Below are 56,374 nucleotides of genomic sequence, written 5' to 3'. Positions count from 1 at the left end.
TGCGCTCACCGGGCTCCACGAAGAACTGCGCGAGACCATCGACATATGCCTCCAACGCCGAGACCTCATCGCCGCTGAAGAACGATTGGGCGCCGTCACACTGCTCGCCGCATCGAACGTCATTACCGAAACGTTCGAACTCGCACAGGAACTCGCACGCAGGGTCGGCGCCTTCACAGCCATGAACGCCGCCTCACAGCTTAATATCAGCGCGCCTAACGCAAATAACCGCCTCAAAAAACTCGTAAGCGCCCGCGCACTCATCCGCCAGCACGGTGTCGCTGAACGCGGCGGAAAAGAGTTCACCTACGTCCTGCCCAAGCTCGCAGCGGCCACCCCACATAAGTGACGTCGCCCGCGAATTTGTATTGGCGCGCGAGCAAACTCCTGTCGTCTCCAGCAGGCGCAGGATGCTCACGCTCGAGCGGGCCGATAGGTTCTTCTCCGGTGTCAGCGACGGCGCTCGTATCTCGTCCGCACCTCGGCGAGAGTTTCCTTCCCCTCACCGATGCGCCAGAAGGTCCAGCCGTTTGCGGATTTTCCGTCGAGGACCGCTTCGGCCGCGGCGGTAGGGGAAGGGAAAGGTTCGCCGCTCGCGGTGCGGATTCTGCCGTCGCCGAGCAGCGTCGCGCGGAACATTTTTCGGTTACGCATGCCTGCAAGGCCCGTCTCGGGAGCGAGCATGCCTTCTCGGATGAGTTCGGCGAGGGTGACGCGCGACCTTCTCCGCGGCCTGGCCCTTGACGCGGCGGCCGGTTCTGTAGGGAGGATAAGGCCGAGCCGGTCCGCCGCCCAGATCTTCTCGGCCATGGCCTTGAACAACCGGCTACGGGATTCCACGAACTCGGGAATGGGCACGGTTTCGTCGTAGGCGCGGAAGTCGAGGTTCTCGTCCTCCCGGAACCGGCGGAACCGTACTTCACCACGCCCGTAGCTGTCGGGGTGCAGCGAGCCGGCCAGCAGGTAATGGCTGCGGTATGCACTGAGCTTGTCGGCAAGGCGCAGGGCACCGAGGCTCGCATTGTCCGAGCCTTCCAGCAAAACCAGGGCGCCCAGCCGGCTGCGCTGGCGAGAGTAGGCGTCGCCGTCGGGGAGTGGGTCGCGGTATTCGGCGTGCCTACTGGTGAAGAGATGTTCGACCTCGTGGCCTCGGCCGTCGATATGGCTAAGCATGTGCACGGCGCGGTCGCCGCGGCCTGTGCGTGATTCCAACCAGGCGGTCAGCCGGGCGAGGAAATAGACGACGAAAGGCCTGTTTCCGCGCTCGCGGTAGCGCAGCGTCAGCACGCCGCCAAAACGCGGGTACCACTCGGCTGCGGCTTTTCCCAGGGCGACGGCGAGGTCATGCACCGTCCGGGATTCGCGCACCGCCGGCCGCAGTTCGCCGACCAGTTCGTCGATCTCGGCCTGCCCGTAGTTCTCTGCGACCAGGCCACGGGTGACGACGAACAGGTCGAGGAAGTTGGCGACCAGGGTGGCCTTCCGGTGCATGACGTCCTCGTCGTCGCCAGATCGGATGGCGGCCATCGTGAGGTCGAACTGCCGGATGATGCCATTGGAGGTGTTGAACCAGGTGCCGAGGTGACCGTCTACCGGTGCGGCGGCCCAGCGCAGCAGATCCGCGTAGAACGGGTAGAGCGGCTGCAGTTCCTCGGTGAAGAGCGTGGCGTGGTCGCCTGTCTTGTAGCGCGGCCAGATCGCGTCCTCGTGCCGCACGAGCCATTCGTGCGGTGCCTCGTCGAGGGTGATGCCGTCACCGTCGTCGGGGTGCAGGTGGAAGTAGTGCGCTCGCAGTACGCCGCGTACGAAGTCGAGCGTCGCGTCCTTCGCCACGGCGTCGAGGGTGGCCTGCATGGACTGCCAGCCGGCGTCGTGCACGCCCGGATCGGGTAGCGCGTCGCTGAGCAGGTACTGTTTCAGCAGGTCGAGTGGGGTGAGTCGGACGCCGCGGTCGTTCATCGCCACGAACATCTCGAGTGCGCGGTCGGGGTCGCCGGCGTCGAGTTCGACGAGTGATACCCGTTCGAGCAGCCAGGTGACGAAGTTCGGTAGCGCCTCGCCTGGCAGGTTCTGCAGACAGAACTGGGTGACGTCCTGGTAGGCCTGGAACACCCGGACGACGTCCGGGCCGCCGTACGCGCCGAACTCCTTTCCGTTAAGTAGGTCGTTAAAGCAGGCACGATAACCGATGTCGGTGATAGTGAACTGTCGTCTGACGGGGTCGCCGCCGAGAATCAGCGTCCGCAGGTGAGCGCTCTGGTCCCTGGTGTCCTCGCGCGACGACGTCAGGTGGTAGAGCCGGATCAGCAAAAGCAGGAGGGTGACTACCCGTTGTTGCCCATCGGCCAGGTATTTCCCGTCGGCGCGGCGATAGGTGATGACCGAGCCGAGAAAATAGGGCTCGTAGGTCATGGCGTCGGCAACCTGGTGGTTCTGTTGCCATTCCCGCTCAAATTTCTTGACCAGGTCGAGCATCAGTTTTTCGACCTGGAGTCTCTCCCAGGCGTAGCGGCGCTGGAAATAGCCAAGACCGTAAGCATTTCCCTCGAAAAGCATGCGCACTGTCGCGGGTCCGGCCTGCACGATCTTCTTCGGATGTGATGATCCGGACATGACGTCCCCCAGCGAACTCAGGAAACCGGTTCGGCCTGCGCCTTGAGGACGACGATCGGTTTGCCTATTCCGGTCCAGATGAATCCGCAGCGCCTGATTCTGACGCGCTCTCCGGCGCGGGCATTTCCTTCGTGCCGCTCGGTGGTGAAGTCCACGGTGGCACCGACGGGACCGATTACGTCCAGCCGATTGTCCTGGGCTTCACGCATCAGCCATGCCACGATCTCGGGGGCCTTCTGGTCCTCGGCGGCGAGCTGGTCGGCGCCTGCCACGACGTCGGCCAGCAGTGTGACCTTCTCCCGTGTGCTCTGCTCAGTCCAATCGGGCCTGGCTCTAGGACCCGAGTTCTCGACGGCGGCCAGCACATTCTTGATCGCCTTGACATACGGTTGCACGATCCAGCTGCGGCTGGATTTCAGGGCCAGGCCGGTCAGCTCGGTCAGCGCTTGTCCCGAGGTGACTGTGACGGGCGACCATTCGTAATGAGTCTTGTCCGGCCGGACGATCTGTGGATGCTCGGCGAGCCTTTTCTGCGTCGACTTCCATCGGCGGTTCACGGTGGCAGGATCGGCACCCGCGCGGACGATCACGTCGCGGACATCGCGGAGCTGAACCGGGTGTCCGGCGCGTTCGATTATTTCCGCGAACACGGATTCCGCGTCTTTGTCGAATCGATCGAGCAGAGCCACGCCGTCCACCTTCACCGTCGGCTGGGCAGTTACCAAATGTAGTTCTTTTATCGACCTACGGTAACATCATAAACATCGATCGATGATCGCCGAGGTGTCGTCACCGCGACAACGTCGTCGCCTTCCGATCAAGGGGACTGATCAGGTATGCCGGGCCGGGCATGATCTGGTTGAGCCGGATCAGGACGTGGCTGGACTGATGTCAACGCCGATCCCCGTGCTGCGGCCTTGCGGCCTGGGTTGCGTAGTGACCTCCAGCCAGCCAGCGTCCAGCAACACGTCATCAGTGAACTGTCAAGGATAACAACGCCCGCCTAGTCATCCCGCCGCCCGGCAACACGTGGACGTCGACACTTCCATCGCCGGTTGACCGCTGGTGGCTCGCTGCAGGCTGACGGACGGGAACCGGTCTTCCCACGGCAAGCGTCCCGCGCCGTCACAGGACCGACTCTGAAGCACAGTCCTGGCCACGGGTTTGCACAGCGGCGCTGAGGGCGCACACGGTCCTCACGGCTCGCCAGCTCCGCCTGCCGGCGGCCGAGGCACCCGGTCGCCGTGGGACCGGGCGCTTCAACGCCGGAGTCGAGGGGTCCGGTTGGCCAGATAGAACAGGTAGGCTGCCTCGCGCCGTCGCGCCGCGCTGTCGGCCAAGTTCGGCACAAGCCCGCCGACCACGCTCAGGACGCCACCAACGATGGCCGCGGGGCCCGCCGCGCCCAGGGCGATGGCGCCGAGTCCGGCAAGGGCGGGGACGAGGACTTTCCAGCGGCGCTCGGTGTGGACAGCGGCTTGAAGTTTGCGGCTGGCGTGGGCGAGTTCGTCACCGAGCCCGGTAAGGGCGTCAGCGCCGGCGCCGAGGTCACGAGCGCCGCGCAGAGCGTTGCGGACCTTCTGGCGAAGATCCTCGACGGCTTCATCCTCAGCGGCAGCGCGGGCCACGGTGGCGGGATCGGCGCCGGGCAGGATGGGGATGTCAGCCCAGACCGCAGAGTGGATCGGTTGATCGGGCAGTGCGCCCTTGCGGGCGAGAAGCCGAGCCCGGAAGGGCGAGGTGGTGAGGTAGTCGGCAGCGAAGACTTTACCGGCGATGAGTCGTTCGTTGGCATGCCGCAGGTACTCGCCGACGGCCTTGTCGAGGTTCTGCTGTTTCCAAGGGTCGTAGTCGTGGGCGGGGTCGTAGTTGCCGAGGAGATCGGCGGTGAAAGCGTTCCGGCCGTCGGGCTGCTCGTTGACGACGGTGCGCCGCGACAGCAGCCACATCTGCCCGGAGTCGAAGTCGTCGATCGCGTTGATGAACATCGCCTCGCGGGCGGTGGGGCCTTCGACGATGAGCTGGCTGCGCACCCAATCGGTGAGATCGCGACGCCGCAGGTCGCGTTGGGTCATCGCGTCGACAGCCCCGGCTTGAGCGGCGACGCCGAGCGCTTCGGGGACAGGCACGACGACGCCGGCTTCGATAAGCGGGCGAAGACGGCGCTGTTCGGCGATCGCTTCGCGGACCGTATCGTCGTCTCGGTCGTCGATGAGAGCGGCGAAGACTCGGTCGGGGACGCAGACATGATCGGCGAACAGCAGGGTCTGACCTACGAACCGGGCGGCATCGACCTCGTCGTTCCAGAGGATCGTCGGCCGGCCCCCGGGCCGAAGGTCCAGCTCGCCAAGAGCTTGAGAAACAGCAACGGCGATATCGGCGACGCCGTCGGCCAGGGCATCACGGTCGTGCTGCGTGTGGTCGAAAACCTCGAAGCGTTGTTTACCCAGAACCGGAAGCGGTTGCGTGGTGTACCGGGGCGCGTCCAGCAGCACCTGAACGGCGGGGTCGATGTCGACCGGGCGGCTCTGTGGCCGCCCGAGCGGCAGGACCAGAGGGACACCGGCATCGGGACGCCGGAGGGCGTCACGGGTCATTGAAGTGGTCGGCGACAACCACACGCGGTCTGCGTCGTCAGGATGCACGATCGGTTGACCGGGAACGGACGGCGGTTGATGCCGTCCGTGACAAGCCTTGTACTTGCGGGCCGCACCACACCAACACGGGTCGTTGCGCCCAAAATCTCTCAGCGGATCCATCGAGTGAAGTGTCGCAACGACGGTCAAGTCTCGGCGTCCGCCGCGACGACGGCACGCGGGTAGATCCGCGGGGCGGCAGTGCCCGGCTTACGCACCGGGCACCGTGGCCGCGTCGACGACAGCGGCGGCAAGCATGCCGCGCTACGGCCTACCCCTTGCGATAGCCACCCGCTATCGCTCTACGTGCACGGTCGGCACCGACAAACTCTCCCACGGCCGACAACCCGCACCTCGCCGCCAAGCGCAATCATGGATTCACCGGCCCGGCCAAAGCACCAAGCAAAGATCACCGTACGAGCGTTCGTGTCACTCAGGTGTCACGATAATCCACAGTAGACATCGACAGACGCCGGCAACCACGGCGACCGCCTAAGTCCTGAAAGCCAGGCGCCTCCGGACACGTTTCACCAGCTCAGCGCCACATTCCAGGAGAGCAGGACCACAGCGGTGCCCGAAGCAGCACCGCGCCACGGGTAGGAAAGGAGGAGCCGATCAACAACAGACGCGTAAACCGTACGCGCGTTCGGGCAAAAATGCGTGTCACGGAGATCGGAAGGCAGTTACGCTGGCAAATGAAAAAGGCCAGCTAAGCTGGCCTTTTTCCATGTCGGGCTGACAGGATTTGAACCTGCGACCCCTTGACCCCCAGTCAAGTGCGCTACCAAGCTGCGCTACAGCCCGCCGCCGCCCGGCACTAACACCGCGCGGCAACTCGGAAAGCTTAGCAAGTCCTACCCGTGGGCCTTGCCCCGACCCCCCGGGCCTGTCTTCTTGCGGGGTTTGACCGAGACCTCGATGGGTGAGCCCTCGAAGCCGAACTCCTCGCGGAGCTTCCGCTCTACGAAGCGCTGGTAGCCGGCGTCGAGCGGCCCAGTAGTGAAGAGCACAAACCGCGGCGGCGCCACCCCAGCCTGGGTGGCGAACAAAATCCGAGGGGCGCGACCCCCTCGTACGGGGTGGGGGGTGGCCTGGGTCAAAGCCGTGAGCCACTGGTTGAGGGCACCAGTAGGCACCCGCTGCTCCCACGAAGCCAAAGCGCGGCGCAGAGCAGGGGCGAGCTTGTCGACGGCCCGGCCGGTCTTGGCCGAGATGTTGACGCGGATCGCCCACGGGATGCGCTTGAGTTCGCGCTCGATTTCCTTGTCCAGATAGATGCGGCGGTCGGCGTCGACCAGGTCCCACTTGTTGAAGGCGATCACCAACGCCTTGCCGGCCTCGACGACCTGGGTCAGCACGCGTTGGTCCTGCTCGGAGATGGTCTCGGCGGAGTCGAGCAGCACTACGGCGACCTCGGCCGCTTCCACGGCGCCGGCCGTGCGGAGGGACGCGTAGTACTCCGTGCCGGAGGCCTGGTTCACTCGTTTGCGCAGGCCTGCGGTGTCGACGAACTGCCAGGTTTCGCCGTCCATCTCGACCAGGCTGTCCACCGGGTCGACGGTGGTGCCGGCGACCGAGTCGACGACTGCCCGCTCCTCCTTGGACACGCGGTTGAGCAGGGACGACTTGCCGACGTTGGGGCGGCCGACCAGCGCGACACGACGGGGGCCGCGGGGGCCGTCCTCGACGATCGGCGGGGGTTCGGGGAGGGCGTTGAGGATGTCGTCGAGCAGGTCGCCCGAGCCGCGGCCGTGCAGGGCCGAGATCGGGTGGGGTTCGCCCAGGCCCAGGGACCAGAGCGAGACAGCCTCCAGCTCGAGCGAGTTGTTGTCGGCTTTGTTGGCGACGAGGATGACCGGCTTGTGCGAGCGGCGCAGCATCTTGACCGCGGCCTCGTCGACGTCCGTGGCGCCGACCGAGACGTCGACTACGAAGACGACCACGTCGGCGGTCTGGACGGCGATCTCGGCCTGGGCCGCGATGGCCGCGGCGCGGTCGCGGGCGTCGGGTTCCCAGCCGCCGGTGTCGACCACGGTGAAGCGGCGACCATTCCATTGCGCGTCGTAGGGGACGCGGTCGCGGGTGACGCCGGGGACGTCCTCGACTACCGCTTGGCGGCGGCCGATGATGCGGTTGACCAGGGTGGATTTGCCCACGTTGGGGCGGCCGACCACGGCCACGACGGGGGCCGGGCCGGTGTCGGAGTCCTCGGACAGAACGTCCAAAGGGACTTCACTCACGATTTCACCTTGCTGTTCAGAAGATTCAGGACGTACGCGACGACCTCGTCGATGCCGATGCCGGTCGTGTCGACCTCGATCGCGTCGTCGGCCAGCTTGAGCGGGTCGGTCTTGCGGGTCGAGTCGAGCTTGTCGCGGCGGGCCAGGTCGGCCTCGGTCGCCTTGACGTCGGCGGAGTCCTCGGCGCTGCGGCGCGCGGCCCGGGCGGCCGAGGAGGCGGTCAGATAGACCTTGAGGTCGGCGTCGGGCGCGACGACCGAGGCGATGTCGCGGCCCTCGACGATGATGCGCGGGTGGCCGGCGATGATCGCCTGCTGCAGCGCGACGAGGTGCTTGCGGACGGCGGGCACGGCGGCGACGGCCGACACGGCCTGGGTGACCTCGACGCCGCGGATGGGCTCGTCGACGTTGGTGCCGTTGGCCGCGAAGCTCGGCGCCTTGGGGTCGGTGCCGATCGACAGCTCGGTCTCGAGCGCGATCTTCGCGATGGCGTCGGGGTCGCTGAGGTCGACCCCGGCCTGCAGAACCGACCAGGTCACGGCCCTGTACATGGCGCCGGTGTCGAGATAGACGCCGTCGACCTGGGCGGCCAGCCGCCGGGACACGGTGGACTTGCCGGAACCGGACGGGCCGTCGACCGCGACCACGCACTTCTCCGGCCGTGCTGCTTCCGCCACCGTTCCTCCAAGGTTTGCCCGCCCGACCAACCCTCCCATTGTGCCCGTCGCACCGATGAGCGACGAACTAGGGTATGTTACCGAGCAGTAACCTCAGAGGAGCTGCCATGCCTGCGCTCGAACGCCACGAATCGGTCTACGTCCTCGATCTCGGCGACGGCGAGAACCGCTTCCATCCCGACTGGCTGACCGAGGTCGAGTCCCTTCTTGACGAGGTCGAGAAAAGCGACGAACCGCGCGCTCTCGTGACGAAGGCGACCGGCAAGATCTGGTCGAACGGCCTCGACCTCGAGTGGCTCATGGCCCACCCGGAGCAGTACACCGATTACGGCGTACGCGTGCAGGCCCTGCTCATCCGCATGCTGACCGCGCCCTTCGTGACCGTCGCCGCCCTGCAGGGCCACACGTTCGCCGCCGGCGCCATGCTCTCGCTCGCCCACGACGTCCGCATCATGCGCGCCGATCGCGGCTTCTGGTGCCTGCCCGAGGCCGACATCAACATCCCGTTCACGCCGGGAATGTCCGCTCTCATCCAGTCGCGTCTCAACCCGCAGACCGCGCACGAGGCCATGGTGCTGGCCCGTCGCTTCGGCGGCACCGAGGCCGCGGGCCGGCAGATCGTCGACCAGGCGCTGCCCGAGTCCGAGGTCGTCAGCACCGCCGTCGAGCTGGCCGCCGCCCACGTCGCCAAGGCCGGCCCCACGCTCAAGACGATCAAGAGCCGCCTGTACGCCCCGGTGGTCGAGGCGCTGCGCACGCTGGACTAGACGGGCGCTTTGTCGCAGTTGGCGAAACGCGAATGCATGCGCTTGGTGGCGTTCTCTCCGCGTAATCCGGCTCGTTGGGTCCGTCATGGGTCCGCCCTTTCTGTGGGAACGCTTCGAGCCGGGGCAGGGTGACGGGATCGCGGTGAGCTTGAACGCGCCGTCGTCCACGGTCACCGTCGCTCCGCACGGCATCTGGGGACGCCGGCTGCGCCGGGCGACCGACTGCGCCGTCGAGAAATGCCTGGCCGAGCGCCCGTCCGCACTCCTCATCGACACCGCGCACCTGGTCGACAGCGGCGGTGACAGCGCCGCGACCTGGGTGCGGGCCGACCGCGCGGCCGACGCGATCGAGCCACCCGTACGGGTGTTGCTCCACGTGCCCGGCGACACCGGCCTCGCCGTCCGGCTGCACCGCACCGGCGCGCTCCGGAGCCTGCACGTCTTCCCGAGCCTCGCAGCCACTCGCGACGCGGCCGCGCGCCGGCTGACCGGGCGGTTCGATCTCGGCCTGTCCCCCGACCCCGCGGCCGCGGCGACGGCCCGGGCGGTGGTCTCCGAGGCGTGCGAGGCCTGGCGGCTGCCCGACCTGGTCGACCGGTGCCGGCTGATCGTCTCCGAGCTGGTGACGAACGCGGTCGAGCACGCCCGGCCGCCGATCACCGTGGTCATCTCGCGCCGCGGCAACGGCGTGCACCTGGCCGTCTGCGACAACGATCCGCGCCTGCCCCAGATGAGCGCCGTCGTGCAGTTCGCCCGGCGCGGAAGCGGCCTGCACGCCGTGCACGCGGCCGCCACCCTGTGGGGCGCGATGCCCTCCGGGGCGGGCAAGGCGGTCTGGGCGACGATCATGCCGTGGCGCCGTCGCTGAAACGACTTAAGCGGGAAGCGGCCCGGCGCCGTCCGGGCTCAGGCCGTCAAAAATGATCGCCAGATAGCGCCGCCACAGGTCGGGGGCGGGGTCGGGCACGTAGCTGACCACGTAGTTCGGCGCGCACATGAGCAGGATGACGTCCAGGCCCGAGATGTCGGGGCGGATCGCACCGGCGGCCTGGGCCCGCTCGACCAGCGCGGTGATCGACGCGAACAGGTCGGTGCGGGCGTCGTCCAGGCGGGCGTTGACGCCACCGGCCTCGCGCAGGAACGACAGGTCGAGCTGCCGCTGCTGTCCGGCCGCGGCCTCCATCAACTGCCGCAGCGCCGGACCCGGCGACGGCGCCTCGATCAGCTCGCGGGCCAGCGCGGCCAGGCCGTCGATGCGGTCGAGCACGACGGCGGCCAGCAGGTCGTCCTTGGTCGGGAAGTGCCGGAAGACGGTGCCCTTGCCGATGCCGGCGCGGCGCGCGATGTCGGCCACTGACGCGTCGAATCCCCGCTCGGCGAACTCGGCGGTCGCCGCGGCCAGTAAGGAGGCGCGGTTGCGGGCGGCGTCGGCCCGCAGCGGACGGTCGGTGGTCACGGGCCGAAGACTAACAAGTTGACCGCCCGGTCCGTTTAGCTCTAACGTGACCGCACGGTCCGCTTAGAGCCCGGAGGAATGCCATGAAGGCAGTCGTCGCCCACAATTACGGCCCGCCCGAGAGCTACGCCCTGGCCGACCTGCCCGTCCCCGAGCCGGGGCCCGGCCAGATCCAGGTTCGCATCGCCGCCGCCTCGATCAACCCGGGTGACATCGTCATTCCGAGCGGCGCCTACCGGGAGCAGACGCCACTCACGTTTCCGCACACGGTCGGGAACGACTTCGCGGGCACGGTCACCAAGGTCGGGGACGGGGTCGATCGCTACGCGGAAGGTGACGAGGTCTTCGGTCATGCCGTGCCGCGGGCGCTCAAGGCGATGGCCGGCGCCAACCCGTCCATGACGAGCGGGGCGATGGCCGAATACGCGGTCTTCGAGGCCGGTACGCCGTTCATCGCGCACCGGCCGGCCGAGTTGAGCCCGATCGACGCCGCCGCGCTGCCCACGGCGGGGCTCACCGCGCATGCCCTGATCGCCGGCGCGCAGCCCAAAGAGGGCGAGACCGTCCTGGTGATCGGGGCGACCGGCGGCGTCGGGACAACCGTCCTGCCGCTGCTCCGGCACACCAACGTCATCGCCACCGGGCACGCGGGCGACCGCGACCTGCTGCACGAGCTCGGGGCCAAGACGGTGATCGGCTACAACGACGCCTACCCGGCCGACGTGGACCTGGGGCTCAACCTGGTGCTGCCCACCGACCGGCTGCAGCGGGCGGCGACGGCGATGCGTCCGGGTGGGCGGCTGTTCACGATCACGTTCCCGCCGCCGCGGCCCGAGATGATCGGGCGCGACGACATCCGGTTCGAGCTGGTGCTCGACCTGGACGGGCGGTTCGGTGGCATGGCCGAGGTGGCGTCACTGCGGCCGACCGTCGCCGCGACCTATCCGATCGACGACGCCGTGCGGGCTCTGACGGACTTCGCGCGAAACCATACGGTCGGCAAGCTCGTGGTCGTGCTCGAGTAAACGCCACGGCCGGAGCCCGCGCTACGGCCTTTCCTGGCACCCGGCCGCGAGGCGCCCCCGGTTCGGCCCCGATGCTTTTGTCGGGGCCGACGAGGCGTACGGAAAAGGGTTTAGTCGCCGGCGGCCTTGAACAGAGCCGCGATCTCGGCCGGCGACAGGTGACGGAAGCCGCCCGGGCGCAGGTCACCGAGGCGCACGGGGCCGACGGCGGTGCGGATCAGGCGCGTGACCGGGTGGCCGACCTCTTCGAGCATGCGGCGCACGATGTGCTTGCGGCCCTCGTGCAGCACGATCTCGACCTGCGCGGTCTTGCCGAGCGCGCCGAGCAGCTTGAACGAGTCGGCCTTGGCCGGGCCGTCCTCGAGCTCGACGCCGGCGAGCAGCTGACGGCCGACGTTGCGGGGCAGCGGGCCGTTGATGACCTCGGCCACGTACGTCTTCTGGATCTCGTAACGCGGGTGCGTCAGCTTGTTGGTGAGCTCGCCGTCGTTGGTGATCAGCAGCAGGCCCTCGGAGTCGGCGTCGAGCCGGCCCACGTGGTGCAGCCGCACGTCGAACTGGCCGACGAAATCCGCCAGCTCGGTGCGGCCCTTCTCGTCGTCGAGCGAGGAGACGACGCCGCGCGGCTTGTTGAGCGCCAGGTAGACGAGCTTGGTGTTGGTGATCACCCGCTGCCCGTCGACGAGGATCTCGGCAGTGGTGGGGTCGACCTTGTCGCCGAGCTTGGCGACCTTGCCGTTGACCGTGACGCGCCGCCGGAAGATCAGGTCTTCGCAGGCGCGCCGGGATCCAACACCGGCCGCCGCCAGGACTTTCTGGAGGCGTTCGGCGGTGTCAGCCTGTGGCATCAAGCACTTCTTCCACATCGTCGGGCAGGAACGGGGCGAGCGGCGGCAGCTGATCGACCGAGTTGAGGCCGAGCTTCTCGAGGAACAGCCCCGTCGTGCGATACAGGTGTGCCCCGGTTTCGCTCTCGGTGCCGCATTCCTCGATCAGGCCGCGGGTAGCAAGCGTACGCATGACGCCGTCGCAGTTCACACCGCGGATGGCGCTGATGCGCGAACGAGTCACCGGCTGCTTGTACGCGACCACGGCCAGTGTCTCCAGCGCCGCCTGGGTCAGCCGCACAGACTGCCCGTCGAGAACGAACCGCTCCACGTACGCCGCGTATTCCGGCCGCGTGTAGAGACGCCAGCCACCCGCCACCCTGCGCAGGTCAAAACCGTGCCCGGCCGCCGTGTATCGCGCCGACAGATTGTCGAGCATCGCCGCGATCCGCTCGGTCGGCTGCTCCAGGATCTGCGCCAGCTGCAACTCCGCCACCGGCTCGTCGACGACCAGCATGATCGCCTCCAGGGCCCCCGCCAGCTCCGCATCCTCAGTCAACCCCGGAAGATCAAATTCGTCTTCCGTACGAGTCGTCGGCTCATCGCCCGTCCCGAGGGGCTCGCCGGCCCGGCGCTTCTGCCCCGGCACAGCAGCAGGCTTCCCCCCGGACGCAGCCGGGGCCGCGCTGTCCTTACCCGCGTCACCGGCCCTGCTTTTACGAGCCCTCGCCTTACCCGCCGGCTTGCCTGCCCCGTCCGCCGTTACATCCGGCCCGGTCTCCGTGACGTCCGCACCCGCCGCCGCTACATCCAGCTCGGTTGCCGAACCGCCCGCACTGACAGCCGTTTTGTCCACTTTTTCGGCGCTGCCATCGCCGTCCGCCGACAAGCCCGCCTCGTCGTCACCGCCCGCGACTGCGGCCGCCCCGCCCGCGACCGCCGTAGCAACGTTGTCATCGTCCTCGTCGAGATCGCTGACGTCGTCATCGTCGTCGTAGTCGTTGCTCGACGCCGGCACCTCGTCCGCGAACGGCAGATCCATCTCGCCGTCATCGCTCACGTCGTCGTCGGCCGCCGCGTCGAACACGTCCCCCGCGTCGTCCCCCTCCGGAGGCAACGGCGCATCCACCGGCGTGCCAGGCTCATCGGCATCCGCGGCGTCGACGGCTTGCTCGATCGACTCAGGCAACGGCAGTTCCGGCCCTGGCGAAACCTCGACAGGCTCCCGCTCCGGCTCGTCAACCGCCGCGTCGACACCCGCGCGCTCGTCCCCCGGCTCCCCCAGGGCCGGCTCTTCAACAGCGGCCCCGTCGTCAGCGACCGATGCCTGCGCCACGACCGGCTCGTCCCGACCCGCTGCCGGGTTTGGCCCCTCGAACGCAGGGTCGAAGTCGTCGTCGTCATCGGAGAGCCCGGCCTCGTCGAGCGACTCCCCGTCCTCAGGCCCGGCGAGCTCCGATTCCCGCGCGTCAGCCTCGGCCTTCTGCTGAAACTCCCGATCCGGCGGCCGCGGTGCACGCTCCCACGGTGGCACCCAGGCGGCCGCCTGCGCCGCAAGTGAGTCCTGCCGCTCGTCGCTGCTCACGATCGTTCCTCCGCGTCGTCGTCTTCCCCGCCAAGATCATCACGCTCGTCAAGCCGGGCGAAGACCCCCCGATCCCCCGACTCGAGCCCACGACTACCCGATTCCGGCACGTCGCTACTCGCGGGCCGGCTGCCTGGATCCGCGGAACCCCCGGCCTCATCCTCGTCCCGGTCGAGCCGCGCGGCCCCAGAACCGGATTCGCCGCCGTCACCATCGAGATCGTCAAGCGTCGCCGCATCAGCGACAGCCCCGCGCACATCCGCAGCGCCGCCGACGCCCACGCCGGGCGGCTCCTCGATCAGCTCGAAGTCGAAGTCGTCGAGGTCGCTGTCCTCGTCTTCCTCGTCGCCATCATCAAGATCGCCGGCAAGAGCGACGGCGGAGTCGGCGGAGTCGTAGTCGGCAGAGTCGGAGTCGGCCGCCGGCTCGTCGCCCGGCTCGGACGCCGCCGTGTCGACCTCGGGTTTGCTGCCCTCGTAGTCGTCGATCTCGAAGTCGGCATCCGGGGCGTCGCCGCCGATCCAGCGGACCGTCAGCTCGTCCAGCGACACCGGCTGCTCGAAATCGATCAGCCCCTCGCGATAGAGCTCGAGCAAAGCCAGGAACCGAGCCACCACCTCGAGCGTGTTGTCGCAGTCGGCGACCAGCAGGCTGAACGTAGCCTGCCCGGCCCGGCGCAGGCGGTCGCGCAGCAGGGTCGCATGTTCGCGGACGCTGACCCGCACCTGGTGGATGTGCGCGATCGACACCTGCGGCGGGCCCGGTTTCGGGGCGAACTGCTTGAGGGCCAGCTTGAACAGCCGCTCGGGGCCGATGCCGAGCACCAGGTCGGGCAGCGCCTCGGCGTAGCGCGGCTCCATCGTCACCATGCGGGGCCAGCGGCGCATGCCGGTGCCCTCGAGCTCCATGATGTGGGCCGCGGCCTCCTTGTACGCCTTGTATTGCAGCAGGCGGGCGAAGAGCAGGTCGCGCGCCTCGAGCAGGGCCAGGTCTTCCTCGTCCTCGACGTCGGCCGCGGGCAGCAGGCGGGCCGCCTTGAGGTCGAGCAGGGTGGCCGCGACCAGCAGGAACTCGCTCGCCTCGTCGAGATCCCAGTCGTCGCCCATGGCGCGGATGTACGCGATGAAGTCGTCGGTGACCTGATGCAGCGCGACCTCGGTGACGTCGAGCTTGTGCTTGCCGATCAGCTGCAGCAGCAGGTCGAACGGGCCGGTGAAGTTGTCGAGCCGGACGAGGAACTTGCCGTCGTCGACCGAGTTGCCCTCGGCATCGACCGGCACGCCGTCGGCATTGACCGTGACCTCGTCGACGTCGAGCATGACCCCGTCGCCGTTGACCGTGACCCCGTCGGCGTTGACCGTGACCCCGTCGGCGTCGGCACGCTCGGGCTCGCCGGCGGCAGCACCGAAGGCGGATGACACCTCAGGGGCCGGGGAAGGCGCGGGCGGGTGGGTCGACTCTTCAGGCACGAACTGACCGTAGACCACGCCTCCGACAACCTGCTCCCGCCTCACAGGTCACTCCCATCGCCGACATGATCAAGACGTACGAGTCCTGATGATCAACGCCCGACCCGGCGTCAAGTGACTCACCCTAAATGGGTACATATCGGACGATCACCGCAGCTCCCGCACTCGCCCCACCGGCCAGCCGACGAACGCGGCGATGTCCTCATCCGGGGTCGCCGGCTCACAGACCCAATCCTCCAGGGCACGGCGCAGCGAGAGCGGAACGGTTTCGACCTCGGGCTCCGGACCATCGGCGTACAGGGTGTCGGCATGGCACAGGCCGAGCAGGCTGACGGGACCGGCGGAACCCTCCCGGACCAGCTCATCGGTCAGCCAGTCGCGCAGTTCCCAGCGGTCCGCCGAGATCATCCCGCCGACGACGACCCGGCCGCCCGCCCGGACGATCTCCAGCGCGCGCAACCGGCGGGCCTCGTCGGCGAGAAACGGCGCCTGCAGATAGGAGCGGACGTAATCGGCGGCGCCGCCGCAATCAGAGGAAGAACTCACGCAGCGCCGCCGCGACCAGATCGGGCCGGCCGCTGTTCCACGGGCCGGCATGGTCGAGCCCGTCGAACTCGACGTGCGTGGCCCGGGGCAGCACGCCGGCGAGCTCGCGAATCGCCGTACGGAGAAAGGCTGGGCTCTTGGTGCCGCTGAGCAGCAACATCGGCTTGTCGAGGTGCGCGAAATCCGTCATTTTGCCGTCCATACCGCCGACGACGTTGAAGTCGTACCGGATGCCGGGGAGCAGGTCGCGCATGCCCGGGTCGGCCTTGAGCACGGCCGCGGCGAGCAGGCGGGCGACCGGTCCGGGCAGCATCCGCAATGGCGCCGGGGCGGTTCCGGCGGTGCGGAGCGAGCTGACGAGCGCGGCCGGCAGGCGACCCTGTTCGATCTCGGCGTTCAGCTGCCGGATGCCGTCGTGAGAGATGCCGTCGGCGTAGAACGGCGGCTCGTAGACCGCCGCCCGGGTGACTCGGGGCAGCGTACGGGCTGCTTCGAGGGTGATCACGGCGCCGGAGCTGAGGCCGAAGACGTATCCGGCGCCCGCCTCGGCCAGCAGCGCGTCCACGTCCGCCACGTCCCGGGCGATGCTGTGGCCTCCGTCGTACGGCTTGGGGCTCATTCCCCGCCCCCGGCGATCGGGTGTCCAGACGGTGAAGTCGGTCGACAGCGCTTCCGCGAGGTCGCGATAGGTGTCGGCGGTCCCCATCGCGCCCTGGATCAGAACCAGACCGGGCCCCTCACCGCAGCGCCTGTACCCGATTTTGGTGCCGTCACGGGAGGTCACGAAGCCGTCCATGCCACACCCCTTTCTCGCGAAGTAGCTTTGCGGGAAAGATACTTTGCGGGTCTGCTAAGTTGCAACAAGAATCGAAGGGACTGATGTCACGGTGGACCAGCAGCGGCAACGGGTCCTCGACGGCCTGCGGGACCTTGCCGCCATTCAGAGCGAGCTGGGGCGGCAATACGCCCGGAGCCGGCAGATGCACGCCACCGACGCGGCCGCGATCGTCGAGATCATCAGCGCCGAGGAGCACGGCCGGCCGCTCACCCCGGCCCGGCTCGCCGAGCGGATCGGGCTCACGACGGGCGCCACCTCGATCCTGCTGAATCGGCTCGAGGAGGCCGGGCGCATCGTCCGGACCAGGGAGAACAGCGATCGCCGGATCGTCACCCTGCACTCCACGCCGGGCATCCAGGCCGACGCCGACGAATACTACGAGCCGCTCGCCCGCCGGCTCGACGCCGTGCTCCACGACCATTCGCCGGCCGAGCTCGACCTCATCGAGACCACCGTCAACCGGCTGCGCTCAACGATCAACGCCTACCTGGAGGACGCGAAGTGATCCGCCGGACCGAACGCCTGCTGCTGCGCGAATGGCGAGAGGACGACCTCGACACGCTGGCCGAGATCAACGCCGACCCCGAGGTCATGCGCTACATCATGGACGGTTCGGTGCGTGATCGTGAGCAGACCGCCGCGGGCCTGCGGAGGATGATGCGCTCCTGGCAGCAGCACGGCTTCGGCCAGTTCGCGATCGAGAAGGACGGCTCGCTGATCGGCTGGGCCGGGCTGGCGATCCCCGACTTCCTGCCCGAGATCCTGCCCGCGGTGGAGATCGGCTGGCGCGTCGACCGGCGGCACTGGGGACAGGGTTACGCTACCGAGGCGGCCGCGTCGTCGCTGCGGTTCGGCTTCGACGAGCTCGGCCTGGATCGCCTGGTCAGCATCCGGCACGTGGCGAACGAACGATCCCGGCGGGTCATGGAGAAGCTGGGCCTGCACCACGAGTTCGACACCGTGGTGCCGGGCTTCGAGCAGCCCGTCGCCGTGCACGCGATCACTCGAGAACAGGCTGCCTGAGGATCGTACGGAGCTTGGCCGGTTCGGTTTTGCGACGGTCACTCAGATAGATCTCATGGTGCTTGCCGGTCACCTTCATCCCGTACGAGGGAATGAAGGAATTGTGCATTTCGTCGAGCACGCCGGCCTCGTCGTCGAAGGACCCGACATGCAGCGTCTGCACGCATTTGCCCTCGGCCAGCGACTCCAGGCGAACCGGCGACTCCGGCGGCGCGACCTCGGCGAACATCTCCGCTGAGATCCACTCCGGCACCATGATCATGAGGGTCCAGTCCCAGCGGGACTTGTCGCGGGCGGCGGTGAAAGTGGCCATGTCGTCGGCCCACCACAAGCCTTCCAGCGGCATCACCACATAGTCCCGGCCGAGCGATTTCTTACTGGCGAATTTCAGCTTGTACGCGATCGGATAGAGCGCCTCGACCGCGTCGGTGAAGACCGAGGTGTTCGGATCCCCGTGCCCGTCGACCATCAGGTATTGCAGCTCGGGAACGTCCACGATCTCGAACGCGCGACGAGCACGGTAAGCAGCGATCGTTTTCTTGAAGTCGACCTTGCCGGGATCCGCCATGCCGCGATCCTGCCATGGCCACGAGGTCAAGCGGCCAAGACCATGTCGGGCGAGGGTTCATAAACACCCTGGACCACACTCCGCGCCCAGCGCATGCGGGCGACGGCGGTCTCCGGGTAGTCGCCGTACGCGGCGGCGAGGGCGGCCACACAACCGCGGGTGCCGCCGCAGGTGCGGACGGACGCGGCGATCGTGGCCTCGACGAGAGCGGCGCTGGGCCGGGAACCGGCCGGAAGGTCGCTGGCGAACAGGGCGGCGGCGCGGGCGGCGAGCAATTGGCTGCGCATCTCGATCATCTCCGGAAGCGGAACGAACGAAGCGAATGAACTGATGCGTTCAGAGTGCGCCTCGTGCGCTATAGATCGCCTCCAGGTTTCCCCCTTAAGGCACGAATCCGGGGTCATAGGGGTTACCCCCAGACGCGCACGAACACCAATCCGAGGACATTCAAGATCTGCAGCAGGAACGGCGTTCCGAACGGGAAGATGCAGAGGATCAGCAGCACCAGAATGCCGATGTTTTTCTCCTCGAACCACAGTCGCATCCACTGAAGCCCCTGGCCGGGCCGCCGGACGGCGTTGTAGAGGATGCCGAAGCCGTCGAGCGGCGGGATCGGGATCAGGGCCAGGATGCCGAAGCAGAGCAGCCCGACGGCCAGCGACAGCAGCACCTGATGCGCTATCGGCAGGCCGATGCCGAGCAGCACATCGGCCGGTCCGATAATCGACAGCACATTCTCCGGGTAGGCCAGCGCGTACGTGAGCATCAGCAACTGGGACACGACGATGCAGACGACCGGGCCGGCCGCGAAAACGGCGATGGCTTTGCCGCGGCCCTGATAACGGGGCACCTCGTCCACCGAGAGCATCTTGCCCCAGCCCATGCCGCCGATCGCGGCCGCGACACCGCCGAACGGGTCGACGTCCTCTCGCAGGCGCGGGGCGATCGAATCGCGGCGTTCGGCCAGGCCGAGGCTGCGCGCGGTCAAGCGGATGGCGACGGCGCGCAGCACGATCGCGAGCAGGAACGAGACGACCAGGGCGACGAACGCCACCGGCTCACCGAGAGCGTAGAGCAAGGGGTCAGCCGCGCTCGGCCTTGGCGGCGATGACCTCGCGGGCGAGCTGCCGATAGTTGCGAGCGCCGGACGACGCGGGGTCAAGCGTCAGGATGGGCGCGCCGGCCACGGTGGACTCGGGGAACTTGACGGTCTTGGTGATGACGGTCTGGTAGACCTTGTCGCCGAACGCCTCGACCACGCGCTGCAGCACCTGGCGGCAGTGGGTGGTGCGCGAGTCGTACATGGTGGCCAGGATGCCCTCGAGCTCGAGGTCGAAATTGAGCCGCTCGCGCACCTTGTCGATCGTGTCGAGCAGCAGGGCCACACCGCGCAGCGAAAAGAACTCGCACTCGAGCGGGATGAGCACGCCGTGCGCGATCGTGAGCGCGTTGATCGCCAGCAGGCCCAGCGAGGGCTGGCAGTCGATCAGGATGAAGTCGTATTCCTTGCGGACCGAGCGCAGCACACGGGCCAGCGCCATCTCGCGGGCGACCTCGTTGACCAGCTGGATCTCGGCCGCCGAGAGGTCGATGTTGGCGGGCAGCAGGTGCAGGCCGGCCACATCGGTCTTGATGATGACGTCCTCGGCGGTGACGTCGTCCTGCATGAGCAGGTTGTAGATGCTCAGGTCGAGGTTGTGCGGGTTGACCCCCAGGCCGACCGAGCAGGCGCCCTGCGGGTCGAAGTCGACGAGCAGCACCTTGCGGCCGTATTCGGCCAGCGCGGCGCCCAGGTTGATCGTCGTGGTGGTCTTACCGACGCCGCCCTTCTGGTTGGCCAGGGCGATGATGCGGGCCGGACCGTGCCGATCGGTCGGCATCGGCTCGGGGATCGGACGGCGCATCGTGTACGCCGTCGGGTCGGCCGGGCCCAGGTCAGCGCCCAGGTCCATGGAACCCTGCTGCTCCCGGAGCGCAGAGGTCCAGGCCTCTGCCCGATCGCCGTTGCCCGCCATGACCCTCGCCCCCTTCCGACTCGCGCAGCCGGAGCCGATGCCCGACTCTACGCCACGACCGCCGTCGTTCCCCCGTGAGCTGTCGGCGTGTCGCTATCTATGGGTGCGCAGTCTCTAACGAGCGCGAGGGTGTGCGGTCGCGTAGACCTCGCGCAGCCGATCCACGGTGACCAGGGTGTACACCTGCGTCGTGGTCACCGAGGCGTGCCCGAGCAGCTCCTGGACGACCCGGACGTCGGCGCCGCCGTCGAGCAGATGGGTGGCGTACGAGTGGCGCAACGTGTGCGGGCTCACCGCGTGCGGTCCCTCGACGGGCAGCCCGGCAGCCTCGGCCGCGCGGTGCAGAATCGTCCACGCGCTCTGCCGGGACAACCGTCCGCCGCGCGCGTTGAGGAAGACGGCCGGCGTGCCCTGGCCGTTCGCGGCGAGCGCGGGCCTCCCCCGTACGAGATAGGCGTCCAGAGCGGCCTTGGCGAACCCGCCGACCGGCACCAGCCGGGTGCGGCCGCCCTTGCCGTGCAGGATGGCGGCCGGCTCGTCGCCCAGCTCCAGATCGTCTACGGCGGCGCCGACGGCCTCGGAGATGCGCGCGCCGGTGCCGTAGAGAAACTCGAGCAGGGCCTTGTCGCGCAGGCCGAGCGGGGTGTCGTCGGCCACGGCGAGTAAACGGGTGACCTGGTCGACGTCGAGCGCCTTGGGCAGCCGCTTGGCGGGCGAGGGCGGGCGGACCTCGGCGGCGACGTCGGTGCCGACCAGCCCCTCGCGGACGGCGAACTTGTGCAGACCCCGTACGGCGCTGATGGCCCGGGCGGCCGACGCGGAGGCCAGCCCGTCGGCGCGCAGGGCGGCCAGATGCCCGGTGACCTGGGCGGCGCTCACCGCGGCGAGATCGTCGATCCCGTCCGCGGCGAGCGCCTGCGCATACCGTTCGAGGTCGCGCCGATACGACGCGAGGGTGTTGCGCGACAGCCCACGCTCGACGGTGAGGTGGTCGAGATAGGCCTGGATTACGCGCTGCACCGTCAGTGCTGTCAGCTGAGCACCTCTGCCAGGTCGAGTGTCGTCATGCCATGGGCCTCCGCGACCGGCCCGTACGTGACGTGCCCGTCGTGAGTGTTCAGGCCGAGCCCGAGCGCGTGGTCCGCCCGCAGCGCGTCGCGCCAGCCCAGGTTGGCCAGTTCCAGAGCGTACGGCAGGGTGACGTTCGTCAGTGCGTAGGTGCTCGTGTGCGGCACCGCGCCCGGCATGTTGGCGACGCAGTAGAACAGCGAGTTGTGCACCTTGTAGACGGGGTCGGCGTGGGTCGTGGGCCGCGAGTCCTCGAAGCAGCCGCCCTGGTCGATCGAGATGTCGACGAGCACGCTGCCCGGCTTCATCCGGGCCACGAGCTCGTTGGAGACCAGGTTGGGGGCCTTCGCGCCGGGGATCAGCACGGCGCCGATGACCATGTCGGCGTCGAGCACGGCCTTCTCGATCTCGTACGCGTTGGAGGCGACGGTCTGCAGGTGCCCCCGGTAGTCGGCGTCGGCGGCGCGCAGCCGGGCGATGTTGCGGTCGAGCACGAGGATCTCGGCCTGCATGCCGAGCGCGATCGCGGCCGCGTTCATGCCGGAGACGCCCGCGCCGATGACGACGACCTTGGCCGCGTACACCCCCGGGACGCCGCCCATGAGCACGCCGCGGCCACCGCCGGAGCGCATCATGTGATACGCCCCGACCTGCGGCGCGAGCCGGCCGGCGACCTCGCTCATGGGGGCGAGCAGCGGCAGCGAGCGGTCGGGCAGTTCGACCGTCTCGTACGCGATGCCGGTGACCTTGCGGTCGAGCAGCGCGTCGGTGCACTCCTTGGACGCCGCGAGGTGCAGGTAGGTGAAGAGCACCTGGCCGGGCCGCATGCGCGGATACTCCTCGGCGATCGGCTCCTTGACCTTCAGGATCAGGTCGGCCGTGCCCCACACGTCGTCCGCCGTGCCGAGGATGGTGGCGCCGGCGGCGATGTAGTCGCCATCGGTGATCGACGAGCCGCCGCCCGCGCCCGCCTGCACAAAGACCTCGTGCCCGGCGCGGCGGAATTCGTACACACCGGCGGGGGTGATGGCCACCCGGAATTCGTTGTTCTTGACCTCGCTGGGAATGCCGACCTTCATCGAGCCGACACCGTCCTTTCTCAACGCTGAGTGACGTCCCAGGCCGGCCCCTTCTTCGCCGGGCCCGCCCCGACGAAGACTACCCCGTTCGATGTCTTATATGTCCGCTTCCTTTGCGGTGCCGTTTCTGCCGGCGCTGCTCATACGTTGCGGGCCTGCACGACCGGCGTGCGGGCGTCCGCGTTCATACGTTGCGGGCCTGCACGACCGGCGTGCGGGCGTCCGCGTCGGGCTCGCCCAGGCCGAAGCTGACGATCCGCCGCGGGTGGATCCGGATGATCGGCGCATCGGGGCCGTAACCGGAGTCGGCCGCTTCCTCGAGCGCCTCGGCGGCGCCCCGGATCTCGAGACAGCGCACCTGCAACGGCTCGATCGAGGGCACGTCGTCGATCACGAAGGCGACCTCGCCGGTGGCCGCGACGTTGCGGAACTTGCGGCTGCCGGCCATGTGCTGCCCGGCGATGTCGATCGTGCCGGTGCGCTGGTTGTAACGGAACCCGACCGGACTGTTCTGCAGGGTGCCGTCGGCGCGCAGGGTGGCCAGGCGGCCCAGGTGCTGACCGGACAGATACGCGATCTCGGACTCGGTGAAACTCATCCTTTTATGCTGCTATATCAACGATTGCCGACCTCACCCCGTACGCATTCGGCTGGCGATGAATCGAAAATCGTCCTCGGGAATGGTGAACAGCCCGCGCCGAAAGGGCAGGCCCCAGTGCGCGGGGTCGGAAATGAACGACAGCTCACCGGCGAGCGGTTTGACCTCGATCGCGGCCGCCGGCTCGAATTCACAGGCGAGGCGCCAATGCCCGCTCGGCGCCTGATACGGCTCGGCGCCGGTGACAGTGGCGAGAGCGGTGAACCGCCGTACGGGGTCGCCGCCGAGCATCGTCGTGCGCGGCGAATAGAAGACGATGCGGTCGCCGGGCCGCAGCCGCCGCAGGCGAGTGTTCGCACCGTGATCGGCCTGCGTGAACCCGCCAGCGGCGGCCGCCTCGACGTGATCGAGGCTGACCGCGCTGACCCAGAACCGCTCAGGCGCGGTCATGCAGGGTCACCTGGTAACCGTCGGGGTCGGCGAACGTGAACGTGCGGCCGAACGGGCCGTCGATGGGCTCGGAGACGATCGGCACCCCGGCGGCGGCCAGGTCGTCGTGGATCTGCTGGGTGTCGTGGGCGTGCAGCCACAGGGCCACGCCGCGGCCGGGCTCGGCGATCGCGCCGTCGACGAGCGAGCGCACGGCGAAGGCGATCGGCGCGGTGTCGAAGACGACGGCGTGCGGCGGGCCCTGCCGGCGGCGCAGGCCCAGGTGCTTCTCGTAGAAGGCGGCGGAACGCTCGATGTCGCTCACCTGCAGGGAGATGAAGTCGGGTCCGGTGACTGCCATGATCACTCCTGGTTCGTTGGATGTCAGTTAGCTGACATTCTCCAAGGTATGTCAGTATGCTGACATGAGTCAAGTCGAGCTGGACACATCGGTGGGCTACCTGCTGAAGATGGCGTCGAGCAGCCTGCACGGCGCGATGGAGGCGGTGCTGCGGCCGCTCGGCATGACGATCACGCATTACTCGTGCCTGGAGCTGCTCTCCCAGCGGCCCGGGCTGTCGAATTCCGAGCTGGCCCGGGGCACGTTCGTGACCCGCCAATCGATGAACGTGCTGCTGCAGGCCCTGGAACGCGACGGGCTGGTCGCCCGGCCCGAACGCGCGCCGTCGGGACGGGTGCTGCCCACCACGCTGACCCCGAAGGGCCGCCGCCAGCTGGCCACGGCCAGCGGGGCCGTGCGGGCCGTCGAGGACGCCATGCTGACCGGGATGTCGGCCGCCGACCAGGAGCAGCTGCGCCGGCTGCTGCGCTCTTGCGTGGCTGCCCTCAAAGCCCCCGCGGACACTCTCTGAGCCCTCGTGGCGGGCAACTGATTCGATGGCCGTATGGACTTTGCCTACGTCGTCGCCATCATCATCGCCTTGGTCGGTTTCGGCCTGGTCGTGGCGTCGAACCGAGCCCAGCGCAACAGCCACGAGACGGCCCGGCTGGCGGCGATCGAACGAAAACTGGACACCATCATGAATCACCTCGGCATCGAGGAGCCCGCGACGACCGAGGACCCGGAGGTGCTCGCCCACCTGATGAGGGGCGAGAAGATCCAGGCGATCAAGGTCTATCGCGAGCGGACGGGTGCGGGACTGGCGGAGGCCAAGAACGCCGTGGAGCGCATGGCCCGGGAACGAGGCCTAAGTTAGCCCCCGCCCGACTGATCAACTGAGTTATCCACAATTCCGGGTTGTCCACAGCGGCGGCCCGGCCCCGACCCCAAGATCGCTCCAGCCCGATAAAATGGCGGAGGGCGGGGGTCCCCCGGTAGGGCGGGCCTCTGTTGACGGCCAGACACGCGCGAGCGCGGGACTCGGCGAGCTAGCGGTTGACCGGGTTCTGGAAGACCGCCTCGGGATAGCGCGGCAACGGCCCAGGCGCCGCCCGCAAGTGCTTGTCGAGCGTCGCGGCCACGTACGCCCGGGTGATCTGCATGCTCCGCGTGCCCCCGAGCGGCTGAATGGGCAGCCCCGCCTGATCACCCAGCGGCGCGAAGTCGGTGAACGAAAGATGCGTGGTTCCGGTGACCGACAGCCAGCGTTTCCAGCCAGTCAGCCGCGACCAGGCGTCGGTCCACGTCTTGTCGTCGCCGGGCACGCCGTGCTTGGCGTTGCCGATGAGCACGAACGGACGGTCCAGTCCACGCGCCGGCAGGTCGACCTGCACGGTCCCGTCCAGGTTCACCCCCACGTCGATGCGCGGATCGGCGACCATCGCGGCCGACGCGGCCGACCCGCCGAGCGAGTGACCGACCATGGCGACCCGGCGAGCGTCATAACCCCCGCGCAATGAGTCAAGAACGAACTGCACATCCCGTACGCGGGAGGCTGTCACCTTGGGACCGTCGGCGCGCCCGCACATAAGGCACTCGGCGATCCGGCCGTCGGGGAAGGTGACCGCGGCCGACTCGTAGGTGTGGTCGATGCCCGCGACCACGTAACCCCGGCTGGCCAAGTCCTCGGCGAGGCCGGTGAGCGACGAGCGCGGCAACGTGAAGCCGGGCGACAGCACGACCAGTGGCCGCCGGTTCTGGTGCGGCAGCGGGACGGCGCCGGCCCTGGAGTGCGTGACGGTGGTGCTGAGGATCTCGGACGGCACGCCGGTGACGTTCTGCGCCTCGAGGATGAGCGCGGACTCCTCGGGTGTCACATAGCGCGCAGCCGGGCCGGTCCCGCGCAGCGCCGGATACCAAAGGGACACCATGAGCTCGCGACGGCGTTCCGGCACCCAGGGATCGGCGCGGCTCCGGTCGACGAGGTGCCGGTTGACCACACCGACCTCGTACGGACCGGTGGGCGCGGGCAGCTCCAGCGTGACGGTCGGCGCCACGAGCAACGACGCGGCGGTGACGGCAACGGTGAGGACGCTCATGACTCCAACCTGCCGAACCCGGCGGCCCGGCGCATCCAGGACGCCCCCTAAGTCGCCGCGAGGATCGGCACGCCGAGGTCGTCCGTGTCCGCGGAGTCGGTGATCACGCCGCTCACCTCGGTCAGCGGCAGGACCACGTACGGGGAAGCGGTGTTGATCTTTTCCGCGCTGGCCATCACATAAGTCTCGGCGGCGCGGCTCGCGAGGGTGCGTTTCATCGCCGCCTCATCAGGGTCGCCGGTGGTCAGGCCCGCTTTCGCGTGGACGCCAGTGACGCCGAGCAGGAACAGGTCGGCGTGCACGCCGCGGGCGGCCTCGGCCGTGATCGCGCCCGAGGTGACCGCCGAGTGCTTGAACAGGCGGCCGCCGAGCACCAGCACGTCGACCGTCGGGTGCGGGACCAGCGCGGCGGCGACAGTGACGCTGTGAGTGACGATCGTGGCCTCGAGATCGGGTGGCAGGGCGTTGACCACGGCCAGCGCGGTCGTGCCACCGTCGAGCAGCACGGTCGCGCCGGGCTGGATCAGGGCGGCGGCCGCGGCGGCGACCCGGCGTTTGCTGTCGGGCGAGACCGTGGTGCGGGTCGCGTAGTCGGCGGCCGCGGGGGCCGGCGGCAGCGCTCCCCCGTAAACCCGCTGCAGCAGCCCGGCGGCGGCGAGCTCGCGCAGGTCGCGGCGGATGTTGTCCTCGGCCAGGCCCAGCTCGAAGGCGATGTCGGTGACCACGAGCTTGCCCTCGGCGTGCAGCCGCTCGAGCAGGAAGTCGCGGCGCTCGGCGGGGAGCATTACGTGTTTCTCCTCATTGTTGTCGACTGTTGCGCGTTTGATGAGTAGCGTACCGGCCATGACCGACCTCGGCACCCCCGGCCTCGACCTGCCCGATCACCGCGGCCGCACCGGCCTCGACCAGGCGGGCCGCGATCTCACCGGCAACCCCGACGTGGTGATCCGCGACGTCGAGCTGCTCGCGACGGCGTGGCACGTCCTCCGCCGCACGACGTATGACTACCGCCACCGAGACGGCCGCTGGAGCACGCAGCAGCGCGAGACGTACGACCGCGGCGACGGCGCGACGATCCTGCTGTATGACGTGGCCCGCCGCACGGTGCTGCTGACCCGGCAGTTCCGCTATCCCGCCTACGTCAACGGCCACCCCGACGGCATGCTCGTCGAGGCCGCCGCGGGCCTGCTCGACGACGACGATCCGGCCAGCGCGATCCGGCGCGAGACGGCGGAGGAGCTGGGTGTCACGGTCGGCGAGCTGGAGCACGTGTTCGGCGTCTGGATGAGCCCGGGTTCGGTCACCGAGCGCCTGCACTTCTACGCCGCGCCGTACACGGCCGCCGACCGTACGGGCCCTGGTGGTGGGGTGGCCGACGAGGGCGAGGAGATCGAGGCCGTCGAGCTCGACTTCGACGACGCCCTGGCCGCGATCGCCGACGGCCACATCGCCGACGCGAAAACGATCATGCTGCTGCAGTGGGCCGCCCTGAGCGGACCGTTCGGCAGGCGCCCCTGATATGTATTGATTGGGATGATTGCATGAGTCGGCTCCGCTGACATGCTCCGGGCACACACCCCCGAGCTCACGGAGGATCTTCGTGCGAGCACCCCTCGTCCTCGGCGTGGCCGCGCTGGCGTTAGGGCTGGCCACCGCTCCCGCCCAAGCCGCCCCCATGAAAATAGACGCCGCGCCCGACATCCCCGTCGCCAACGTCAAGGCGCACCTGACGCAGCTGCAGAACATCGCCACGGCCAACGGCGGCAACCGCGCGCACGGCCGGCCCGGCTATCTGGCCTCGGTCACGTATGTCAAGAACCTGCTCGACGCGGCCGGCTACACCACGCGCCAGCAGTCGTTCACGTACAACGGCGCCACCGGCTACAACCTGATCGCGGACTGGCCCGGCGGCGACACCGCGGACACCCTGATGGTCGGCGCACACCTCGACAGCGTCACCGCGGGCCCCGGCATCAACGACAACGGCTCCGGCTCGGCCGCCAACCTCGAGGTCGCCCTGGCCGTCGCCCGCAGCGGCTTCCAGCCCGACCGGCACCTGCGCTTCGGCTGGTGGGGCGCGGAGGAGCTCGGGCTGCGCGGCTCGACCGCCTACGTCAACTCGCTCACAACCGCGCAGAAACGCGAAATCACCGGCTACCTCAACTTCGACATGGTCGGCTCGCCCAACCCCGGCTATTTCCTGTACGACGGTGACAACTCCGACGGCACCGGCTCGGGCCCCGGGCCGGCCGGCTCGGCGCAGATCGAGCAGACGCTGGCCGACTACTTCACGTCGATCGGCGTGCCCACCCGCGGCACCGACTTCGACGGGCGCAGCGACTACGGCCCGTTCATCGCGAACGGCATCCCGGCCGGCGGCATCTTCACCGGCGCCGAGGGCCGCAAGACGGCCGCGCAGGTGCAGCTGTGGGGTGGCACGGCCACGACGTTCGATCCCTGCTACCACGCGTCGTGCGACACGACCGCGAACATCAACGACACCGCGCTCGACCGCAACTCGGACGCCATCGCGTACGCGGTCTGGACGCTGGCCGACGGCGGCACCACTCCCCCGCCGACCGGCACGACCGTCTACTCCGACGACTTCGAGACGGCGACCGGCTGGACGGCGGGCACGGCCGACACCGCCACGTCGGGCCGGTTCGAGCGCGGCGACCCGGCGGCCACCAGCTCGGGCGTCGCGACGCAGCTCGGCAACGCCGCCGGCGGCACGTACGACCTGGTCACCGGGGCGACCGCCGGGTCCAGCGCGGGCGCCAACGACGTCGACGGCGGCACCACGACGATCGTCTCGCCCGCGATCACGCTGCCGACGGGCACGCTGACGCTCGGCTTCAGCTGGTATCTGTCGCACCTGAACAACTCGTCCAGCGCCGACTACTTCCGCATCCGGGTGATCTCCGGCAGCACCACGACCACCGTGTTCACGCAGGCCGGGGCCGCCTCCGACCGGGCCGCCGCCTGGGCCACCGGTTCGGCCAACCTGTCCTCGTTCGCCGGCCAGACGATCCGCCTGAGCGTGGAGGCCGCCGACCTGTCGACCGCCTCGCTCGTGGAGGCGGCCGTCGACAACATCAAGATCACCAAGGCCTGACCCCGTACGCGGGTGACAGCGCGCGCTGTCACCCGCGTGCTCAGGCCAGCGTCGTCAGGTAGCCCACGCCGCCGCCCGCCAGCAGCAGGCCCGCCACCGCGAACCAGACGGTCATCTTCGTGCCGAGCGCGATGCTGTCCCGGCGCGCGGCGATCACCTGATCACGGTTGTCGGTCGAGAAAACGGTCAATCCCGTACGGCTTCTGGTGAGCGTTCCGCCGCTGAGCCGCCCGAGCGCGTACACCGCCACGCCGCGCGGCACCCGGGTCTCGGTGAGCGTCAGACGTTCGTTCTTGCGCACATCGTCGGCTATCGCGCGCGGCACGACCGGCGGCAAACTGCGCGGGGCCGATCGTTTGTGCACGATGGTGGTCACCACTGGCACGCGGGGCTCGACGATGAACGGGTAGCCGAAGATCGCCGGATCGACCGGGACGCGTCCACTGTGATCGGCGAGGGCGAACCCGTCCGGCGACGAGAAGTCGAGCAGCACGTCCTCGTCGGGATCGTCCGAGCCCGCGTAATGCCGCGAGGGCTCGCGAATGAGCCGTACGTGGAACCACGCGGAATCCTCGCCGCTCACTGGTGCCCGCTGCCGACCGGCCGGGCCGTATTCGGTGCGGCCCTCGAGAGCCACCCGCCCACTCCGCTGCTGGGTCGCGGCCGGGATCACGGGCACCCGCCGCATGGTGCGCAACGCCCGCAGATCCCCGAGATTCAGCAGGAAGAAGATGCCGGAGCCGCCGATCAGCAGGCCCCCCAAGCAGTACGCCACAGTCGCGACGGCCATCACGCCGTCAAGGTAGAGCATGTGTTCCAGGGCCCGCGTGGCGGCGCGGACCCCGTACGGTCGTCAGCCGCCGATCTTCCCGGCCGCGAACTCGGCGCCGCGCCCCACGGTGCCGTTCCGGTTGTAGGCGAGGTGCGCCGCGAAGTTGTTGCCGCCGCCGCACACCGGGTCACCGTTGTTGCAGAACTCGACCGCCTTGTCCGCGAACTCCGGCGCGGCCTGCGCGATCGTCTGCCGCCGCAACCCCAGCGGGTTGCCGTAGACCACGACGGCCGCCACCTGACCCCGCAGGTCGGCCGGGATGGCCTTGCCCGCGGTGCCGGCGCCCCGGATGCCGATCGCGATGTCGGTCACCGACGCGCCCTGCGAATACCCGCCGATCACGAACTGCGTCTCCGGACAATTCTGCGCGACCTGCTCGATGTGCTCGGTCATGTTGGTCGCGCCGGGCCCGGCACTACGCTGATTGGAGGCGGCGGCATAAACCACGGCAAAAGAGCCCACCGTACGCCCGGGAAGCTCGGCGGCCAGGGCCTGAGCCAGCGGCCGTCCCACGATGCCCAGCCCCTGCGGCTCGCCGGTGCCCCGCGCGAACACCAGCTCGACGTCCGAACACCCGGCCGCGTTGCCGCCCCCGGCCTGCCCGCCGTTCTGACCGTCGTTCTGCGCGAACCGCTCCCGCAGCCGCTGGAAGAACGAGCCGTTACTGCTGGCCGCGCTGCTCCCCGCAGTCCCCGCGAACGCCGACGGCGCCACCATCGCACCCGCGGCCACCACAACCGCACTGATCCCGACCAGCACAAGACGCCGCCCCCGGCGCCCCGTCGCCCCCACGCGTCGCTTAGTCATTCCCACCATCCCCTTAACTCATGGAACGTGCTTCCTATGAGCAGGTACGGCGCCCGGCCATGCCGGGTTCTAGCACTGACGGTGCGGATTCCCGAAGCTCGCTCCCGACTGCCATCTCCGCAGGTCAGAGCCTTGAGACGGCCATCTCAAGATGTCCGCTCGCATCACACGAAACAGCGAAACCCCGACTAGCACGTCCCCTCGCCACGAGAGCCGCACCGCCACTCCACCGCACTCACAGCCAGCCCCTTCGCCCACGACGCCCCCAACAACGACGCCTCCACTGGCGTCACACGGAACAGCGAAACCCCGACTAATACGTCCCCTCACCGCTGAAGCCGCACCGCCACCCCACCGCACTCACAGCCAGCCCCTTTCCCCACGACGCCCCCAACAACGACGCCTCCATCGCGTCACACGGAACAGCGAAACCCCGATTAGCACGTCCCCTCGCCGCAGGAGCCGCGCCACCACTCCACCGCACTTACAGCCAGTTCCTTCGCCCACGGCGCCCCAACAACGACGCCCCCATCCCACGACGCCCGCCCAACCTCCGCCCTGACGTAAGGCGGGGCGAGGCGGAGCGGAAGGCGAGGCGGAGCGGAAGGCGGGGCGAAGCGGAAGGCGGAGCGGAGCGGAAGGCGGAGCGGGGCGGAAGGCGGGGCGAAGCGGAAGGCGGAGCGGAGCGGAAGGCGGAGCGGGGCGAATGGCGGGGCGAAGCGGAAGGCGGGGCGAAGCGGAAGGCGGGCATACAAAAAGCGGCGGTGTGGGCCGGGATCGCCCCCACACCGCCGCCGTTCGTGATGGCGCTACTTCTTGGCTGCGGGAGCCTTCTCCTCAGCGCCCGCGCCTGCCTCTTCGCCGGCTCCGGCCTCGTCGCCCGCGCCCGCTTCCTCGCCGGCACCGGCGTCCTCGCCGCCCTGGCCGGCTTCCTCGCCCTGGCCCTGGCCCGCGTCCTCGCCCTGGCCCGCGTCGCCGCCGGCCCCGGCCACCACGGCCTTGGCGTCGGCCAGCGTCAGGCAAGCCTGCAGCAGGCTCTGCTGAGCGGAGGTCACGGCCTTGGCCGCGGCGTCGGCGGCGGCGTTGCCGGCCCCGGCGTCCTCGCCCTGCCCGGCCTCTTCGCCGGCCCCAGCCTCTTCACCAGCGCCGGCCTCCTGGCCCGCGCCGGCCTCCTCGCCCTTGCCCTTGCCCGCGGCGCCCGCCTTGCCGGCCTTCTCGGCTTCGGCCTTGGCCTTCGCCTTGCGCAGGGTCTTGACCCACTTCTTGGCCAGCGCCTTGTTCTCGGCCTTGGCCGCCGGCGAACCGGGCGCCGCTTCCCCGCCCGCGCCGGCCTCGTTGCCCGCCTGGTCGCCGGCACCGGCCTCGTCGCCCGCTTCACCGGCGCCGCCCTCGGCCGCCGCCAGGTCGGCCGCGAACGTGTCGCAGGCTGCCTCGAGCGCCACCGCCGAAGCGGCCGCCGCGTCGCCGGGGGCCTGCTGCTCGACGGGCGCCAACTCCTCGCCGTCGCACACCACGGCGCCCGCGTTGACCTGAACGTCGGCGCAGTTCGAGACGTCGAACTGCTGACCGTCCACCGTCACCAGGTCGACGGCCTTGGTCTCGGTGCTCGCGTTGGCCAGCTGAACCCCGGTCACGCCCAAGGCGACGACCACGCCGGCCACTGCGATCGCGCCGATCGTCTTCCGCCGGTTTCCCTCGCTGGGACGTCGGTACTTGCGGGACCTCATGACCACTCCTCGTCGTTGGACGTCGATGTCACCGGTGCTGCGGGCCAGTACGGCCCCCGACCGCCGCCCGGTTCAACCGCTCCCCGCCCCACACCCCCGAAACAACGCCCCCGCAACAACAAAACCCCAGCTCAGAGCCCTGCTAGAAAATCTTGAAAATTAGCCCCAATCCACCGATCCGGACGACTCCGGCGAGAAGGCGAAAGCAATCCCGGCGGCGGGAGGGCATGGGTTAGTCCCGGCGGCGGGGCAGGACCGGACGGTCCCGGCAACTTGGGGCCGGGAGGGCGGGGCAGGCGCGGGAAAGGACGGGGATGGGAGGGGCAGGGGGTCGGCCTCGCCCGCGGGAGCAGAGACGGACGGCGACGGCTCCTGCGGCAGGGGCAGACGCGGCAGGGCATCCGGGGCGGGAGCACCGGATCGGCCCGGCGGCGGGGCAAAGACGGACGGTGGTTGCCCTTGCGGCAGCGACAGGCTCGACAGGGCGACGGGAGGGCTGAAGACGGTCTCGGCGGCGAAGCGCGGAGGCGGACGGGTCTCGCCGCCAAGCGCGGTGAGCCCGGCGGCGACAGGCGGAGGAGCCGAGCGCGGACGGGCAGACGAGCCCAGCGACGGCGGAGCGGACGAACCCGGCGCGACATGCGGACGTGTCCGGCGGCAAAGAGCGGGCGAGGTGGGACGGTTCCGGCAGCGGGCGGCCAAGAGAGGCACGGCCGAGGAAACGGTAGGCGAAGGGGCGGTGAGCCCGGCGGCGACAGGCGGGCCGGGCCGGACGAGCGCGGCGGTAACGGCGGCCAGGGCCGGCGGTGAGCGACCCCCAGGAAACGCGGAATGGTTCACCCGAATGGTCAGAAACAGCACCCGAAAAGGGAGATTGCCGTGATCAGGAACGCGGGAGACCATGATTCCCGTCAGTCCACTGTGGTGGTGGCGAGAAACGTTTCCTGGCAAGGGTTTTCGGGTGGTCGTGGGGGAAACACGACGGTCCGGAAGGGAAACAGGAATGGTTATCGGCGCCGGCTGGGGGTGCGCCGATAAATGGCGGCGAACGCGGGCCGGTGGCGGCCGGCCCGCGTTCGCCCGGGGTCAGTTCGCGGGGCGGAGCGTGGCCCAGCCTTCGTCGCGGGCGCGGGCTGCGGCCAGCAGCCCGCCCACGGCGGCGGCGTTGGTGATCTCGCCGCGGAAGACCATCGCGACCGCCTCGTCGAGGTCGATCCATGCGACCTCGATGTCGGCTTCCTCGTCCGTGCGCTCGAAGCTGGAGTGCACCGGCGTCAGGTCGCGGGCCAGGAAGATGCGGATCGTCTCGTCGGCGAAGCCGGGCGACGTGAACAGGTCGATGAGCAGGTGATACTGCCCGGCTTCGAGGTCGGCCTCCTCGGCCAGCTCGCGCGCCGCCGTACGGGAAAGGTCTTCGCCTTCGACGTCGCGCAGGCCGGCCGGCAGCTCCCACAGGCGCCGGCCGACGGCGTGCCGGTATTGCTTGATCAGCACGACCCGGCCGACCTCGTCGAGCGCGACCACGCCGACCGCGCCCTTGTTCTGCACCACGTCGCGGTGGGCGGTGCCGCCGGACGACATCGTCACCTCGTCGGTGAAGACCGAGAAGATCGGGCCCTCGTAGCGGGTGACGCGGGACTGCACCGCATGCGAGAAGCTCACGACGCGTCCACCGGCAGCTCGTCGGCCGCCGCGTATTCGATGGCGGCCTTGGCCAGGCCGTCGAAGAGCGGGTGGGGGCGCGTGGGCCGGCTCTTCAGCTCGGGGTGGGCCTGGGTGGCCACGAAATACGGGTGGGCCGCGCGGTCGAGCTCGATGAACTCGACGAGCCGCCCGTCCGGCGAGGTGCCCGAGAAGACCAGGCCGGCGTCGACCAGCTTGGCCCGGTAGTCGTTGTTGACCTCGTACCGGTGGCGGTGGCGCTCGGAGATGTCGGTCGAGCCGTACACCTCGGCCACGATCGAGCCCTCGGTCAGCGCGGCCGGGTAGGCGCCGAGCCGCATCGTGCCGCCCAGGTCGCCCTTGCCGGCCACGATGTCCTGCTGGTCGGCCATCGTGGAGATCACCGGGTACGGCGCCTGCTCGTCGAACTCGAGCGAGTTGGCGCCGGCCATTCCGGCCAGGTGCCGCGCGGCGTCGATGGTCATGCACTGCAGGCCCAGGCAGATGCCGAGGATCGGGATCTGGTTCTCCCGGGCGTACCGGGAAGTGTTGATCTTGCCTTCGATGCCGCGGACGCCGAACCCGCCGGGGATCACGATGCCGTCGACGCCCTTGAGGGCCGCCGCCGCGCCCGCCGTGGTCTCGCAGTCGTCGCTGGGCACCCAGCGCAGCTGCACCTTGACGTTGTTGGCGAACCCGGCGGCCCGGATGGCCTCGCTGACCGACAGGTACGCGTCCGGCAGGTCGACATACTTGCCGACCAGCGCGATAGTGATGGTCCGCTTCGGGTGGTGCACCCGGTGCAGCAGGTCGTCCCACTGCGTCCAGTTGACGTCGCGGAAGGACAGACCCAGACGCCGTACGACGTAGGCGTCGAGCCCCTCGTCGTGCAGCACCTTGGGGATGTCGTAGATGCTGGGCGCGTCGGGCGCGGCCACCACGGCCTCGCGGTCGACGTCGCAGTAGAGCGCCAGCTTGTGCTTGAGCTTCTCGGGGATCTCGCGGTCGCTCCGGCAGACCAGCGCGTCGGGCTGGATGCCGATGTTGCGCAGGGCCGCCACCGAGTGCTGGGTCGGCTTGGTCTTGAGCTCGCCCGAGGGCGCCAGGTAGGGCACCAGCGAGACGTGCAGGTAGAACACGTGGTCGCGGCCGACCTCGTGGCGCACCTGGCGGATCGCCTCGAGGAAGGGCAGCGACTCCATGTCGCCGACCGTGCCGCCGACCTCGGTGATGACGACGTCGGGCCGGCGGCCGGACTCGTCGGGGTCGGCCATCGCGAAGATCCGCGACTTGATCTCGTTGGTGATGTGCGGGATGACCTGGACGGTGTCGCCCAGGTATTCGCCCCGCCGCTCGCGGGCGATGACCGCCGAATAGACCTGGCCGGTCGTGACGTTCGCCTTGCCGGACAGCGATCGGTCGAGGAACCGCTCGTAGTGGCCGACGTCGAGGTCGGTCTCGGCCCCGTCCTCGGTGACGAAGACCTCGCCGTGCTGGAACGGGTTCATCGTTCCGGGGTCGACGTTCAGGTACGGGTCGAGCTTCTGCATGACGACCCGGAGCCCGCGCGCGGTCAAAAGGTTGCCGAGGCTGGAGGCGGTGAGGCCCTTGCCCAGCGAGGAGGCGACGCCCCCGGTGACGAAGATGTGCCGCGTTTCGCGCACTGTAGAGGCCAAGGCCTTGCTCCCGTGGTCGTCTGTTTAACCGACGTGCGAACCGGGTCCAGAAGAGCCCCATCCACGGGAGTCCACCGTAACACCTGCCGCCGCCCCCGCACGTAGGGGCTGGTGGCGACGCGCGTCAGCGAGAAGCCAAAGAGGGATCATCACGCATCAAAGGCCCACCCGGCCCGTCGGTCTCCCCTTCCGGGCGGGTGCGGTCGGCCGCGTGCAACAGCACCCGCAGCGCGGTCAGCACGGCGGTCGGCACCGCGGTGGCCGCGGCCGCACCGGCCACGGTCAGCGCCGACCCGTTGAGCACGCCCGCGAGCAGCGTCACCACGGTCACCCCGGCCCCGGCCGCCCGCAGCGCCGGGTGCAGCCCGAACAGCCGGTTGAGCCCGCCCCACGGCGAGAACTGGCAGAACGCCAGCATCAGCACCCCGGCCACGGCCAGGATCGTCAGCGGGCTGTCGAGCAGGGCCTGCCCGTTGGCGGCGGCGTTGCGTGACATGGCCGGCCCGGCGGTGCCGTTGAGCAGCTCGGTCAGCACCCGGCCCAGGATGCTCTGGTCGGACGCCGGGCGGCGCACGTCGACCAGCGCGAACGCGATCGTGACACCGAGGCCGGAGAGCGCGGCCCAGGCGAAGCGCGGGAAGGTCAGCCAGCCGCCGGTGGTGATCGCCGCGGCCACGCACACCCCGGCGGTCAGGGCGATCGCGCCGACCGGGTCGGCCCCCAGATAGGGGCTGCCGACCATCACCACGCCGACGGCGCCGAGCAGCACCACCAGCACCGGGCGCCAGCGCTTGTCGATCCATTTGACCGACGCCCCGGCCAGCACGAGCAGCCCGGCCACGAAGACGCCGAGGCCGACGCCGCCGACCCCGGCGTAGCGTCCGCCGTGCACCGCCGAATAGCCGGCCACGCCGTTGAGCTGCAGCTGGGCCCCGGTGAGGAGGTCGAAGCCGACCACGACGGTGGCGATGACCGAGGTCGCGCCGAGCGGCCAGAGCCGGTGCGGCCAGCGCGGGGCGAACCGGACGAGCGCGGTGCCGATCGCGATGAACAGGGCCGTCACGGTGCCGAAGACCCAGGCCGGGTGGGAGTTGCGCCACCACGGGGTGGCGTCGGCGACCAGCGCGGCCGGGATGGCCAGCGCGGCGGCGATCAGCGCGAGCTCGAGCGCGGCCACCACGCGCCGCGGCGGCAGGGCGGGCCCGCGCGGGCCGGCGTGCCTGCGGGCGCGCACCATCACCGGGATGGCCAGCAGGAACAGCAGAATCTGGAGGCCGGCCAGGACCCGGAAGAAGATCTCGGCCACCGCGTTCTGGGCGACCGAGCGCTGGTCGGCGTTGTGCACGCCCAGCATCGCGTCGGTGACGTCGGCCGGCCTGTCCTCGACCACGGTGACGCTGCGCCCGGCGAACAGCTTGTCGGGCGAGGCCTTGCCCAGCGCGGTCAGCACCGTCGGGGCGAGGTCGATCAGTTGCAGATAACCTTCGCGGCCGGTGCCGGCCGAGGTCAGCCAGCCGCCGTTCCAGCCCTCGCCCTCGGCGATCGCCACGTGCAGCCGGTTGGAGCGCTCGGTGTCCGAGACGCCGGCCACGATCAGCAGCGAGCGCTGCGGCCGGGCGGCCAGCACCCGGGCCAGCGTTGCGTCGGCCACCCGCACCTGCTGGCGGCGCTGCTCGCCGGAGCCGGACACGGCGCCCAAGTCGACCACGCTCAGGTTGCACTCGGAGAGCAGCCCGCCGCCGTCGGCCGGGAACTCGGGCTGGTATTTGTCGACCCGGCCGAACGGGCGCGCGGCCGCCATCGCCGCGCCCGCCCCGAAGGCGTACGTGCAGCGCACCGACTCGGCCAGGGCGCCGGGCACGGCCCCGTACGGGAGCCGGTCTTGATTGTTCTGGACGACCGAGCGCTGTTCGGTGAGGCTGGCGCCGATGTCGTCGGGCCTGGTCAGGGCGGGCTGGGCGGGCTCGCAGACGCTGCCGGTGGTGTGCCGGGGCCAGGCCGCGTAGTTGCCGGCGCCGAGCGTGAGCCACCCGTCGGAGGGACACGTCACCCGCATCGCCGAGCGCACCGACAGCCAGCCGATCGAGCCCTTCGTCGCCTCCTGCCACAGGGTGGGTGTGCGCTGCGGGTCGAGATCGTCCCAGCGCAGCCCGGCCGACCCGGCCACGATCACGTAGTCGGCGCTGCCCGGGTTGGTCTGGCTGTCGGGCCGGATCGCCAGCCCGGCCAGCCCGGCCACCGCGATCAGGGCCACCGCGAGATAGGGGAGCCAGCGCGCGCGCCGGCGCAACCGGTCGAGGATCAAGAGCTCGTCACTTCCCCGTACGCGGCCAGGACGTCGGCCACCGTGTCGGACTCCCCGGGCCAGGTCGCGGCCTGCTCGGGCCCCCGGGCGGCGTAGTCGGCCCGCAGCTCGGGGTCGGCCAGCATCGCCCGGACGGCGTTGTCGAGCGCGTCCACGTCGTCCGGCGGGATCAGCATGGCCGCGTCGCCGACCAGGCCGGGCAGCCCGCCCACGGCCGTGCTGATCAGCGGCACGCCCGCCTCGAGCGCCTCCTGGGCGAACAGCTGCCGGGCCTCCCAGTCGCTGGTGATCACGGCCAGGTCGGCCCCGAGCAGCAGGTCGGCCACGTCGTTGCGCCGGCCCAGCAGGTGGAACGGGGCGCGTTTCTGCGAGGCGAGCTGGGCCAGCTCCATGTAGCTGGGGCCGGAGCCGGCCACCACGACCACCGGCGCCGGGTCGAGCTCACGCCAGCGGGCGGACGCCTCGACGAGCAGGTCGTAGCGCTTCTGCGGGTGCAGCCGGCCGACCGAGAGGATCAGCGGGGTCCGCGGCGGCAGCCGGAACTCGGCGCGCACGGCCGAACGGGTGCGCCGCGGGTTGGGCAGGGTCGGCGCGGCGACCGCCCCGAGCCGAGCCCGGCGGGCGCCCAGCGTGGTCGCCCGCTCCACGAGGTCTTCCGAGGCGCCCAGGGTGAGCGTGGCGCTGCGGGCGACCACCCGCTCGACCAGGGCCGCAACCTGCCCGCGCAGGCCGCGGACCAGCACGGCGTTGTGCCAGGTGACGACCAGCGGCGCGCCCGCGCGGGCGAGCTGGGCGACGAACCCGGCCCGGAAGCCGTGGGCGTGCACGACGTCGGGCCCGCGGGCGGCCAGGGCGCTGCGCAGCTGGCGGACGGCCCCCGCGTCCTGCGGGCCGGGACTGGCCGGGATCTCGACGGCGGCGAAGGTGGCCCCCGCGGCGGTGAAGCCGAACAGCTCGTCGGTGGCCGCGGGGCCGCAGACGAGCACGTCGCAGCCGGCCGCGACCAGGCCGCGGGCCAGCGACGCGACGTGCTGGCCGACCCCGCCGGTGCTGGACGCCAGCACCAGAGCCACCGAACCACGCCAGTCGTCGCCCACGAATTCTCCTTCTAGGCCGAGCGGCGCCGCAGCCGGCGGGCCAGCGGCGCCAGGTCGTGCCGGGCCAGTGGGTAGACGACGCCCACGAAGACCACCAGCACGGCGAGCCCACCCAATATGCCTTGCACAATGCTGCCGAGAACCTGGGGGGTCGGGCCGAACAGGCCGCCCAGCCCGGCCACCACGCCCCACCCGGCGAGCGCGGCGAGGCCGGCCGCGAGCACTGTGACCAGCGTGGTGCGGCCCAGGCCGGCCAGCGCGGCCGCTCCGGCGTGCCGGCGGACGGCCAGCACGAGCAAGAGTCCGATGACCGACATGCCGATCGCGTTGGCCAGGCTGAGCGCCAGCACCTGGCGGTTGTCCCCCAGCACCGTCAGGGCCAGCGCGGAACCGGCCGCGACGACCCAGCCGACCGCTGTCGAGAAGGCCGCCGCGGAAGTGGCGCCGCGGGCGTAGAGAGCCCGGGACAGCAGGGCGAAAAGGGCGTAACCGAGCAGCCCCGGCGCGAACCCGACGATGCCCGACGAGGCGGGGCCGGCGGCGATCAGGAAGGCGGCCGGACCGGCCACGGCGATCAACACGGCCACTCCGAGCCCGGCCAGCAGCATGACCGACCTCGCGGTGCCCGACAAAGCTTGCCGGTACGCCTCGTCGTCGCCCCGGCTCGCGGCGGCCGACAGGGACGGGTAGACGGCGGTCGCCACCGGCACGGCCAGCACCGCCCAGGGCAGCAGGAAGACCGTCTGCGCCGCGTTGTAGAGCGAGAGGTCGCCGTCGCCGGTCAGCAGCACGATCGCGGCCAGCGTGATCAGTTGCTGCGAGCCCACCGTCACCGCGCCGGCCCAGCCCAGCCGCACCGCCTGACGACCCTCGTCGCCCGGGAACCGCAGGCTCGGCCGCAGCCGCAGGCGCAGCCGCCGCAACGGAATGAAAAGGCACAGCGCGAGCACCACGACCCCGCACGTGGTGCCGACCGAGAGGAACAACTCCCCGGTGCGGGTCAGCCCGCCCAGGCCGGTCTTGGTTCCGTCGATCACCGCGTAGGACAGGTAGGCGCCCATCACGGTGACGCTGGACAGCAGCGGAGCGATCACCGGCCAGGCGAAGCGGTGGTGGGCCTGGAGCACGCCGGTGAGCACGATTCCCACGCCGTACAGGGGGAGCTGGGGTGCGAAGACCCGCAGCATGCTCGCGGCGGTCTCCTGGTGAGCGGCCGGCAGGTCGAGCAGGCTCGCGATCGGGCCGGCCAGCAGGGCGACCAGCCCGGCCAGCGGCACGAGCAGAACCAGCACCCAGGTCAGCAGGGCCGAGGACACCGCGTCGACCCGCTCACGGTCCCCGTTGGCCACCGCGCCGGCCAGCAGCGGCACGACCAGGCTGGCCAGGGCGCCCCCGGCAACGAGCTCGAAGACGATGTTGGGGATCGTGTTGGCGGCGTTGTAGACGTCGCCCAGGTTGGTGGGCCCGACCGTGTTGAGGAAGACGAACGTGCGGCCGAACCCGGCCAGCCGCGCCACCACCGTCAGCACGGTGATCAGCGCCGCGGCCCCGGCGATCTTGACCGCGGGGGCCTTCGTCAAACCGTGCCCCGGCTGACGCTCCCGGTCGGCCCCCGCCGGCCCAGCTCGTCGACGCGGCGCAACCACGGCGTGTCCTGGATGACCTTGGTGAAGCTGACCTTTTCGCTGGCCGCGGTGAGCGCGCCCAGCACGGTCAGCGCGGCCAGCCGCCCGGCCGGGCCGCTGCGGGCCACCAGGGCCACGCCGAGCAGCGCGCCCAGCGCGTTGGCCCCCGAGTCGCCCAGCATGATCTCTTCGCCCAGATCGTCGGGGAGCAGCGCGGCCGAGGCGCCCAGCGTGCCCGCCGCGACCCCGCCCGAGCGGCCCAGGGCCAGCGGGGCGCCGATGAGCGCGCCCGCTTTGAGAGCCCGCCCGGGGCGCAGGTCGAGCAGGTTGACCACATTGGCCAGGCCGGCGATGACACCCGCGCCCAGCAGCACGTCGGCGGCCCGCCCGGCCCGGCTCGGCCGCGTGCTGCCGATCAGCGCGCTGGCCACCAGCCCGGCCGCGCCCACCCCGGCGATCTTGACCAGGCCGCTGGTGACCCGGCCCTCGCGCAGCGCGCCCAGGTGCCCGGCGAAGCCCTTGGCCGCCTTCTGCTCGGGCCGGTTGCCGGCGACGTCGTCGTAGAGGCCGACCGCGCCCGAGACCGCCCCGGCGGTGACCGCGGCGGCGGCCAGCCGGCCGCTGCCCGCGCCGAGCGCCGCGGCCGTGCTCGCGCCGAGGGCGAGCGCCGGACCGCCGGCCAGGGTGACCGTGCGGCCGTGGAAGTTGGTGCGCTCGAGCGCGCCGGCGTGCTGGTCGCGCCGGATCCAGGCGAGCGCGGCCCGGGCGACGGCCGCGCCGGCGACCAGCGAGCGGAGGGTTGCCATGGGCAGGAAGTCTAGAGACCCGCCGCTACGACGCGGCCTTGGGCACCAGCGACGCGGCGCCCGCGGCCAGGCCGTAGTGGCCGGTCTTGTCGTCGACCACCCGCTCGACGGTCGCCATCGCCGAGGCGACCTGGCCGTCGGTCGTGCTCACGTTGTCCACCGTGGAGATCTTTTTGTTGAGCGTCGGGTCGCCGCGCACGGCCGAGATGAGGTTGCCCTCGCCCACGCCGACCCCGGCCACGATCAGCCGGCGCTCGTCGCTGAACTGCTCGGCCATGCTGACCAGCGACTGCGCCTTCTTCGCGGCGTCCTTGTCGACGGCGGGGGCGCCGGTGATGATCAAGGTGGCCTCGGCCCCGCCGACGGCGTCGTCCTCGACCGCGATGTAGCTCGCCTTGGTGTACGCCGTAAGGACCGCGGTCACGTCGGCCGCCGACGGCTGCGTGACCGGGGCCGCGCCGGCGACCGAGGGCCGCTGCAGCAGCGCCAGGGCGAGCTGCGCGCTGGCCGTCTCGACGCCGTTGCTGTTGACCGGCAGGTCGGCCGTGCTGATCGTCGGCTGCGACGTCACGCTGGCCAGGTCGAGCAGCTCGAGCTCGACCGCGGGGTCGAAGAACTTGTCCTGCACGGTGACCTTGGCCGTGACCGTGACGCCGGTGATCGCCAGCATCTGGATCACCTTGTCGGCGTACTGATCCGTGCCGGGCAGCGCCACCACGGCCAGCTTGCGCCCGGCCAGCTTGCCGTCGAGCAGGGCCGGGGCGATCTCGGTGGCGAACTCCTGGCTGCGGTTGATCTCCTCGCGATACTGGTTGATCTCGTCGCGCTTGTTCGACAGGTCCTTGTTGAGCGCGGTGATCTGGCTCTTGAGGTTGTCGGCGACCGGACCGTTGAGCGCGGCCGTGCCCACGACCAGGCCGATGGCCAGGGCCAGGAAGACGGCGGTGAGCGACACCACGTGGTACCGGAAATTGATCACGACGAGAGCCCCGTTAGAAAAGATGGCCGAGCTGGAAGACCAGATTGTCCCACCACTCGGAAACCACGGTCAGGTACGCCTTGCCGACCGTGGACACCGCCACCGCGGACGCCATCGCCGCGGTCGCCGAGAGCACGAGCAGCAGCAGGGCCGACCCGGAGATGTTCTGCTTGTAGAGCCGGCTCACCCCCTTGGCGTCGACCAGCTTGCCGCCGACCTTGAGCCGGGTCAGGAACGTCGAGGCCATGCCGCCGCGGCCCTTGTCGAGGAACTCGACCAGGTTGGCGTGCGTGCCCACGGCCACGATCAGGGTCGCGCCCTTGTCGTCGGCGAGCAGCATGGCCAGGTCTTCGCTCGTGGCGGCGGCCGGGAAGGTCAGCGCGGCCACGTCGAGCTTGTGCACCCGCTCGAGACCGGGGGCGCGGCCGTCCGGATAGGCGTGCACCACGACCTCGGCCCCGCAGCGCAGCACGTCGTCGGTGACCGAATCCATGTCGCCGATGATCATGTCGGGCGTGTAGCCGGACTCGACCAATGCGTCGGCGCCGCCGTCGACGCCGATCAGCACCGGCTTGTATTCGTGGATGTAGGGCCGCAGGACGTCGAGGTCGTCCTTGTAGTCGTAACCCCGGACCACGATCAGCACGTGCCGGCCGGCGATCTGGGTGCGCACGTCGGGCACGCCGACGCCGTCGAGCAGCAGCTCCCGCTCCTGCTTGAGGTAATCCATGGTGTTCGCGGCGAACGCCTCGAGCTGCACCGACAGGCCCTCGCGGGCGTCGGCCATCGACCGGGCCACGGTCTCGGCATCCTGCCGGACGCCCGAGCCGACCGGCTCGCCGTCGAGCAGCACGCTGTCGCCCTCGATGACCACCGAGTCGCCCTCGCGCAGCCGCTCGAAGATCTCCTCGCCGAGGTCGTCGATCAGCACGATGCCGTTTTTGATCAGCACCTCGGGGCCGAGATTCGGATAGCGGCCCGAGATCGACGGCTTCGCGTTGAGCACCGCGGCGACCCCGACGGCGACCAGCGCGTCGGCGGCCACCCGGTCGATGTCGACGTGGTCGATCACGGCGATCTCGCCGGGGCGCAGCCGGCCGGTCAGACGCTTGGTCCGGCGGTCGAGGCGTGCGGTGCCGGCGAGGGCATCGGGATCGGTGCTCCGCGCGCGGCGCAAGGTGGGAAGTCGCATCACGGCCATCCTGACATGCCGTATCACGCGCCTGGCACGCGACATGCGCGATCTCACCCACTAAAGGGGCATTTGCCCCGCTCGTCCCTCTCAGTCATGGTGCCATGACCGAACGCCCTGCTCAGGCCCTTTTCTCGCGGCCCGCGACGGCCAGCAACTCCTCCGCGTGCGCGATGCCCAGATCGGAATCGGGCAATCCGGCCAGCATGCGGGACAGCTCGCGCGCCCGCTCGGTCTCCTCGACGACGCGCACCCCGCTGGTGGTGATCGCGCCGCCGGTGTCCTTGGCCACGACCAGGTGCCGGTCGGCGAACGCGGCCACCTGCGGCAGGTGGGTCACCACCAGCACCTGATGGGTGCGGGCGAGGCGGGCCAGCCGCTTGCCGATCTCGACCGCGGCGGTGCCGCCGACCCCCGAGTCGACCTCGTCGAAGACCAGCGTCTCGGGGCCGCCGGCCCCGGCGAACACGACCTCGATGGCCAGCATCACCCGGGACAACTCGCCGCCGGACGCGCCCTTCTGCAGCGGCAGCGACGGCGCGCCGGGGTGGGCCACCAGCCGCAGCTCGACCTCGTCGGCGCCGTCGGGGCCGAGCGCCGGCTCGTCCTTGCCGACCGCGCGCGGCACCACGGCCACCTCGACCCGGGCGTGCGGCATGGCCAGGCCGGCCAGCTCGACGCTGACCGCGTCGCTGAAGCGGACCGCGGCCTCGGTGCGCGCCTCGGTCAGGCGGGTGGCCAGCTCGGTCACCTGGGCCTCGAGCCGCTGGCGTTCCTTGTCGAGCTCGTCGAGCAGCTCGTCGGACGAGTCGAGCGCGGCCAGCTTGGTGCGCGCCTCCTCGGCCCAGGCGATGACACCCTCGACGTCATCGGCGTACTTGCGGGTGAGCGCGCGCAGCTCGGTGCGGCGCTCGTAGATCTGCTCGAGGCGGGCCGGGTCGGCGTCGAGGCCGCCCAGATAGGCCGACAGCTCGGCCGAGACGTCACCGACCAGGGTCGCCGCCTCCTCGATGCGGCCGGCCAGCTCGCCCAGCATCGGGTCGACCTGGGCCTGCGCCTCGAGGGTGCGCCGGGCCGTGCCCAGCAGCTGGGTGGCGTCGGGCGTCTCCTCGGTCACCTCGACCCCGCCGGCCAGCGCCTGGGCGGCCAGCGACGCGGCGACCCGCAGGCCCTCGGCGTGCTCGAGACGCTGCACCTCGGCCCGCAGGTCGTCGTCCTCCCCCGGCTGGGGGTCGACCCGGCTGATCTCGTCGAGGCCGAGCTTGAGCAGGTCGGCCTCCTGCGAGCGGGCGCGGGCGTTGCGGCGGCGGTCGGCCAGGTCGTCGGTCACCGCCCGCCAGCGCACGTACGCCTCGCGATAGGTCTCCAGGAGCTTCTCGTGCTCGGGGCCGGCGAACCGGTCGAGCGAGGCCCGCTGCTCGGCCGGGCGCAGCAGGCGCAGCTGGTCGGACTGGCCGTGCACCGCCAGCACGCGCTCGCCGAGGTCGGTCAGCATCGACACCGGCATGCTGCGGCCGCCCACGTGCGCCCGGGAGCGGCCCTCGATAGTGACCGTGCGGCTCAGCAGGACCGTGCCGTCGTCGTCGACCTCGCCGCCGGCCTCGGACACGCGGGTCGACACCTCGCCGGCCAGCTTGCCGCCGAGGCGCAGCCGGCCCTCGACCACCGCCCGGCCCGGATCGGCGCGCACCCGCCCGGCGTCGGCCCGGCCGCCGAAGAGCAGGCCCAGACCGGTCACCACCATGGTCTTTCCGGCACCGGTCTCACCGGTGATGACGTTCATGCCCGCCGTCAGCCGCAGCGTCGTGTCGTCGATGACGCCGAGCCCGGTGATGCGCAGTTCCTCCAGCACAGGGCAGACAGTATCGGTGCCCCCCGACATTTGCCCACCGCGGGTTGCACCACCGGTCAGCGCTTGCTGCCGCGCCACCCCTCGACCGGCAGGGCGAACTTGGCCACGAGCACGTCGGTGAATGGCCGCGGCTGCAGGCGAACCAGCCGTACGGGCAGCTGACCGCGCTCGACGGTGACCTTGGCGCCCGGCGGCAGGTCCCAGGTGCGGCGTCCGTCACAGCAGAGCACCGCGAACGAGGTGTAAGGGTCGACGGTCAGCGCGAACGACGACGTCGGCGCGGTCACCAGCGGCTTGCTGAACAGGGCGTGCGCGCTGATCGGGACCAGCAGCAGCGCCTCGACCTCGGGCCAGACCACCGGGCCGCCGGCCGAGAACGCGTACGCCGTGGAGCCGGTCGGCGTCGCGCAGACCACGCCGTCGCAGCCGTAGCGCGCGAGCGGGCGCCCGTCCACGTCGACCAGCAGCTCGAGCATCTGGGCCCGCTGCCCCTTCTCGACGCTGACCTCGTTGAGCGCCCACGACTCGGCGATCACCCGGCCGCCGTACTCCGCGCGCACGTCCAGCGTCAGCCGCTCGTCCACCTTGTACGAGCCGTCGACGACGTCCTTGACGGCCTGGTCGAGGTGGTCGATCTCGGCCTCGGCCAGGAAGCCGACCTTGCCCAGGTTGATGCCCAGCAGCGGCGCCTTGACCGGGCGGGCCAGCTCGGCGGCGCGCAGGAACGTGCCGTCGCCGCCCATCGCCAGCACGATCTCGACACCCTCGGCCGCGGACGGCGAGGGGCCCTCCACCGTGGTCACCTCGGGCGGCAGGTCGAGATCGGCCACCTCCTCGGCGATGACCCGCACCTCGAAACCGGCCGCCAGCAGATCCTGAGCCACCGTACGGGCGTGCTGGGTGCTCTGCCGCCGGCCGGTGTGCGTGACCAGCAGGGCCGAGCGCGTCATGTGTCCTCCAAGGGGGCGGCCGGCTGCTCCGGCCCGGCAGAAGCTACCTTGGCCGCGGGCCCGGCGGCGACCACTTCTTCGATCTCCGCCCGATCGGCGGCGGGCGCGTCCCGGCGGAACCAGACGAAGAACTCGACGTTGCCGCTCGGCCCCGGCAACGGGCTGGCGGCCACCTGAGCCACGCCTAGGCCCAGCTCGGCGGCGGCCTGCGCGACGTCGAGCACCGCCTCGGCCCGCAACTGCCAATCCCGGACGACGCCGCCCGCGCCGACCCGTTCCTTGCCCACCTCGAACTGCGGCTTGACCATCAGCGCGAGGTCGCCGGCGGCGTCGGTGCAGGCCGCGAGGGCGGGCAGCACCAGCCGCAACGAGATGAACGAGAGATCCGCCACAGTCAGGTCGACGAGACCGCCGATCGACTCCGGCGTGATCGCCCGGACGTTCGTGCGCTCGAACACCACGACCCGCTCGTCGGTGCGGATCGGCCAGGCCAGCTGGCCGTAACCGACGTCGACCGCGACCACCTGGCGGGCGCCGGCGCGCAGCAGCACGTCGGTGAAGCCCCCGGTCGAGGCGCCCGCGTCCAGGCAGCGCCGGCCGGTCACGGCGAGCCCCCGCGACCCGAAGGCGGCCAGCGCGCCGGCCAGCTTGTGGCCGCCCCGCGAGACGTAGTCGGTCGCCGGGTCCTCGCCGGTGACCAGCACCGGGTCGGCCGGGTCGATCATCGCGGCCACCTTGCGGGCCACCGTGCCGCGCACCTGCACGCGGCCGGCCTCGACCAGCGCGGCGGCCTGCTCGCGCGAGCGGGCCAGCTTGCGCCGCACCAGCTCGGCGTCGAGACGGGCACGACGGGCCATCAGCGCCTCACCGGTCGATGCTCGCCAGGGTCTCCTGGAGAACCTGGTGCGCCGCCTCGTATTCGGCGATCTGCTCGGCCGGGGCGAGGCGGGCGGCGTTCGCCAGCGAGCGCAGCACCTCGTCGACCGCCGGGTGGCCGGTCTGCTCGACGATCCGCCCGGTGGCCTCGTCGACCGCCGGGGGCAGGCTGACCGGGCCCGCGCCGGGTGCGCCCTGGGGGTGCAGCGGCGGGCGCGGCGGCGGCCCGGGACGGAAACCGCCGGGCATCGGGCCGGGCTTGGGAAACGTCATCGGCTCACGCCTCCCCGGTGGCCGGCAGCTCGGTGGCCGCCGCGGCCTCGCGAACACCGGCGGTGGGCGCGTCGGCGGTGCCGGCCGGCGCGGGCGGCGTCGTCTTCTTCGCGGCGGCCTTCTTGGCCAGCGCCTTCTTCGCCGCCGTCTTCTTGGCCGGGCCCGCGCCCTGGGCCTCGGCCCGCTTGGTGGCCGGGGCCGCCTTCGCGGTCGCCTTCACCTCGTCGGGCAGCACCTCGGTGGGCGGCGGCACGGCCTTGGCCGGCGCCTTCTTGGCGACCGCCTTCTTGGCCACGGCCTTCTTCGCCGGCGGCGTCGGGCCGGGCGCGGTGTTGGCCGGCGGGGTGGCCGGGACGGTGCCCGCCGACGGCATCTTGTTGGGCGCGGCCTTCTTGGCCACCGCCTTCTTCACGGCCTTGCGCGGCAGCGGCGCCGGCTCGTCGATCCGCGTGCCACCGACACCCTCGCTGGGCGCGTCGACCGCCGGGCCGCCCTGCGCGCGCGACTCGGCCTCGCGCAGCTGCCGTTCCAGATCCCGTACGCGGCCGGTCAGCTCGGTGACCTCCTCCGCGGTGGCCAGCCCGACCACGCCGAGCGCCTTGTCGACCTCGTAGCGCACGATGTTGGTGAGCGCCTCACGATTGGCCATGCCGGCCGACAGCAGATCGTCGACCAGTCCCTGCAGCTGCGTGGCCGTGGCCCCGCCCCGGTTCACCAGCTCGCCCGCCACCTTCTGGGCGCGCTTACGCGGTGCTTCGGTCAGTCCGAGCGCCATCTCCAGATACGCCCGCCATGCGTCCGGCATGTTCCGCTCCTCTCGCGGCTCGTCGGGTGCCACGCTACCGGGCGGTCGACACCAGATCGTGAGGTACGGTGCGGTACGCCGACCGCATGTCGCGAAGAAGGAGTCCGATGGCCACCGTGGACGAGTGCCGGCAGGCGCTGCACGACCTTGCCGCACGCCTCGAGAGGAATGCCGAGACGCGCGGCAAGCTCGACTTCGACCGCTCGCTGGCCTGCCGCGTGCCCGATCTCGAGACGGCCTTCCACGGCCGGCTTGCGGACGGGTTGCTGACCGGCATCGCCGACGGCGACGACCCCAAGGCCAAGATCGCCCTGATCGCGAACAGCGACGACCTGATCGCCCTGGTCGGGGGCCGGCTCGACGTCACCCGCGCGGTCACCAGCGGCCAGGTGAAGATCAAGGCGAACCCGTTCGACCTGTTGAAACTGCGCAAGCTGCTCTGAGGGCGGGCAGCTGCCAGCCCTCCGCGAGCCGCGACGGGTGCACGTTGACCCCGCCCCCGAAGAACTCGCAGAACTTCATGACGAGCGGGTCCCAGCGCAGCGGGTCGATGTGGACCGTGCCCGGCACGAGCAGGTCCTCCTCCACGTGCGTGCGCAAGACCTCGATCTCGTACGTGGTGGCGCCGCCGGAGGCGAGCCGATGCGTGCCCGCGACCCGGCCCTCGAGCTGGATCGGGCACTCGGCCACCCGCGGCGGCGTGACCAGGTCGGACGCCTGCTCGGTGAGCCCGCCGAGCGCGAACTTGTCGGCCACGTGGCGATAGCCCTGCGCCGCCTTGCCCGCCGGCACGTCCGGCCGCCCGGTCGTCATGGCGATCCGGTCGACCGCGGCCGCCAGCGCCGACGACGGCAGGTTGAGCACCACCTCGCGCTCGCGCAGCAGGTTGGCCGCCGTCCGGCTGCGGTCGCCCATCCCCAGGATCGCGGTCTGCCCGAGCCACCACGCGGACGACATCGGCGCCAGGTTGGCCGTCCCGTCCTCGTTGACCGTGCTGAGCAGCACCACGGGCGTGCCGAAGTAGAGAACTTTCAGACCGGGTACGACGTGCATCGTGAGCCTCTCGTCGGGTGAGGCTCCATGCTCGCCCGCGGCCCCCGGCCGGCGCTGGCGTCTTTCGGACGTCGCGTCCCGGGCGGCTCGGACCCGCGCCTCAGCCCAGTTCGGCCCGCAGTTCGTCGGCCTCCGGCCAGCCCAGCTCGCCGTAGAGGACGGCCGCCCGGTCGTAGTGCGGGCGCGCGGTGCCGGGATCGCCGAGCGCCCGATGGGCCCGCCCCAGGCCGGCGTGGGCGCGGGCGTGCTGATCCGGCATGCCGATCTCGACGGCGATGGCGTGGGCTGCAGTGTGGTGGGCGACCGCCTCGGCCGGACGGCCCGTGACCCGCGCGGCCTCGCCGAGCCCGTTGCGCGCCCACGCTTCGCTGTCGGTGTCGCCCAGCTCGCGGAAGATGCTCAACGCCTGCTCGTGGTGCTCGGCCGCCCGCGCCGGCTCGCCCATGCGCAGGTGCAACGAGCCGAGCTCGTCGAGCACGCCGCCCTCCCCGCCGCGGTTGCCGAGATGCCGGTGCAGAGTCAGCGCCTGGCGCAGGTGCTCGCCCGCCGGCCCGTACCCGCCTGCCTTGGCCTCGACCACGCCCAGGCCGTGCAGCATGTGGGCCTCGCCGATCCGGTCGCCGACCTCACGGCACAGCGGCAGCGCCCGCGCGTAGTGCTCGACCGCCTCGTCGTAGCGGCCCGACCGTTGCGCCAGCAGGCCGAGGCTGCCCAGCTGGCTCGCCTCCCCGATCCGATCGCCGACCTGCCGGTACAGCGCCAGGCCCTGCCGGTGGTAATCGGTCGCGGCCGGATAGTCGCCGGCCCGCTTCGCGATGATCCCCAGGTTGCTCACCACGCGGGCCTGCCCCTCGGCGTCTCCGGCCCGCCGGAACAGCTCCAGGGCCTTCCGGGAGTGTTCGGCCGCCGGCCGGTAGCGGCCCAGCCGCATGCAGGCGATGGCCAGGTTGGCCAGGGCGTGGGCCTCACCCACGTCGTCGGCGGTCAGGCGGGCGGCGTGCACGGCCCGCTCGTGCAGGACGAATCCGTCGTTGTAGTAGCCGCCGTCGAGATAGCGGAACAGCGCCCGGGCCATCCGGACGGCGTGGCCGGGCCAGCCCTGGGCAGCGGTGTGCGCGGCCATGGCGACCAGCGTCGGCCGTTCGGCGTCGAGCCAGGCCACGGCGGCGCCCTCCCCGGCCAGGGCGGGCAGCGGCGTGCCGATCGGCGGGATCGGCGGCCGCCGGTGCGCGTCGCCGGGGTGCACCGCGTCCAGGGCGGTGCCCGCGGCCGCCAGGTAGTAGTCGAACAGTCGGGTCAGGGCGGCTCGCCGCTCGGCCGGGCGCTCCTCCTCGACGGCCCGCACGGTCGCGTAGGCCCGGACGAGGTCGTGGAACGTGTACCGGCCCGGGGCGGCCTGCTGCAGCAGGTGGTCGGCCCGCAACGCGTCCAGGCCGGCCCGGGCCGAGCCGTCGTCGGCGCCGGTCAGAGCCGCGACCGCGTACGGGTCGAGGTCGTGACCCGGGTGCAGGGCGGCCAGTCGCAGCAGCCGGCGCTGCTCGGCGGGCAGGTGCCGGTAGGACAGGTCGAGGGCGAGCTCGACACCGTCGTCCAGGCGCCGGTCGCGGTGCCGCTCGTCGAGCCGTTCGGCGTGGTCGGTCAGCGTCCATCCCGGCGTGCTCCGGATGTGCGCGGCGATCAGGCCCAGCGCGAGCGGCAGATGCCCGCACCGGCGAGCGATGCGGGCGGCGGCGTCGGCGTCCGGCCCGACCGGCACATCCGGCACCGCGTCGAAAAGGAACGACACGGCCTCGTCCGGAGTGAAGACGTCGAGGTTGAGCCGGGTCGCCGGGCGCAGGCCGGTCAAGCTGCGGCGGCTCGTGACCACGGCCAGGCACCCGGAAGTCTCCGGCAGCAGCGGGCGCACCTGCTCGGTGGTGGCCGCGTTGTCCAGCACCACCAGCGCGCGGGTGCCGGCCAGCCGGTCGCGATAGAGGGCGCGACGGTCGGCCAGCTCGTGCGGAATCTGCTGGCCCGGCACCCCGAGCAGGCGCAGGAAGCCGTCCAGCACCGCCGACGGGTCGGCCGGGGGCTGCGCCGGATCGGGGTGGAACCCGCGCAGATTCACGAACAACACCCGCTCGTACGAACGTTCCCGGCGCAACTGGTGTCCGAGGTGGACGGCGAGCTGGGTCTTGCCGACGCCCGCCATGCCCTCGACCGCCGAGATCAGCACGGCGTCGCCGTCGGACCGCTCCCCCGGCGCGGCCCGGCGCAGCCGCTCGAGCTCGGCGCCCCGCCCGGTGAACCCGGCCAGCGGCGGCGGCAGAAAATCCTGCACGCGAACCTGCCCGGCCGCCTCGGTCTCGCCCGAGATGACCCGCAGCGCCTGCCGCCACTGGGTCACATATCCCTCGTCCGGGTGCAGCGCGTGCACGACGGCCAGCACCAGATCGGTGTTCAGCCGGCGGCGGCCCAGCTTGAAACAGTCGACCAGCGTGGACTTGCGGGTGAGCTCGCCCGCGGGACGGCCCGCGGCCACCCACGCCGCGTTGACCCGGGTGGTGATCGCGTCGTACGACGGGTCGCCGGCCCAGACCTTCAGCGACCGCAAGGCCTCGATCAGGTCGTCGAGGGTGCGAGCCCGGCCCGGGTCGGCGGGATCACCGCCCTGACTTCGGCCCGGGTCGGCGGGAGCGCCGCTCATGGCCGGATCGTACGGACTCGAACGGCCCGGCGTCGAGGCAGTTCTACAGCTTCCAGGCCGCCAGCAGGTCGCGGGCCTGATCCGACGCGCCATCGACGGCCGTCACCGGAACGCCGTCCCAGGTGACCGCGCAGAGCAGCCGCAACGCCACCACCGGGTCGCCCGAGCCGTCCAGGGTCGCCGAGTCGCCGTCGCGGGACACCCGCCAGCCGCCGGCCTCGTCCGCTCGCAACGGTACGGCGGCCTCCGCGGCCGGGCGGAACAGGCCAGACAGGTCGGCCGCCACGAACGTGGGCCGCCGGGCCGGCTCGGCGGCCAGCAGGTCGGCCGGGCCGCTGACGCCGGTCAGCACCAGCAGGCTGTCCATGCCCGCGGTGACGGCGCCCTGGATGTCGGTGTCGAGCCGATCACCGACGACCAGCGGCCGCTCGGCCTGCGACAGCGAGGCCGCGGTGGTGAACAGGGCCGGCTCCGGCTTGCCGACCACCAGGTCGGGCTCGCGGTCGAGGGCGGTGCGCAGCACGGCGACCAGCGACCCGTTGCCGGGCAGCGGGCCGCGCGGGCTGGGCAGCGTGCGGTCGGTGTTCGTGGCCACCCACATCGCGCCGCCCCGCACGGCCAGCGACGCCTCGGCCAGGATGCGCCAGCCCACCTCGGGGCCGTAACCCTGCACGACCGCCGCCGGCTTGTCGTCCGCCGACTCGACCAGGGTCAGGCCGGCCTCGGTGAGCTCGGCCCGCAGCGCGTCCGCGCCCACCACCAGCACCGGCGCGCCGACCGGGAGCTTCTCGGCGAGCACGGTGGCGGTGGCGCCGGCCGAGGTGAGCACCTCGGCCGGCTCGGCCGGCACACCCATGCCGGTGAGCAGGCCGGCGACGTCCGGGGAGCGCCGCGACGCGTTGTTGGTCGCGTACGCCACCCCGGTGCCCCGCCCGCGCAGCTGCTCGATCGCCTCGGGCGCGCCGGCGATCGGCTTGTCGATCAGGTAGACGACCCCGTCGAGGTCGAAGACGACCAGGTCGTAGCCGCCCGCCAGATCGTCGGCGCTCACGCCTGGGTGTTCTTCCGGTCGTCCTTGGGCTCGCTGGTGAACTCGTCGCCGGCGGCCTTCTCGTCCACGTCCGCCTGCGCCGGCTCGTCGGCCTTCGCCCGCGCGGCCCGCTCCTCCTCGAGGTCCTCGGCGTCGGCCTCGAGCTCCTCGGCCACGTCCTCGACGGCGACCGGGTCGGTGTTGACGTCGGTGTCCGCCACGGCCACCGGCTCGTCGTCCTCGTCGTCGTCCTCATCGTCGAGGTCGTCGAGGTCGTCGCGGGCCGCGCGGGGCTCGTCGTCCTCGTCGTCGAGGTCGTCCTCGTCGTCGTCGAACTCGTCGTCCTCGTCGTCGTCGAGGCCGGCCCGCGGCTCGTCGTCGCCGTCGAACTCGCCGTCCTCCTCGTCGGGCGTCGTGCCGGTGCGCGCGTCGCCGCCGGAGGGCTCGTGGTCCTCGTCCGCGATCGTGACGCCGTCCAGCTCGAGCAGGCGCTCGGCCGCGTCGGTCAGGCCCTCGTCGTCGGCAGTAGCGGCCCGGGTGAACCACTCCCGCGCCTCGTCGCGGCGGCCGGCGGCGAGCAGCGCATCCGCGTACGCGTAGCGCAGGCGGGCCGCCCACTCGGCGTCCTCGTCGGCCGTCAGCTCGCGAACCTGCAGCATCGCCACGGCCGCCTCGTGCTGGCCCAGGTCGCCCCGGGCGCCGGCCGCCACGATCAGCAGCTCGATCGCGCCGCTCTTGTCCATCTTCTCGACGTCGGCCCCGCGGAACAGGTCGATCGCCCGCTCCGGGCGGCCCAGCGCACGCTCGCAGTCGGCCAGCTCGGCCAGGTGCGTCTGCCGCCCGGTCATCCGGTGGTAGGTGCGCAGCTCGGCGATCGCGGTCGTCCAGTCCCCCGCCGCGTACGCCGCCAGGCCCACGGCCTCACGCACGACGGCGATCCGCGACGCGAGCCGCCGGGCCGCGATGGCGTGCTGCAGCGCGAGCTCGGAGTCCTCGTCGATGACCTGGCCGGCCGCGACGAGATGCCGGGCGACCTTGTCGGCGACGTCCCGCGACAGCGTCAGCAGCTCGGAACGGACCTCCTTGTCGAGGTCGGCCGCCTCGATCTCCTCAGGGATCTCGGGCGCGTGGAACGTCTGCGCCTCGTCCCGCTCGTCCTGGCCCGGGTGACGGCGCTCGTCCCGGTCGTCGCGGACCCGCGGACGCTCGTCGCGGTCACGGAAGCCACCGTCGCGGGGGCCGCGGTCGTCGCGGTCGCGGAAGCCACCGCGGTCGTCGCGGTTGCGGAAGCCGCCGTCGCGGGGGCCACGGTCGTCCCGGTCACGGAAGCCACCCTGGCGCGGACCGCGATCCTGGTAGCCGCCACGGTCCTGATAGCCGCCGCGGTCACGATCGCCGCCGCGGTACCCGCCCTGCGGACGGTCACCCTGGGGACGGTCACGATACGGCCGGTCACCCTGCGGACGGTCACGGAAGCCGCTGCCGCCACGGTTGCCGGGCCGGTCGCCCTGGGGGCGGTCGCGGAAGCCGCCACGGTCGCCGCCGCGGTCCTGATAGCCGCCCCGGTCCTGATAGCCCCCGCGGAAGCCGCCCCGGTCGCCCTGGTAGCTGCCGCGCGGGCCGCCGGACTCGCGGTCGCCCCGATATCCGCCCTGCGGACGGTCGTCCCGGTTCTGGTAGCCGCCACGGTCACGGTCGCCGCCTCGGAAGCCGCCGCCCTGGGGACGGTCGCCACGGTCCTGGTAGCCGCCGCGGTCACGGTCGCCGCCTCGGAAGCCGCCGCCGCCCTGCGGACGGTCGCCGCGGTAGCCGCCACCCTGGGGACGGTCGCTGCCGCCGCGGTAGCCGCCACCCTGCGGACGGTCGCCGCCACGGAAGCCACCACCCTGCGGACGGTCGCCACGGTCCTGGAAGCCGCCACGGTCACGGTCGCCGCCCCGGAACCCGCCGCGGTCGCCGCCACGGTCCTGATAGCCACCGCGGTCGCGGTCGCGGAAGCCGCCACCCTGGGGACGGTCGCCGCCGCTGCGGTAGCCGCCGGTCTGCGGGCGGTCGCCGCCGGCCCGATAGCCGCCCTGAGGCCGGTCGCCGCTGCCGCGGTAGCCGCCACCCTGCGGACGGTCGCCGCCGCGGAAACCGCCACGGTCGCCACCGGAGTAGCCACCGCGGTCACGGTCGCCGCCTCGGAAGCCGCCCCGGTCACGGTCGCCGCCGCCCGACACGCCACGGCGCTCGCCGCTCTGATAGCCGCCCTGGTAACCACCGCGGTCGCGGTCGCCACCGGAATAGCCGCCACGGTCGCGGTCGCCGCCCCGGAAGCCGCCACCCTGGGGACGGTCGCCGCCGCCCCGGTAGCCGCCACGGTCACGGTCGCCACCCCGATAGCCCCCACGGTCACCACCGGAGTAGCCACCGCGGTCACGGTCGCCGCCCCGGAAGCCGCCTCGGTCGCCACCGGAGTAACCGCCGCGGTCGCTGCCGCCGCGATAGCCGCCTCGATCACGGTCGCCGCCGCGGTTGCCGTCCCGGTCTCCGCGGTCCCGGTCGCCCCGGAAACCGCCACGGTCACCGTCGCGACCGCGGCCGCCTTGCCGCTCGTTGTCGCGGGGGCCGGAGCCGCCGTCGTCCTGGGGTCCAGTAGTCACGGATCAATCCTTCCGGTACGGCCGGCCCTCGGGTTGGCGGGCTCGCCTCAACGTTCAAAAGTACTCGGGGGCAGACATAGAAAAGCAGCCGAGGGCCGACCCCGGTCGGGGTGGCCCTCGGCTGTGACGTTAAGTCCGGCGGCGTCCTACTCTCCCACACCCTCCCGAGTGCAGTACCATCGGCGCTGGAGGGCTTAGCTTCCGGGTTCGGAATGAGACCGGGCGTTTCCCCTCCGCTATGACCACCGAAACAGCATTCAGCGGAACAATCCAGGTTGTTATCCAGCCGGCCCTTCCGGGCTGCTGCCAACCGGTTGTTCGTTTGCTGTGAATCACACAGTGGACGCGCTCATAAGTTTAGGGTGGTTAAGCCCTCGGCCTATTAGTACCGGTCGACTGAACCAGTTACCTGGCTTACATCTCCGGCCTATCAACCCAATAGTCTCTTGGGAGCCTTACCCACTCAAGGTGGTGGGATACCTC

52 protein-coding genes, 1 tRNA gene, 2 rRNA genes and 1 pseudogene (1 of these 56 cut by a window edge) are annotated in these 56,374 nt (G+C 71.0%); 11 read left to right on the top strand and 45 right to left on the bottom strand.

Annotation, left to right across the window (positions count from 1 at the left end; genetic code table 11):
- A protein-coding gene (locus tag JKJ07_RS45590; protein WP_202998338.1) for an STAS-like domain-containing protein crosses the window boundary here: on the top strand, positions 1-349 show its 3' portion. It extends 239 nt beyond the left edge of the window; the window shows 349 of its 588 coding nt (coding positions 240-588); its start codon lies off the left edge, out of view; the stop codon is at positions 347-349.
- Positions 350-450: 101 nt separating this feature from the next.
- Here the strand turns inward: JKJ07_RS45590 and JKJ07_RS45585 are convergent, their stop codons facing one another.
- The 6 genes from JKJ07_RS45585 to cmk form a co-directional block, all read right to left on the bottom strand.
- Positions 451-2,613, bottom strand: coding sequence for a restriction system modified-DNA reader domain-containing protein (locus JKJ07_RS45585; RefSeq protein ID WP_202998337.1), 2,163 nt, complete (start codon positions 2,611-2,613; stop codon positions 451-453).
- A gap of 17 nt (positions 2,614-2,630) precedes the next feature.
- Complete coding sequence (locus tag JKJ07_RS45580) at positions 2,631-3,302, bottom strand: hypothetical protein (RefSeq protein WP_202998336.1); 672 nt, start codon at positions 3,300-3,302, stop codon at positions 2,631-2,633.
- A 570-nt stretch (positions 3,303-3,872) separates the two neighbouring features.
- On the bottom strand, positions 3,873-5,372 hold the full coding sequence (locus JKJ07_RS45575) for an SEC-C domain-containing protein (RefSeq protein ID WP_202998335.1): 1,500 nt from the start codon (positions 5,370-5,372) through the stop codon (positions 3,873-3,875).
- 607 nt (positions 5,373-5,979) lie between these two features.
- Positions 5,980-6,053: transfer RNA gene (locus tag JKJ07_RS45570), tRNA-Pro, on the bottom strand.
- Positions 6,054-6,103: 50 nt separating this feature from the next.
- Positions 6,104-7,489 (bottom strand): ribosome biogenesis GTPase Der, encoded by a 1,386-nt coding sequence (gene der, locus JKJ07_RS45565; RefSeq protein WP_307834783.1) that lies wholly within the window; start codon positions 7,487-7,489, stop codon positions 6,104-6,106.
- A complete protein-coding gene (gene cmk / locus JKJ07_RS45560; protein WP_307834782.1) occupies positions 7,486-8,166 on the bottom strand; it encodes a (d)CMP kinase in 681 nt (226 codons plus the stop codon). Before cmk ends, der begins: the two co-directional genes overlap by 4 nt.
- Positions 8,167-8,273: 107 nt before the next feature.
- Between cmk and JKJ07_RS45555 the strand changes: the two genes are divergently transcribed.
- Both JKJ07_RS45555 and JKJ07_RS45550 read left to right on the top strand, forming a co-directional pair.
- On the top strand, positions 8,274-8,933 hold the full coding sequence (locus tag JKJ07_RS45555; protein WP_202998333.1) for an enoyl-CoA hydratase/isomerase family protein: 660 nt from the start codon (positions 8,274-8,276) through the stop codon (positions 8,931-8,933).
- Between the two features lie 85 nt (positions 8,934-9,018).
- The gene (locus JKJ07_RS45550; RefSeq protein ID WP_202998332.1) at positions 9,019-9,801 is read left to right on the top strand and encodes an ATP-binding protein; all 783 of its coding nucleotides are present in this window, start codon (positions 9,019-9,021) and stop codon (positions 9,799-9,801) included.
- Between the two features lie 6 nt (positions 9,802-9,807).
- On the opposite strand, the gene JKJ07_RS45545 is transcribed toward JKJ07_RS45550, so the two are convergent.
- The gene (locus tag JKJ07_RS45545; RefSeq protein ID WP_202998331.1) at positions 9,808-10,389 is read right to left on the bottom strand and encodes a TetR/AcrR family transcriptional regulator; all 582 of its coding nucleotides are present in this window, start codon (positions 10,387-10,389) and stop codon (positions 9,808-9,810) included.
- An 83-nt stretch (positions 10,390-10,472) separates the two neighbouring features.
- Between JKJ07_RS45545 and JKJ07_RS45540 the strand changes: the two genes are divergently transcribed.
- Positions 10,473-11,414 (top strand): NADP-dependent oxidoreductase, encoded by a 942-nt coding sequence (locus tag JKJ07_RS45540; protein WP_202998330.1) that lies wholly within the window; start codon positions 10,473-10,475, stop codon positions 11,412-11,414.
- Between the two features lie 110 nt (positions 11,415-11,524).
- Here the strand turns inward: JKJ07_RS45540 and JKJ07_RS45535 are convergent, their stop codons facing one another.
- The 5 genes and pseudogenes from JKJ07_RS45535 to JKJ07_RS45515 all read right to left on the bottom strand — a co-directional run bounded on the left by JKJ07_RS45535 (position 11,525) and on the right by JKJ07_RS45515 (position 16,637).
- Positions 11,525-12,280: a pseudouridine synthase gene (locus JKJ07_RS45535; protein ID WP_202998329.1), complete on the bottom strand. Its 756-nt coding sequence runs from the start codon at positions 12,278-12,280 to the stop codon at positions 11,525-11,527.
- Positions 12,249-13,130: an SMC-Scp complex subunit ScpB gene (gene scpB / locus JKJ07_RS50775; protein ID WP_438871508.1), complete on the bottom strand. Its 882-nt coding sequence runs from the start codon at positions 13,128-13,130 to the stop codon at positions 12,249-12,251. Before scpB ends, JKJ07_RS45535 begins: the two co-directional genes overlap by 32 nt.
- A gap of 1,034 nt (positions 13,131-14,164) precedes the next feature.
- A pseudogene (locus JKJ07_RS45525) lies at positions 14,165-15,145 on the bottom strand (segregation and condensation protein A); the annotation flags it as partial.
- 297 nt (positions 15,146-15,442) lie between these two features.
- The gene (locus JKJ07_RS45520; protein ID WP_202998327.1) at positions 15,443-15,841 is read right to left on the bottom strand and encodes a hypothetical protein; all 399 of its coding nucleotides are present in this window, start codon (positions 15,839-15,841) and stop codon (positions 15,443-15,445) included.
- Complete coding sequence (locus tag JKJ07_RS45515) at positions 15,825-16,637, bottom strand: alpha/beta fold hydrolase (protein ID WP_202998326.1); 813 nt, start codon at positions 16,635-16,637, stop codon at positions 15,825-15,827. The genes JKJ07_RS45520 and JKJ07_RS45515 overlap by 17 nt, the downstream gene beginning before the upstream one ends.
- Before the next feature lie 91 nt (positions 16,638-16,728).
- Here JKJ07_RS45515 and JKJ07_RS45510 point away from each other — a divergent pair, with 91 nt between their 5' ends.
- Together JKJ07_RS45510 and JKJ07_RS45505 are read left to right on the top strand one after the other, a co-directional pair.
- Positions 16,729-17,184 (top strand): MarR family winged helix-turn-helix transcriptional regulator, encoded by a 456-nt coding sequence (locus JKJ07_RS45510; protein WP_307834781.1) that lies wholly within the window; start codon positions 16,729-16,731, stop codon positions 17,182-17,184.
- Positions 17,181-17,702, top strand: coding sequence for a GNAT family N-acetyltransferase (locus tag JKJ07_RS45505; protein ID WP_202998325.1), 522 nt, complete (start codon positions 17,181-17,183; stop codon positions 17,700-17,702). Before JKJ07_RS45510 ends, JKJ07_RS45505 begins: the two co-directional genes overlap by 4 nt.
- Here the strand turns inward: JKJ07_RS45505 and JKJ07_RS45500 are convergent.
- From JKJ07_RS45500 to JKJ07_RS45460, 9 genes are all read right to left on the bottom strand, one after another.
- Positions 17,680-18,270, bottom strand: coding sequence for a GyrI-like domain-containing protein (locus JKJ07_RS45500; RefSeq protein WP_202998324.1), 591 nt, complete (start codon positions 18,268-18,270; stop codon positions 17,680-17,682). The genes JKJ07_RS45505 and JKJ07_RS45500 overlap by 23 nt on opposite strands.
- A 26-nt stretch (positions 18,271-18,296) precedes the next feature.
- Complete coding sequence (locus JKJ07_RS45495) at positions 18,297-18,557, bottom strand: hypothetical protein (protein WP_202998323.1); 261 nt, start codon at positions 18,555-18,557, stop codon at positions 18,297-18,299.
- A gap of 122 nt (positions 18,558-18,679) precedes the next feature.
- Positions 18,680-19,348, bottom strand: coding sequence for a zinc metalloprotease (locus JKJ07_RS45490; protein ID WP_202998322.1), 669 nt, complete (start codon positions 19,346-19,348; stop codon positions 18,680-18,682).
- Between the two features lie 4 nt (positions 19,349-19,352).
- Positions 19,353-20,285, bottom strand: coding sequence for a ParA family protein (locus tag JKJ07_RS45485; protein ID WP_184948925.1), 933 nt, complete (start codon positions 20,283-20,285; stop codon positions 19,353-19,355).
- Positions 20,286-20,399: 114 nt separating this feature from the next.
- On the bottom strand, positions 20,400-21,305 hold the full coding sequence (locus JKJ07_RS45480) for a site-specific tyrosine recombinase XerD (RefSeq protein ID WP_307834780.1): 906 nt from the start codon (positions 21,303-21,305) through the stop codon (positions 20,400-20,402).
- Between the two features lie 11 nt (positions 21,306-21,316).
- Entirely contained in the window at positions 21,317-22,432 is a 1,116-nt protein-coding gene (gene ald, locus JKJ07_RS45475; RefSeq protein WP_202998321.1) for an alanine dehydrogenase, read from the bottom strand.
- Between the two features lie 184 nt (positions 22,433-22,616).
- Positions 22,617-23,030, bottom strand: coding sequence for a PPOX class F420-dependent oxidoreductase (locus JKJ07_RS45470; protein WP_202998320.1), 414 nt, complete (start codon positions 23,028-23,030; stop codon positions 22,617-22,619).
- A gap of 33 nt (positions 23,031-23,063) precedes the next feature.
- Positions 23,064-23,480, bottom strand: coding sequence for an EVE domain-containing protein (locus JKJ07_RS45465; protein WP_202998319.1), 417 nt, complete (start codon positions 23,478-23,480; stop codon positions 23,064-23,066).
- Positions 23,467-23,820: a VOC family protein gene (locus tag JKJ07_RS45460; RefSeq protein ID WP_202998318.1), complete on the bottom strand. Its 354-nt coding sequence runs from the start codon at positions 23,818-23,820 to the stop codon at positions 23,467-23,469. The genes JKJ07_RS45465 and JKJ07_RS45460 overlap by 14 nt, the downstream gene beginning before the upstream one ends.
- A 64-nt stretch (positions 23,821-23,884) precedes the next feature.
- On the opposite strand from JKJ07_RS45460, the gene JKJ07_RS45455 reads away from it, so the two are divergent.
- Both JKJ07_RS45455 and JKJ07_RS45450 read left to right on the top strand, forming a co-directional pair.
- On the top strand, positions 23,885-24,331 hold the full coding sequence (locus JKJ07_RS45455; protein WP_202998317.1) for a MarR family winged helix-turn-helix transcriptional regulator: 447 nt from the start codon (positions 23,885-23,887) through the stop codon (positions 24,329-24,331).
- A gap of 33 nt (positions 24,332-24,364) precedes the next feature.
- Positions 24,365-24,676: a ribosomal protein L7/L12 gene (locus JKJ07_RS45450; RefSeq protein WP_202998316.1), complete on the top strand. Its 312-nt coding sequence runs from the start codon at positions 24,365-24,367 to the stop codon at positions 24,674-24,676.
- Between the two features lie 172 nt (positions 24,677-24,848).
- Here the strand turns inward: JKJ07_RS45450 and JKJ07_RS45445 are convergent, their stop codons facing one another.
- Positions 24,849-25,898: an alpha/beta hydrolase family protein gene (locus JKJ07_RS45445; RefSeq protein WP_202998315.1), complete on the bottom strand. Its 1,050-nt coding sequence runs from the start codon at positions 25,896-25,898 to the stop codon at positions 24,849-24,851.
- 47 nt (positions 25,899-25,945) lie between these two features.
- Positions 25,946-26,683 (bottom strand): DeoR/GlpR family DNA-binding transcription regulator, encoded by a 738-nt coding sequence (locus JKJ07_RS45440; RefSeq protein ID WP_202998314.1) that lies wholly within the window; start codon positions 26,681-26,683, stop codon positions 25,946-25,948.
- A 58-nt stretch (positions 26,684-26,741) separates the two neighbouring features.
- On the opposite strand from JKJ07_RS45440, the gene JKJ07_RS45435 reads away from it, so the two are divergent.
- Complete coding sequence (locus JKJ07_RS45435) at positions 26,742-27,416, top strand: NUDIX domain-containing protein (RefSeq protein ID WP_202998313.1); 675 nt, start codon at positions 26,742-26,744, stop codon at positions 27,414-27,416.
- Between the two features lie 157 nt (positions 27,417-27,573).
- Entirely contained in the window at positions 27,574-29,013 is a 1,440-nt protein-coding gene (locus tag JKJ07_RS45430) for a M28 family metallopeptidase (RefSeq protein WP_203078087.1), read from the top strand.
- A gap of 40 nt (positions 29,014-29,053) precedes the next feature.
- Here the strand turns inward: JKJ07_RS45430 and JKJ07_RS45425 are convergent, their stop codons facing one another.
- The 16 genes from JKJ07_RS45425 to JKJ07_RS45350 form a co-directional block, all read right to left on the bottom strand.
- Entirely contained in the window at positions 29,054-29,824 is a 771-nt protein-coding gene (locus JKJ07_RS45425) for a hypothetical protein (protein ID WP_202998312.1), read from the bottom strand.
- A gap of 42 nt (positions 29,825-29,866) precedes the next feature.
- On the bottom strand, positions 29,867-30,652 hold the full coding sequence (locus tag JKJ07_RS45420; protein ID WP_202998311.1) for a cutinase family protein: 786 nt from the start codon (positions 30,650-30,652) through the stop codon (positions 29,867-29,869).
- A gap of 809 nt (positions 30,653-31,461) precedes the next feature.
- Entirely contained in the window at positions 31,462-32,379 is a 918-nt protein-coding gene (locus tag JKJ07_RS45415; RefSeq protein ID WP_236031204.1) for a hypothetical protein, read from the bottom strand.
- A 1,086-nt stretch (positions 32,380-33,465) separates the two neighbouring features.
- Positions 33,466-34,041, bottom strand: a complete 576-nt coding sequence (locus tag JKJ07_RS45410; RefSeq protein ID WP_307834779.1) for an NUDIX domain-containing protein — start codon at positions 34,039-34,041, stop codon at positions 33,466-33,468.
- The gene (pyrG, locus tag JKJ07_RS45405) at positions 34,038-35,717 is read right to left on the bottom strand and encodes a CTP synthase (protein WP_202998309.1); all 1,680 of its coding nucleotides are present in this window, start codon (positions 35,715-35,717) and stop codon (positions 34,038-34,040) included. Before pyrG ends, JKJ07_RS45410 begins: the two co-directional genes overlap by 4 nt.
- A gap of 124 nt (positions 35,718-35,841) precedes the next feature.
- Positions 35,842-38,022 (bottom strand): hypothetical protein, encoded by a 2,181-nt coding sequence (locus tag JKJ07_RS45400; protein WP_236031202.1) that lies wholly within the window; start codon positions 38,020-38,022, stop codon positions 35,842-35,844.
- Positions 38,019-39,119: a glycosyltransferase family 4 protein gene (locus tag JKJ07_RS45395; RefSeq protein ID WP_202998308.1), complete on the bottom strand. Its 1,101-nt coding sequence runs from the start codon at positions 39,117-39,119 to the stop codon at positions 38,019-38,021. Before JKJ07_RS45395 ends, JKJ07_RS45400 begins: the two co-directional genes overlap by 4 nt.
- Positions 39,120-39,130: 11 nt before the next feature.
- Positions 39,131-40,699: a murein biosynthesis integral membrane protein MurJ gene (gene murJ, locus JKJ07_RS45390; RefSeq protein ID WP_202998307.1), complete on the bottom strand. Its 1,569-nt coding sequence runs from the start codon at positions 40,697-40,699 to the stop codon at positions 39,131-39,133.
- A complete protein-coding gene (locus tag JKJ07_RS45385) occupies positions 40,696-41,550 on the bottom strand; it encodes a hypothetical protein (protein WP_202998306.1) in 855 nt (284 codons plus the stop codon). The genes murJ and JKJ07_RS45385 overlap by 4 nt, the downstream gene beginning before the upstream one ends.
- Before the next feature lie 25 nt (positions 41,551-41,575).
- Positions 41,576-42,529 carry a copper transporter gene (locus tag JKJ07_RS45380; RefSeq protein ID WP_202998305.1) on the bottom strand — a complete coding sequence of 318 codons (954 nt, stop codon included), beginning with the start codon at positions 42,527-42,529 and terminating at the stop codon, positions 41,576-41,578.
- Between the two features lie 13 nt (positions 42,530-42,542).
- Positions 42,543-43,721: a putative cytokinetic ring protein SteA gene (gene steA / locus JKJ07_RS45375; protein ID WP_202998304.1), complete on the bottom strand. Its 1,179-nt coding sequence runs from the start codon at positions 43,719-43,721 to the stop codon at positions 42,543-42,545.
- 121 nt (positions 43,722-43,842) lie between these two features.
- Positions 43,843-45,573 carry a DNA repair protein RecN gene (recN, locus tag JKJ07_RS45370; protein ID WP_202998303.1) on the bottom strand — a complete coding sequence of 577 codons (1,731 nt, stop codon included), beginning with the start codon at positions 45,571-45,573 and terminating at the stop codon, positions 43,843-43,845.
- Between the two features lie 56 nt (positions 45,574-45,629).
- Positions 45,630-46,523, bottom strand: coding sequence for an NAD kinase (locus JKJ07_RS45365; protein ID WP_202998302.1), 894 nt, complete (start codon positions 46,521-46,523; stop codon positions 45,630-45,632).
- A complete protein-coding gene (locus tag JKJ07_RS45360; RefSeq protein WP_202998301.1) occupies positions 46,520-47,380 on the bottom strand; it encodes a TlyA family RNA methyltransferase in 861 nt (286 codons plus the stop codon). The genes JKJ07_RS45365 and JKJ07_RS45360 overlap by 4 nt, the downstream gene beginning before the upstream one ends.
- 7 nt (positions 47,381-47,387) lie before the next feature.
- Entirely contained in the window at positions 47,388-47,672 is a 285-nt protein-coding gene (locus JKJ07_RS45355) for a hypothetical protein (RefSeq protein WP_202998300.1), read from the bottom strand.
- Between the two features lie 4 nt (positions 47,673-47,676).
- Entirely contained in the window at positions 47,677-48,477 is an 801-nt protein-coding gene (locus JKJ07_RS45350; protein ID WP_236031198.1) for a phasin family protein, read from the bottom strand.
- Between the two features lie 107 nt (positions 48,478-48,584).
- Between JKJ07_RS45350 and JKJ07_RS45345 the strand changes: the two genes are divergently transcribed.
- Positions 48,585-48,920 (top strand): alkyl sulfatase C-terminal domain-containing protein, encoded by a 336-nt coding sequence (locus JKJ07_RS45345; protein ID WP_202998299.1) that lies wholly within the window; start codon positions 48,585-48,587, stop codon positions 48,918-48,920.
- Here the strand turns inward: JKJ07_RS45345 and JKJ07_RS45340 are convergent.
- The 6 genes from JKJ07_RS45340 to JKJ07_RS45315 all read right to left on the bottom strand — a co-directional run.
- Positions 48,874-49,530, bottom strand: coding sequence for a flavin reductase family protein (locus tag JKJ07_RS45340; protein WP_202998298.1), 657 nt, complete (start codon positions 49,528-49,530; stop codon positions 48,874-48,876). The genes JKJ07_RS45345 and JKJ07_RS45340 overlap by 47 nt on opposite strands.
- 100 nt (positions 49,531-49,630) lie before the next feature.
- Positions 49,631-52,216 (bottom strand): ATP-binding protein, encoded by a 2,586-nt coding sequence (locus tag JKJ07_RS45335; RefSeq protein ID WP_202998297.1) that lies wholly within the window; start codon positions 52,214-52,216, stop codon positions 49,631-49,633.
- A 43-nt stretch (positions 52,217-52,259) separates the two neighbouring features.
- Positions 52,260-53,267 (bottom strand): HAD-IIA family hydrolase, encoded by a 1,008-nt coding sequence (locus tag JKJ07_RS45330; protein ID WP_202998296.1) that lies wholly within the window; start codon positions 53,265-53,267, stop codon positions 52,260-52,262.
- Positions 53,264-54,310 carry a tetratricopeptide repeat protein gene (locus JKJ07_RS45325; protein ID WP_236031219.1) on the bottom strand — a complete coding sequence of 349 codons (1,047 nt, stop codon included), beginning with the start codon at positions 54,308-54,310 and terminating at the stop codon, positions 53,264-53,266. The genes JKJ07_RS45330 and JKJ07_RS45325 overlap by 4 nt, the downstream gene beginning before the upstream one ends.
- A 1,714-nt stretch (positions 54,311-56,024) precedes the next feature.
- Positions 56,025-56,141: ribosomal RNA gene (gene rrf / locus JKJ07_RS45320) — 5S ribosomal RNA — on the bottom strand.
- Positions 56,142-56,253: 112 nt separating this feature from the next.
- Positions 56,254-56,374: ribosomal RNA gene (locus tag JKJ07_RS45315) — 23S ribosomal RNA — on the bottom strand; the annotation flags it as partial.

It is taken from the genome of Paractinoplanes lichenicola (genome assembly GCF_016785085.1).
Lineage (GTDB): Bacteria > Actinomycetota > Actinomycetes > Mycobacteriales > Micromonosporaceae > Actinoplanes > Actinoplanes lichenicola.
Note: the sequence above shows the minus strand (reverse complement) of the source record. Positions and strands in the feature narration are given on the sequence as shown.

Excerpts from the sequence above, each read along its gene's own strand:
- JKJ07_RS45585 (WP_202998337.1), bottom strand. The coding sequence starts at position 2,613 with ATGTCCGGATCATCACATCCGAAGAAGATCGTGCAGGCCGGACCCGCG.
- JKJ07_RS45575 (WP_202998335.1), bottom strand. The coding sequence starts at position 5,372 with ATGGATCCGCTGAGAGATTTTGGGCGCAACGACCCGTGTTGGTGTGGT.
- JKJ07_RS45555 (WP_202998333.1), top strand. The coding sequence starts at position 8,274 with ATGCCTGCGCTCGAACGCCACGAATCGGTCTACGTCCTCGATCTCGGC.
- JKJ07_RS45550 (WP_202998332.1), top strand. The coding sequence starts at position 9,019 with ATGGGTCCGCCCTTTCTGTGGGAACGCTTCGAGCCGGGGCAGGGTGAC.
- JKJ07_RS45540 (WP_202998330.1), top strand. The coding sequence starts at position 10,473 with ATGAAGGCAGTCGTCGCCCACAATTACGGCCCGCCCGAGAGCTACGCC.
- JKJ07_RS45535 (WP_202998329.1), bottom strand. The coding sequence starts at position 12,280 with ATGTGGAAGAAGTGCTTGATGCCACAGGCTGACACCGCCGAACGCCTC.
- JKJ07_RS45515 (WP_202998326.1), bottom strand. The coding sequence starts at position 16,637 with ATGGACGGCTTCGTGACCTCCCGTGACGGCACCAAAATCGGGTACAGG.
- JKJ07_RS45500 (WP_202998324.1), bottom strand. The coding sequence starts at position 18,270 with ATGGCGGATCCCGGCAAGGTCGACTTCAAGAAAACGATCGCTGCTTAC.
- JKJ07_RS45495 (WP_202998323.1), bottom strand. The coding sequence starts at position 18,557 with ATGCGCAGCCAATTGCTCGCCGCCCGCGCCGCCGCCCTGTTCGCCAGC.
- JKJ07_RS45485 (WP_184948925.1), bottom strand. The coding sequence starts at position 20,285 with ATGGCGGGCAACGGCGATCGGGCAGAGGCCTGGACCTCTGCGCTCCGG.
- ald (WP_202998321.1), bottom strand. The coding sequence starts at position 22,432 with ATGAAGGTCGGCATTCCCAGCGAGGTCAAGAACAACGAATTCCGGGTG.
- JKJ07_RS45470 (WP_202998320.1), bottom strand. The coding sequence starts at position 23,030 with ATGAGTTTCACCGAGTCCGAGATCGCGTATCTGTCCGGTCAGCACCTG.
- JKJ07_RS45465 (WP_202998319.1), bottom strand. The coding sequence starts at position 23,480 with ATGACCGCGCCTGAGCGGTTCTGGGTCAGCGCGGTCAGCCTCGATCAC.
- JKJ07_RS45460 (WP_202998318.1), bottom strand. The coding sequence starts at position 23,820 with ATGGCAGTCACCGGACCCGACTTCATCTCCCTGCAGGTGAGCGACATC.
- JKJ07_RS45455 (WP_202998317.1), top strand. The coding sequence starts at position 23,885 with ATGAGTCAAGTCGAGCTGGACACATCGGTGGGCTACCTGCTGAAGATG.
- JKJ07_RS45450 (WP_202998316.1), top strand. The coding sequence starts at position 24,365 with ATGGACTTTGCCTACGTCGTCGCCATCATCATCGCCTTGGTCGGTTTC.
- JKJ07_RS45445 (WP_202998315.1), bottom strand. The coding sequence starts at position 25,898 with ATGAGCGTCCTCACCGTTGCCGTCACCGCCGCGTCGTTGCTCGTGGCG.
- JKJ07_RS45440 (WP_202998314.1), bottom strand. The coding sequence starts at position 26,683 with ATGCTCCCCGCCGAGCGCCGCGACTTCCTGCTCGAGCGGCTGCACGCC.
- JKJ07_RS45435 (WP_202998313.1), top strand. The coding sequence starts at position 26,742 with ATGACCGACCTCGGCACCCCCGGCCTCGACCTGCCCGATCACCGCGGC.
- JKJ07_RS45430 (WP_203078087.1), top strand. The coding sequence starts at position 27,574 with ATGAAAATAGACGCCGCGCCCGACATCCCCGTCGCCAACGTCAAGGCG.
- JKJ07_RS45425 (WP_202998312.1), bottom strand. The coding sequence starts at position 29,824 with ATGCTCTACCTTGACGGCGTGATGGCCGTCGCGACTGTGGCGTACTGC.
- JKJ07_RS45420 (WP_202998311.1), bottom strand. The coding sequence starts at position 30,652 with ATGACTAAGCGACGCGTGGGGGCGACGGGGCGCCGGGGGCGGCGTCTT.
- JKJ07_RS45415 (WP_236031204.1), bottom strand. The coding sequence starts at position 32,379 with ATGAGGTCCCGCAAGTACCGACGTCCCAGCGAGGGAAACCGGCGGAAG.
- JKJ07_RS45385 (WP_202998306.1), bottom strand. The coding sequence starts at position 41,550 with ATGGCAACCCTCCGCTCGCTGGTCGCCGGCGCGGCCGTCGCCCGGGCC.
- steA (WP_202998304.1), bottom strand. The coding sequence starts at position 43,721 with ATGCGACTTCCCACCTTGCGCCGCGCGCGGAGCACCGATCCCGATGCC.
- JKJ07_RS45365 (WP_202998302.1), bottom strand. The coding sequence starts at position 46,523 with ATGACGCGCTCGGCCCTGCTGGTCACGCACACCGGCCGGCGGCAGAGC.
- JKJ07_RS45360 (WP_202998301.1), bottom strand. The coding sequence starts at position 47,380 with ATGGCCCGTCGTGCCCGTCTCGACGCCGAGCTGGTGCGGCGCAAGCTG.
- JKJ07_RS45355 (WP_202998300.1), bottom strand. The coding sequence starts at position 47,672 with ATGACGTTTCCCAAGCCCGGCCCGATGCCCGGCGGTTTCCGTCCCGGG.
- JKJ07_RS45350 (WP_236031198.1), bottom strand. The coding sequence starts at position 48,477 with ATGCCGGACGCATGGCGGGCGTATCTGGAGATGGCGCTCGGACTGACC.
- JKJ07_RS45345 (WP_202998299.1), top strand. The coding sequence starts at position 48,585 with ATGGCCACCGTGGACGAGTGCCGGCAGGCGCTGCACGACCTTGCCGCA.
- JKJ07_RS45340 (WP_202998298.1), bottom strand. The coding sequence starts at position 49,530 with ATGCACGTCGTACCCGGTCTGAAAGTTCTCTACTTCGGCACGCCCGTG.
- JKJ07_RS45335 (WP_202998297.1), bottom strand. The coding sequence starts at position 52,216 with ATGAGCGGCGCTCCCGCCGACCCGGGCCGAAGTCAGGGCGGTGATCCC.